54 protein-coding genes and 2 riboswitches (2 of these 56 only partly in view) are annotated in these 55,727 nt (G+C 70.2%); of the genes, 14 read left to right on the plus strand and 40 right to left on the minus strand.

Annotation, left to right across the window (positions count from 1 at the left end):
• On the plus strand, positions 1 to 583 hold the 3' portion of the coding sequence (locus ACQHIV_RS13185) for a PIG-L family deacetylase (protein WP_427894101.1). 143 nt of this gene lie to the left of the window's left edge; the window shows 583 of its 726 coding nt (coding positions 144–726); its start codon lies off the left edge, out of view; it ends in the stop codon at positions 581 to 583.
• Here ACQHIV_RS13185 and ACQHIV_RS13190 read toward each other — a convergent pair.
• The 13 genes from ACQHIV_RS13190 to ACQHIV_RS13250 form a co-directional block, all read right to left on the minus strand.
• On the minus strand, positions 549 to 1,238 hold the full coding sequence (locus ACQHIV_RS13190) for a GntR family transcriptional regulator (RefSeq protein WP_380195999.1): 690 nt from the start codon (positions 1,236 to 1,238) through the stop codon (positions 549 to 551). The genes ACQHIV_RS13185 and ACQHIV_RS13190 overlap by 35 nt on opposite strands.
• A 105-nt stretch (positions 1,239 to 1,343) precedes the next feature.
• Complete coding sequence (locus ACQHIV_RS13195; RefSeq protein ID WP_427894103.1) at positions 1,344 to 2,288, minus strand: alcohol dehydrogenase catalytic domain-containing protein; 945 nt, start codon at positions 2,286 to 2,288, stop codon at positions 1,344 to 1,346.
• A gap of 64 nt (positions 2,289 to 2,352) precedes the next feature.
• On the minus strand, positions 2,353 to 3,252 hold the full coding sequence (locus tag ACQHIV_RS13200) for an amidohydrolase family protein (RefSeq protein ID WP_427894105.1): 900 nt from the start codon (positions 3,250 to 3,252) through the stop codon (positions 2,353 to 2,355).
• A 1-nt stretch (position 3,253) separates the two neighbouring features.
• On the minus strand, positions 3,254 to 3,643 hold the full coding sequence (locus ACQHIV_RS13205) for a cupin domain-containing protein (protein WP_380195993.1): 390 nt from the start codon (positions 3,641 to 3,643) through the stop codon (positions 3,254 to 3,256).
• A complete protein-coding gene (locus ACQHIV_RS13210) occupies positions 3,640 to 5,199 on the minus strand; it encodes an FAD-dependent monooxygenase (RefSeq protein WP_427894107.1) in 1,560 nt (519 codons plus the stop codon). The genes ACQHIV_RS13205 and ACQHIV_RS13210 overlap by 4 nt, the downstream gene beginning before the upstream one ends.
• A gap of 4 nt (positions 5,200 to 5,203) precedes the next feature.
• Positions 5,204 to 5,929 (minus strand): SDR family NAD(P)-dependent oxidoreductase, encoded by a 726-nt coding sequence (locus tag ACQHIV_RS13215; RefSeq protein WP_427894109.1) that lies wholly within the window; start codon positions 5,927 to 5,929, stop codon positions 5,204 to 5,206.
• Positions 5,926 to 6,624 (minus strand): GntR family transcriptional regulator, encoded by a 699-nt coding sequence (locus ACQHIV_RS13220; protein WP_427894111.1) that lies wholly within the window; start codon positions 6,622 to 6,624, stop codon positions 5,926 to 5,928. The genes ACQHIV_RS13215 and ACQHIV_RS13220 overlap by 4 nt, the downstream gene beginning before the upstream one ends.
• Positions 6,621 to 7,454: a fumarylacetoacetate hydrolase family protein gene (locus ACQHIV_RS13225; protein WP_427894113.1), complete on the minus strand. Its 834-nt coding sequence runs from the start codon at positions 7,452 to 7,454 to the stop codon at positions 6,621 to 6,623. Before ACQHIV_RS13225 ends, ACQHIV_RS13220 begins: the two co-directional genes overlap by 4 nt.
• Before the next feature lie 39 nt (positions 7,455 to 7,493).
• Entirely contained in the window at positions 7,494 to 7,889 is a 396-nt protein-coding gene (locus ACQHIV_RS13230) for a RidA family protein (RefSeq protein ID WP_427894115.1), read from the minus strand.
• Positions 7,889 to 8,977: an Ldh family oxidoreductase gene (locus tag ACQHIV_RS13235; protein ID WP_427894117.1), complete on the minus strand. Its 1,089-nt coding sequence runs from the start codon at positions 8,975 to 8,977 to the stop codon at positions 7,889 to 7,891. Before ACQHIV_RS13235 ends, ACQHIV_RS13230 begins: the two co-directional genes overlap by 1 nt.
• Complete coding sequence (locus tag ACQHIV_RS13240; protein WP_427894119.1) at positions 8,974 to 9,756, minus strand: ABC transporter permease; 783 nt, start codon at positions 9,754 to 9,756, stop codon at positions 8,974 to 8,976. Before ACQHIV_RS13240 ends, ACQHIV_RS13235 begins: the two co-directional genes overlap by 4 nt.
• A complete protein-coding gene (locus tag ACQHIV_RS13245) occupies positions 9,753 to 10,532 on the minus strand; it encodes an ABC transporter ATP-binding protein (RefSeq protein WP_427894121.1) in 780 nt (259 codons plus the stop codon). Before ACQHIV_RS13245 ends, ACQHIV_RS13240 begins: the two co-directional genes overlap by 4 nt.
• Positions 10,533 to 10,553: 21 nt before the next feature.
• Positions 10,554 to 11,579 carry an ABC transporter substrate-binding protein gene (locus ACQHIV_RS13250; protein ID WP_427894122.1) on the minus strand — a complete coding sequence of 342 codons (1,026 nt, stop codon included), beginning with the start codon at positions 11,577 to 11,579 and terminating at the stop codon, positions 10,554 to 10,556.
• Between the two features lie 363 nt (positions 11,580 to 11,942).
• Between ACQHIV_RS13250 and ACQHIV_RS13255 the strand changes: the two genes are divergently transcribed.
• On the plus strand, positions 11,943 to 13,235 hold the full coding sequence (locus tag ACQHIV_RS13255; RefSeq protein ID WP_427894124.1) for a sensor histidine kinase: 1,293 nt from the start codon (positions 11,943 to 11,945) through the stop codon (positions 13,233 to 13,235).
• Position 13,236: 1 nt separating this feature from the next.
• Positions 13,237 to 13,887: a response regulator gene (locus ACQHIV_RS13260; protein WP_380195975.1), complete on the plus strand. Its 651-nt coding sequence runs from the start codon at positions 13,237 to 13,239 to the stop codon at positions 13,885 to 13,887.
• Here ACQHIV_RS13260 and ACQHIV_RS13265 read toward each other — a convergent pair.
• The gene (locus tag ACQHIV_RS13265) at positions 13,884 to 14,432 is read right to left on the minus strand and encodes a MarR family winged helix-turn-helix transcriptional regulator (protein WP_427894126.1); all 549 of its coding nucleotides are present in this window, start codon (positions 14,430 to 14,432) and stop codon (positions 13,884 to 13,886) included. The two genes, ACQHIV_RS13260 and ACQHIV_RS13265, sit on opposite strands and share 4 nt — an antisense overlap.
• A 122-nt stretch (positions 14,433 to 14,554) precedes the next feature.
• Between ACQHIV_RS13265 and ACQHIV_RS13270 the strand changes: the two genes are divergently transcribed.
• Positions 14,555 to 15,223, plus strand: coding sequence for an FMN-dependent NADH-azoreductase (locus ACQHIV_RS13270; RefSeq protein ID WP_427894128.1), 669 nt, complete (start codon positions 14,555 to 14,557; stop codon positions 15,221 to 15,223).
• A gap of 1 nt (position 15,224) precedes the next feature.
• On the opposite strand, the gene ACQHIV_RS13275 is transcribed toward ACQHIV_RS13270, so the two are convergent.
• From ACQHIV_RS13275 to ACQHIV_RS13340, 14 genes are all read right to left on the minus strand, one after another.
• Positions 15,225 to 16,052 (minus strand): putative RNA methyltransferase, encoded by an 828-nt coding sequence (locus tag ACQHIV_RS13275; RefSeq protein ID WP_427894129.1) that lies wholly within the window; start codon positions 16,050 to 16,052, stop codon positions 15,225 to 15,227.
• A 5-nt stretch (positions 16,053 to 16,057) separates the two neighbouring features.
• Positions 16,058 to 16,921, minus strand: a complete 864-nt coding sequence (locus ACQHIV_RS13280) for an ABC transporter permease (protein ID WP_427894130.1) — start codon at positions 16,919 to 16,921, stop codon at positions 16,058 to 16,060.
• Positions 16,908 to 17,846 (minus strand): ATP-binding cassette domain-containing protein, encoded by a 939-nt coding sequence (locus ACQHIV_RS13285; protein WP_427894132.1) that lies wholly within the window; start codon positions 17,844 to 17,846, stop codon positions 16,908 to 16,910. Before ACQHIV_RS13285 ends, ACQHIV_RS13280 begins: the two co-directional genes overlap by 14 nt.
• A 2-nt stretch (positions 17,847 to 17,848) precedes the next feature.
• Positions 17,849 to 18,988 (minus strand): LolA family protein, encoded by a 1,140-nt coding sequence (locus tag ACQHIV_RS13290; RefSeq protein ID WP_427894134.1) that lies wholly within the window; start codon positions 18,986 to 18,988, stop codon positions 17,849 to 17,851.
• Between the two features lie 111 nt (positions 18,989 to 19,099).
• Positions 19,100 to 20,452, minus strand: coding sequence for a 5,6-dimethylbenzimidazole synthase (bluB, locus tag ACQHIV_RS13295; RefSeq protein ID WP_427894136.1), 1,353 nt, complete (start codon positions 20,450 to 20,452; stop codon positions 19,100 to 19,102).
• Positions 20,449 to 21,810, minus strand: a complete 1,362-nt coding sequence (locus ACQHIV_RS13300) for a cobyrinate a,c-diamide synthase (RefSeq protein WP_427894138.1) — start codon at positions 21,808 to 21,810, stop codon at positions 20,449 to 20,451. The genes bluB and ACQHIV_RS13300 overlap by 4 nt, the downstream gene beginning before the upstream one ends.
• Positions 21,804 to 22,418, minus strand: coding sequence for a cob(I)yrinic acid a,c-diamide adenosyltransferase (cobO, locus tag ACQHIV_RS13305; protein ID WP_427894140.1), 615 nt, complete (start codon positions 22,416 to 22,418; stop codon positions 21,804 to 21,806). Before cobO ends, ACQHIV_RS13300 begins: the two co-directional genes overlap by 7 nt.
• A gap of 1 nt (position 22,419) precedes the next feature.
• Positions 22,420 to 24,756 (minus strand): magnesium chelatase subunit D family protein, encoded by a 2,337-nt coding sequence (locus ACQHIV_RS13310; protein ID WP_427894142.1) that lies wholly within the window; start codon positions 24,754 to 24,756, stop codon positions 22,420 to 22,422.
• 67 nt (positions 24,757 to 24,823) lie between these two features.
• Positions 24,824 to 24,979, minus strand: a riboswitch (cobalamin riboswitch).
• Positions 24,963 to 25,829, minus strand: a complete 867-nt coding sequence (locus ACQHIV_RS13315) for an alpha/beta fold hydrolase (RefSeq protein ID WP_427894144.1) — start codon at positions 25,827 to 25,829, stop codon at positions 24,963 to 24,965. Its footprint overlaps the riboswitch before it by 17 nt.
• Positions 25,830 to 25,836: 7 nt before the next feature.
• Complete coding sequence (gene surE / locus ACQHIV_RS13320) at positions 25,837 to 26,592, minus strand: 5'/3'-nucleotidase SurE (protein ID WP_427894145.1); 756 nt, start codon at positions 26,590 to 26,592, stop codon at positions 25,837 to 25,839.
• 12 nt (positions 26,593 to 26,604) lie between these two features.
• Positions 26,605 to 30,489, minus strand: coding sequence for a cobaltochelatase subunit CobN (gene cobN, locus ACQHIV_RS13325; protein WP_427894146.1), 3,885 nt, complete (start codon positions 30,487 to 30,489; stop codon positions 26,605 to 26,607).
• 35 nt (positions 30,490 to 30,524) lie between these two features.
• A riboswitch (cobalamin riboswitch) is annotated at positions 30,525 to 30,636 on the minus strand.
• Positions 30,637 to 30,638: 2 nt separating this feature from the next.
• Positions 30,639 to 31,607, minus strand: a complete 969-nt coding sequence (locus ACQHIV_RS13330) for a DUF3500 domain-containing protein (RefSeq protein WP_427894148.1) — start codon at positions 31,605 to 31,607, stop codon at positions 30,639 to 30,641.
• Positions 31,598 to 32,278, minus strand: a complete 681-nt coding sequence (locus ACQHIV_RS13335) for a phosphoglycerate mutase family protein (protein WP_427894150.1) — start codon at positions 32,276 to 32,278, stop codon at positions 31,598 to 31,600. Before ACQHIV_RS13335 ends, ACQHIV_RS13330 begins: the two co-directional genes overlap by 10 nt.
• Positions 32,269 to 33,201 (minus strand): cobalamin biosynthesis protein, encoded by a 933-nt coding sequence (locus tag ACQHIV_RS13340; protein ID WP_427894152.1) that lies wholly within the window; start codon positions 33,199 to 33,201, stop codon positions 32,269 to 32,271. Before ACQHIV_RS13340 ends, ACQHIV_RS13335 begins: the two co-directional genes overlap by 10 nt.
• A gap of 43 nt (positions 33,202 to 33,244) precedes the next feature.
• Here ACQHIV_RS13340 and ACQHIV_RS13345 point away from each other — a divergent pair, with 43 nt between their 5' ends.
• Genes ACQHIV_RS13345 through ACQHIV_RS13355 form a run of 3 tightly spaced genes read left to right on the plus strand, consistent with a single transcriptional unit; the run spans position 33,245 to position 35,996 of the window.
• Positions 33,245 to 34,072 carry a serine hydrolase gene (locus ACQHIV_RS13345; protein WP_427894154.1) on the plus strand — a complete coding sequence of 276 codons (828 nt, stop codon included), beginning with the start codon at positions 33,245 to 33,247 and terminating at the stop codon, positions 34,070 to 34,072.
• Positions 34,069 to 35,133, plus strand: a complete 1,065-nt coding sequence (locus ACQHIV_RS13350; protein WP_427894156.1) for a mandelate racemase/muconate lactonizing enzyme family protein — start codon at positions 34,069 to 34,071, stop codon at positions 35,131 to 35,133. The genes ACQHIV_RS13345 and ACQHIV_RS13350 overlap by 4 nt, the downstream gene beginning before the upstream one ends.
• Complete coding sequence (locus ACQHIV_RS13355; RefSeq protein ID WP_427894158.1) at positions 35,130 to 35,996, plus strand: NlpC/P60 family protein; 867 nt, start codon at positions 35,130 to 35,132, stop codon at positions 35,994 to 35,996. Before ACQHIV_RS13350 ends, ACQHIV_RS13355 begins: the two co-directional genes overlap by 4 nt.
• Positions 35,997 to 36,046: 50 nt before the next feature.
• Here ACQHIV_RS13355 and ACQHIV_RS13360 read toward each other — a convergent pair whose 3' ends face one another.
• From ACQHIV_RS13360 to ACQHIV_RS13370, 3 genes are all read right to left on the minus strand, one after another.
• Entirely contained in the window at positions 36,047 to 37,042 is a 996-nt protein-coding gene (locus tag ACQHIV_RS13360; protein WP_427894160.1) for a TerC family protein, read from the minus strand.
• Positions 37,043 to 37,330: 288 nt separating this feature from the next.
• Complete coding sequence (locus tag ACQHIV_RS13365) at positions 37,331 to 37,681, minus strand: MmcQ/YjbR family DNA-binding protein (protein WP_427894161.1); 351 nt, start codon at positions 37,679 to 37,681, stop codon at positions 37,331 to 37,333.
• Entirely contained in the window at positions 37,674 to 38,042 is a 369-nt protein-coding gene (locus ACQHIV_RS13370; protein ID WP_427894163.1) for a VOC family protein, read from the minus strand. The genes ACQHIV_RS13365 and ACQHIV_RS13370 overlap by 8 nt, the downstream gene beginning before the upstream one ends.
• Positions 38,043 to 38,079: 37 nt before the next feature.
• On the opposite strand from ACQHIV_RS13370, the gene ACQHIV_RS13375 reads away from it, so the two are divergent.
• Positions 38,080 to 39,612: an FAD-dependent monooxygenase gene (locus tag ACQHIV_RS13375; RefSeq protein WP_427894165.1), complete on the plus strand. Its 1,533-nt coding sequence runs from the start codon at positions 38,080 to 38,082 to the stop codon at positions 39,610 to 39,612.
• 26 nt (positions 39,613 to 39,638) lie between these two features.
• A complete protein-coding gene (locus tag ACQHIV_RS13380) occupies positions 39,639 to 40,241 on the plus strand; it encodes a PadR family transcriptional regulator (protein WP_427894167.1) in 603 nt (200 codons plus the stop codon).
• 6 nt (positions 40,242 to 40,247) lie between these two features.
• On the opposite strand, the gene uvrB is transcribed toward ACQHIV_RS13380, so the two are convergent.
• The 6 genes from uvrB to coaE form a co-directional block, all read right to left on the minus strand.
• Complete coding sequence (gene uvrB, locus ACQHIV_RS13385) at positions 40,248 to 42,350, minus strand: excinuclease ABC subunit UvrB (protein ID WP_427894169.1); 2,103 nt, start codon at positions 42,348 to 42,350, stop codon at positions 40,248 to 40,250.
• Positions 42,351 to 42,397: 47 nt separating this feature from the next.
• Positions 42,398 to 43,156: a hypothetical protein gene (locus tag ACQHIV_RS13390; RefSeq protein WP_427894171.1), complete on the minus strand. Its 759-nt coding sequence runs from the start codon at positions 43,154 to 43,156 to the stop codon at positions 42,398 to 42,400.
• 40 nt (positions 43,157 to 43,196) lie between these two features.
• Positions 43,197 to 44,093: a hypothetical protein gene (locus ACQHIV_RS13395; protein ID WP_427894173.1), complete on the minus strand. Its 897-nt coding sequence runs from the start codon at positions 44,091 to 44,093 to the stop codon at positions 43,197 to 43,199.
• On the minus strand, positions 44,090 to 45,175 hold the full coding sequence (locus ACQHIV_RS13400) for a PT domain-containing protein (RefSeq protein WP_427894174.1): 1,086 nt from the start codon (positions 45,173 to 45,175) through the stop codon (positions 44,090 to 44,092). The genes ACQHIV_RS13395 and ACQHIV_RS13400 overlap by 4 nt, the downstream gene beginning before the upstream one ends.
• A complete protein-coding gene (locus ACQHIV_RS13405; RefSeq protein ID WP_427894176.1) occupies positions 45,172 to 46,293 on the minus strand; it encodes a PrsW family glutamic-type intramembrane protease in 1,122 nt (373 codons plus the stop codon). The genes ACQHIV_RS13400 and ACQHIV_RS13405 overlap by 4 nt, the downstream gene beginning before the upstream one ends.
• Positions 46,294 to 46,494: 201 nt before the next feature.
• The gene (gene coaE / locus ACQHIV_RS13410; protein ID WP_427896476.1) at positions 46,495 to 47,109 is read right to left on the minus strand and encodes a dephospho-CoA kinase; all 615 of its coding nucleotides are present in this window, start codon (positions 47,107 to 47,109) and stop codon (positions 46,495 to 46,497) included.
• 87 nt (positions 47,110 to 47,196) lie between these two features.
• On the opposite strand from coaE, the gene ACQHIV_RS13415 reads away from it, so the two are divergent.
• Positions 47,197 to 47,781, plus strand: a complete 585-nt coding sequence (locus ACQHIV_RS13415; protein WP_427894178.1) for a hypothetical protein — start codon at positions 47,197 to 47,199, stop codon at positions 47,779 to 47,781.
• Positions 47,782 to 47,791: 10 nt separating this feature from the next.
• Complete coding sequence (locus tag ACQHIV_RS13420) at positions 47,792 to 48,451, plus strand: Type 1 glutamine amidotransferase-like domain-containing protein (RefSeq protein ID WP_427894179.1); 660 nt, start codon at positions 47,792 to 47,794, stop codon at positions 48,449 to 48,451.
• A 76-nt stretch (positions 48,452 to 48,527) separates the two neighbouring features.
• On the opposite strand, the gene rpsA is transcribed toward ACQHIV_RS13420, so the two are convergent.
• Positions 48,528 to 50,006 (minus strand): 30S ribosomal protein S1, encoded by a 1,479-nt coding sequence (gene rpsA / locus ACQHIV_RS13425; RefSeq protein WP_427894180.1) that lies wholly within the window; start codon positions 50,004 to 50,006, stop codon positions 48,528 to 48,530.
• A 252-nt stretch (positions 50,007 to 50,258) separates the two neighbouring features.
• Positions 50,259 to 51,125 (minus strand): phosphotransferase family protein, encoded by an 867-nt coding sequence (locus ACQHIV_RS13430; protein WP_427894182.1) that lies wholly within the window; start codon positions 51,123 to 51,125, stop codon positions 50,259 to 50,261.
• A 23-nt stretch (positions 51,126 to 51,148) separates the two neighbouring features.
• Between ACQHIV_RS13430 and ACQHIV_RS13435 the strand changes: the two genes are divergently transcribed.
• Positions 51,149 to 51,940, plus strand: coding sequence for a class I SAM-dependent methyltransferase (locus tag ACQHIV_RS13435; protein WP_427894184.1), 792 nt, complete (start codon positions 51,149 to 51,151; stop codon positions 51,938 to 51,940).
• Positions 51,937 to 52,983 carry an acyltransferase family protein gene (locus tag ACQHIV_RS13440; protein ID WP_427894186.1) on the plus strand — a complete coding sequence of 349 codons (1,047 nt, stop codon included), beginning with the start codon at positions 51,937 to 51,939 and terminating at the stop codon, positions 52,981 to 52,983. The genes ACQHIV_RS13435 and ACQHIV_RS13440 overlap by 4 nt, the downstream gene beginning before the upstream one ends.
• Here the strand turns inward: ACQHIV_RS13440 and ACQHIV_RS13445 are convergent.
• Positions 52,887 to 55,571 carry an alpha-(1->3)-arabinofuranosyltransferase domain-containing protein gene (locus tag ACQHIV_RS13445; RefSeq protein WP_427894188.1) on the minus strand — a complete coding sequence of 895 codons (2,685 nt, stop codon included), beginning with the start codon at positions 55,569 to 55,571 and terminating at the stop codon, positions 52,887 to 52,889. The two genes, ACQHIV_RS13440 and ACQHIV_RS13445, sit on opposite strands and share 97 nt — an antisense overlap.
• A gap of 94 nt (positions 55,572 to 55,665) precedes the next feature.
• On the opposite strand from ACQHIV_RS13445, the gene ACQHIV_RS13450 reads away from it, so the two are divergent.
• On the plus strand, positions 55,666 to 55,727 hold the 5' portion of the coding sequence (locus ACQHIV_RS13450) for a polysaccharide biosynthesis protein (RefSeq protein ID WP_427894189.1). 1,147 nt of this gene lie beyond the right edge of the window; the window shows 62 of its 1,209 coding nt (coding positions 1–62); the start codon lies at positions 55,666 to 55,668; the stop codon falls past the right edge of the window.

A 55,727-nucleotide genomic window follows, 5' to 3' on the forward strand; every position in this document is an offset into this window, starting at 1 on the left:
GGACACCTCCTGCGAACTGTTGGGGATCGCGGACTGGGACTGGCTCGGCGGACCGGATCAGTGGATCGACGACGGCGGCCGCAACGGATCACGCACGCTGGCGGCCGCGCAGCCGGAAGCGGTGGCCGCAGCGGTCGAGGCCGCGGCCAAGGAGTTCCAGCCCGAGATCATCCTCACCGTGGGCAGTGACGGCCTGACAGGTCACCCGGACCACATCGCCATCGCACGAGCAGTCCAACGCGTCCCGTACCGCGCGCTGGGGGCTCGGCTCAGAGCTCAGGACGTGCAGGCAGGTGCGCGGCTGGTCCAGCAGATCGCTCCAGGTGAGCAGGTCGGCTCAGGACACGTCAAAGGCTGCGACCTGCCGCTGCAAGAGATCACAGGTGCGTCAGAGGAGCGCAGACGGCAGGCACTGGACGCGTACTACGACGGCCTCGGCAGCAAGCCGCTCGCTGAGCTCATCACGACCCACCGTGCGAGCAGTGACGGCCTGCTGCTGCGTGCGGTGTTCGATGCGACCGGCTGGCAGCAGGACCGCTTCGAGGAGCTCACTGCTTCGAGCGACGCTCCATCGTCTCGGTGATGCGCTGCATGGCTCCTTCGAGGTGCTGCCGCAGCGCAGCTTCGGCACCTTCCTCGTCGTGGGCCAGGCAGGCGTCGAGGATGGCCTGGTGCTCGCGCCGGGTCTGCTCGATCCGGGCCTTGGTCTGCCGGGAGCCGAACCGGTAGCGCTCGCTGTTCTGCCAGACCGGCTCGATCGCCCGCGGCAGCCAGCGCGATCCCCCGGCCCGGTAGATCGAGAAGTGGAACTCGGTGTGCGCCTGCCGGGAGGCGATGTTGTCGCCGAGCTTCGACAGCCGGACGTGCTCGGCCAGCGCCTTCCGGGCCGCCGCCGCGTCCGCGTCCGAGAACCGGGTGGCGGCCGCCCGGACCGCCAGCGACTCCAGCGCCAGCCGGGTCTCGTGGGTGTCGCGCAGGTCCTCCATCGACAGCTCGCGGACCCAGGCGCCCTTGTGCGGGACGATCTCGACCAGCCCGAGCGCCGCCATCCGCCGCAGCCCTTCGCGGATCGGCATCTGGCTCATGTCCAGGCGCTTGGCGAGCTCCTCGAGCCGGAGCGCCGTACCGCTGGGCAGCTCGCCGGACAGGATCAGCTCGTGCAGCTCGGCGGCGGCTTCCTCGGCGAGCGTACGACGGCCGGTCGGCCCCCCAGGCGTAAGCTCGAGTCGTCGGATCATCAGTAGCGGGCTGCCTCTCTCCAATTCAGCTCTGGAGGGTACGGTAGCCGCCCACCGGGTTTCTGGCGGCGTTCGACGACGGATTGCCCAGTAAATACAAGTGGTCTAGCCCACCGACAGTCCGGTCAGGTCCAGCAGCACCCGGCCCGCCGGCCGCTCCAGTACGTCGCCGACCCGGTCCGCCGGTACGACGTCGTAGTCCGCCCGCCACGGCACCGACGCGATGTCCGCGAGCGCCTGGCCGACCGCGTCCGGGGCCAGCGTGGTGCGCTGCAGGTTCACCGGCAGCAGCCGCAGGTCCCGGCCGACCAACTGGTGCAGGTCGATCGTGGTGAACTCGCCGGCCTTGTACCCGAGGACGGCGATCCGTCCGCCCGGTGAGACGTGGCCGAGCACCCCACCGGTCACCGGACCGCCCAGAGTGTCGACGACCGCGTCGCACCACGGCAACTCCCGGCCCACCTGCCCCAGCCCGTCCACACGCACGATCTTGTCGACCAGCCCGCCGACAGTGTCCACAGGATCGTCCAGCGACACCAGCCCGATCACCCGGGCCGCTCCGGCCGCCCGCGCGATCGCAGCAGACATCCGCCCGATCAACCCGGTCACACCGGTGACGACGACCGTCTCACCCTGCTGTACGTCGGCCACCCGCCGTACCGCGGTGTGCGCCGTCAACACGGGCGTCAGCAACGCGAGCGCCGCAGCCGGCTCCAGCGACGACGGCACGGCGTGGACGGCGGCGTTGGGTACGACGGCGTACCGCCCCCACACGCCGTTCCGCGTCACGCCGACACCCTCGCCGCGAACCACGACCGTCTCGCCGGCGGCCATCACGTCCGAACTCAGCACCACGCCGGTGCCCTCGGAGCCCGGGACGAACGGCGAGCACGGCTGCTTGCCCGCGAGCGTCGACCGGTCCAGCGGAGTCACCGCGGCCAGCCGCATCTCGACCAGCGTCTCACCCGGACCGGCGGTCAGCTCGACCTCGTCGGCCTTCAACTGCTCCCCCGGTCCGTGACTGTGCAGCACAGTCCCCCGTGTACTCACGCTGCTACCCCGTTCCCCACGATTTGATATCTGATCACAACCCCGACCAGACCGAAAACCCGTCTCACTCCGCGGAGACCTCCGTCGCGAGCGGCCGGGTGAGCACCTCGGCCGTCGCGGCCCGCGCGGTGGACACCTCGTCGCTGCCCATCGGGAACGGCCAGTCGCTGCCGGCCAGCACCCGCTCGGCACCGAACGTCGTGTTCAGCAGTTCCAGTACGGCGTCGTCGTGCACGAGATCGTCGACGTAGAACCGGCGCAGCGCGTCGGCCACCGGCAGGGACACCGGCTCGATCCCCGGCCGGTCCTGGTCGATCCCGCGCTGCCACCGTCCCGCGACGGCCGCCGTCACACCACCCCCATGACACAGACAGAACCGGATCCCCGGAAACCGCCCCGGCACGTCCGCGAAGACGAGCGAAGCCGCCGCCACTCCGGTCTCGTACGGATTCCCCAACAGGTTCGACAGGTAAAACGAATCAAGCCGCTTGTCGTCACTGGCACCCGGGTGAATCAGCGTGAACGCCCCGGCGGCGTCCAGCACCCGCCAGAGCGGATCCAGTCCCGCATAACTCGCCGTACCGATGGCGAAGCCGCTGAAGACGCCCTCACCGGCAAGCCCCGCCGCGACACCAGGCGCGGCAGGGTCGAGCAGCGGCAGGTGTGCCAGCACGCGGAGCTGCGGTGTGGCGAGCTCCCGGAGGCCCTGGTTCACCAGCTCGGCCCACTCGGGACCCGCGTCGTACCGGAACAGCGGCGGCGGCACCGAGACCACGGCGCCGTCCAGGTCCTGCGCGGCGATCCACTGCAGCAGGGCCGCCGGGTCGGCGAGCCGCCGCAGTGGCAGGCGGCTGCCGTCGACGACCAGCGAGCCGCTGTCGACGGACAGCCCGAACTCGCCCCGATGCGCCGCGGCCAGCACCGTCGGCGGGATCAGGTGCGTGTGGACGTCCCAGCCGGCCATGTCAGCGGGCGTCCTCGTCGTTGTCGTAGAAGTCCGGACGCTCCGGGTAGTGCGGACCGTCGTACACCTCGAGCAGCACCGAGGTCTCCTCCGCCCGCGTCGGTCCGTGGACGACGCCCTTCGGGTTCCAGTAGAAGCTGCCCTTGGTGAGGGTCGTCCCGGTCGGCAGGTACACGTACCGGCCGGACAGGCAGAACATGAACTGGTTCGACGCGTGCTTGTGCTCCGACGGGATGCCGGAGCCCTTCTCGAACCGCACAAGCGCGATCGACGCCTCGGTCTCCGGGTCCCGCCAGAGCATCTTGTGGGAAAGACCGTCCAGCGACTTCTCCACCCACTCCAGGTCGTCCGTTTGCAGCAAGATCTCCCGCAGCGGTTCGTCGAAACTCATGGCACCTCCCGGCCGGTCACGTGCTTGTACAGGTCCTCCGCCACGCCAGGCCCCATCGGAGCCACCGCGGCGATGTGGCCGTCCGGCCGGATCAGTACGACGCTCTCCGGCGGTACGCCGTACCTGTTGGTGGCGACACTGCCCGGGTCGAACAACGCCCGGTCGCGCAGCCCGGAGTCGTGCGGCGCGTCCCACCGGGACACCGCGTAGTGCTGCAACGCGGGCGAGCCGTTGACCGGGATCTCGGGGCGCCGGCGTACGTCGGTGAAGTACAGCGCCACGAACGAGTCCTTGCACAGGTCGTGGATCGTCGTACGCCCCGTGGGGCTCTGCAGCACCAGGTCCGGCGCCCTGTCGCCCGCACGGACCGCGGGCGGCGCGGCGGACGTGGCCACCATCGACCAGTCGCCCACGCCCTCCACGTCGAGGCGCACGCTCAACAGCGTCCGGTTGTACGCCGTGGCCCACGAGCCGGTGTTCTCCGTGACCGCACCGCGCTGGAACGACATGTACTTCCGGGCGGCCTCGGCCATCTCGCCCGAGCCCTCGATCGCGACCGGCCGCTGCTCCTGCTCGTACCCGTCCAACAGCTCAGGAGAGGCCCAGCCGCGCAGTACCCAGGCCAGCCGCCACGGCAGGTTGGACGCGTCCAGCGCACCGGTGTTCAGCCCGAGCGCCCACATCGGCGTGATCAGGTGCGCCGCGTCGCCCATCAGGAACACCTTGCGGTCGGCGGTCCACTGCTCGGCGACCCGGTGGTGCACGTTGTACACGACCGAGCCCATCAGCTCGATCCGGTCCACCTCGCCGATGAACTGCTTCACCTTCACCAGCAGGTCCTCGTCGCCCGGTGCGTCGGCGCCCGCCGCCAGCGGGAACAGGAACCGCCAGTTGTCCGGCTGCCGGATCAGCACCATCCACTCGGACTTGTCCGCGAAGTACGCGAGGTACGGGTAGTCCCGGGCGTTGTCGACGTCCAGGTCCACCACGACGTCGATCAGCATGTACCGCTCGGGCAGGGTCTCCCCCACGACCTTCACGCCCAGCGCGTCCCGGACCCGCGACCGCCCGCCGTCACAGGCCAGCAGGTACGACGCCTCCAGCTCCTGCGGCCCGTCCGGCGTCTCCAGCTGCAGTACGACGCGGTCGTCGCGAATGTCGAAGGACGTCATCCGGTGCTGCGTCCGTACCGGCTCCGTCAGCGCCGCCGCGAGCAAGGGCTCCATCTTCTGCTGCGGCAGGTTGATCACGAACGGGAACTGGGTGTCGTTCACCAGCTCGGCCAGCTGCACCGAGGCGCGCGGCGTGTTCGTGGCCCGGTCGATGTCGCCGATCTCGTCGATCCGCAGCGCGGCACCGAGGATCCGGTCGACCGCGCCGTACCGGTTCCAAATCTCCAGCGTCCGGCTGAGCGTCGTACCGGCCTTGGTGTCGGAGGAGAGGGTGGCGTCCTCCTCCAGCAGCACGTACGGAATGCCGTAGTGCTGCAGACCGAGCGCGGTGGTCAGACCGATCGGTCCGGCCCCTACTACCGCTACGGGAAGCTGTTCAGTCACAGATTCACTCCACAAAGCTCTTGAGCTTGGCAAAGGCACGTTCTCTGGTCAGCGCCGACCCGGTCATCGCGGCCGCGTCGGACAGCAGGAACAGCAGCGGACCGACCACGTCGTCGGGGTCGCCGATACCTATGGTGTCCTGCCAGTGCTCCCGGTCCGCACCGGCGTTCGCTCCCCGGAACTGTTCGGTGTCGATCACGCCCGGCGAGACCACGTTCACCCGGACCCGGTCCGCGGCCACCTCCGCCGCCAGCGTCTTCGCGAACGCCACCAGCGCCGCCTTGCTCGCCGCGTACGCCGCAGCGCCCGGGTACCCGCTGGACGCCATCCCGGACGTGAAGACCACGACCGAGCCGGCCTGCTGCTTCACCATGTGCGGTACGACGGCCTGGCAGGCCCACACCACGCCATCCAGGTTCACCTGCAGCGTCCTGGTCCATTCGGCCGCGTCCAGCTCCAGCACGGACGACCGCGGCTGCACGGCCGCACCGGCTACGAGCCCGTCGATCCGCCCGTACCGCTCCAGCACCTCATCGACGGCGGCCACGACTGCAGACCGGTCGGCAACGTCCACCTGCACGAAAGCCACGCCCTCAGGTGGTGCGGTGACGTCAAGCACGACCGCCGTACCGCCGGCAGCGTTCACGGCCTTGGCCAGCGCAGCACCGATGCCCTGGGCGCCGCCGGTGATCAGTACGACCTCACCGGTCGCGTCGAAGCTCGCCTTCATGGCGTGTCCTTCTGCTTCGACGTCATGGTCTCGGTGATCCGCTGGAACGCACCAGCCAGATGACTGCGCAACGCCAGCTCGGCCGCGTCCGGGTCACGCGCCACACACGCGTCCAGGATCGCCTGGTGCTCCTGACGGCTCTTCTCGATCAAGAACGCCGTAGGACGGCTCCCGAACCGGTACCGCTCGCTGTTCTGCCACACCGGCTCGATTGCCCGCGGCAACCACTGCGACCCGCTGGCGCGGTAGATGGTGAAGTGGAAGTCCGCATGCGCATCACGAGCACCGGCCGAGTCCTCGGCACGCGACAACCGCAAGTGCTCGGCCAGCGCGGCCGCCGCCTTCGACAGGTCCTCCTCGGTGAAGCGAGAAGCAGCAGCCCGTACGGCGAGGCTCTCCAACGCCAGCCGGGTCTCGTGCGTGTCCCGCAGATCCGACAGCGACAGGTCACGGACCCAGGCGCCACGGTGCGGGATGATCTCCACCAGTCCCAGCGCCTCCAGTCGGCGAAGGCCTTCGCGTACGGGCATCTGGCTCATCTCCAGCCGGCTGGCCAACTCCACCAGACGCAACGGCGTACCGCTGGGCAGCTCACCGGACAGGATCAGCTGGTGCAGCTCCGCGGCCGCGTGCTCGGCGAGGGTACGACGACCGCCCTTGCCGCCGCCCGGCAGCAGCTCCAACGGCCCGCTCATCCTCGTGTCACCTTGTTGCGCAGCTCCCCCAGCTTGTCGGACCGCGTGACGACCACGTCGCCGTCCTGCAGGAACACCTGCGGCTCACGGGCGTTGCCGATGCCGGCGGGCGTACCCGTGAGCAGCAGGTCGCCCGGGCGCAGCGTCATACCGAACGACAGCTCACTGATCAGCGTGGCCACGTCGAACGCCATCTGCCGCGTCGACGCGTCCTGGCGTACCTCGTCGTTCACCAGGCACTGCAGGTGGATGTCCTGCGGGTCGCCCAGCTCGTCGGCGGTGACGATCCACGGGCCGAGCGGCATCGTGTCGTCGATGCTCTTGCCCTTCAGCCACTGGCCGCCGTGCGCGCGCTGCAGGTCCCGCTGCGACACGTCGTTCGCGAGCGTGTAACCCCAGACATGGTCGAGCGCCTCGGCCACGGGGATGTTCTTGCCGGTCTTGCCGATCACCAGCGCGACCTCGGCCTCGTAGTCCCACTTGGCGGAGATCGCCGGGTCCCAGGCGATGTCGTCGTACGGCCCGATCACCACGTCCGGGCCCTTGGTGAAGAACGTCGGGTGCAGCGGCCGGTCCACGTCCTGGCCCTCGCGCTTGCCCTTGCTCTCCTCGAAGTGGTCCCAGTAGTTCCAGCCGGTACACAGGATGTCCCGCCGGAACCGTCGCAGCGGCGCCCGCAGATCCTCCTGCCGGTAAGGGATCTCGCCCACGACCGCGGCCGGGCCCTCGATCACCTCGGTCAGATCCGTTGCGTCAAGCAACTGTACGGAGTTCTCGGCGAGCACGCCGGGGACGACCGCCCCGGCGTGCTCGACCATCACGTATCTCATCTCAGGTCCACTCGACGCCGCGCACAACATCACCCCCGGTCATGAGACCACCGCGATCGCGGAGATCTCGATCAGATAGTCAGGATTGGCGAGCTTGCTGACCTCGACCATCGTCGAGGCCGGCAAGGGTTCGGTGAAGTACTGCGCCCGGACCTCGTGGATCTTGGCGAAGTCCTCCATGTTGCGGACATACACGTCGACCCGGCAGACGTCCGCGAGCGTGCCGCCGGCCGCCTCGACGGCCGCCTTCACGTTCTCGCACACCTGCCTGGTCTGCTCCCGGACGTCCCCGACGCCGGCGATCCCGCCGTCCGGCGTCCGCGCGGTCATCCCGGAGACGAACACCAGCCGCCCGGTCGCCTCGACCGTCGTGGCCTGCGAGAACACCCCGTTCGGGCTCCGCAGCGCCGCGGTGGAAACCTGTGTCTTCGGCATCAGTCCAGCACCCCTCCCGCCGGTACGACGGCACCGACCGCGCGCGCGGCGGCGAGCAGCCCGTCGAGTCCCGACCTCTCGATCAGTACGCCGTTGCGCCGTTGCTGCCCGGCGCGTTCGGCCTCTATCTCCCCCGGCAGGTACAGCCGGTTCACTCCAGGCGCGGTCGCGCTGCCGCGGACCCGCGCCGCCAGTCCGGACGACCGGCGTTTGAAGTCCTCGACGCCGCCCATCAGTTCCGGGTCGATCGCCAGGAACAGGTGCGCGCAGTCGTTCGGCCGGTCCGGCTCGCGGTACAACGGGCGGACCTGGTCGCCCCAGCCGCCGCCGCTGAGGACGCCGGTGAGCACGTCGATCATCAGCGCCAGCCCGAAGCCCTTGTGGCCCGCGGCCGGCAACAGCATGCCCAGGACGGCCTCGTCCGGGTCGGTGGTCGGCGTACCGTCGCGGTCCGTCGCCCAGCTGTCCGGGATCGTCCGCCCGGCCGACGCGGCCAGCCGGATCTTGCCCAGGGCAACCGCCGACAGCGCCATGTCCAGCACGATCTCGACGCCGGCCGTGGTCGGTACGGCGATCGCCAGCGGGTTGTTGCCGACCAGCCGTTCCGCGCCGCCCGGTGCGGGCATCAGCGGGGTCGTGTTCGACATTGCGATACCGATACACCCGGCCTCGCCGGCCTGCATCGCCCAGCGGCTCGCGGCCCCGAAGTGGTGCGCGTTCCGCACCGACACGATGCCGATCCCGTACCGCCCGGCGCGCTCGACCGCGTGGCTCATCGCCTGCGGGCTGGTCAGCTGCCCCATGCCGCCGCGGGCGTCCACCACCATCGCGGCCCCGGCGTCGAACAGTACGTCGAGCTCGCGCTCCCGGGTGACACCGCCGGCGTTCAGCCGTTCGACGTACATCGGGACCAGCATCACGCCGTGCGAACTGACGCCACGCAGGTCCGCCTCGACCAGCGCGGACGCGATGTCGCCGGCGTCCCCGGACTCGAACCCGAGCGCCGTGAACACCGCCGCCACGGTCGCCTCCAGCCACTCCGGCCGGACCAGGACGCGCCGATCCGCGTCGGAAGCCTGTGCGGTCATCGCTTCTCCTGTGCCCAGGGGAGCAGGATGTGCTCCAGCAGGGTGAGGCCGTAGAAGAGGACGATGCTCATCACGCTCAGCAGCATGATGGCGGCGAACGCCAGCGTGGTGTCGGCGCTCGCGCCGGACTGCTGGATGACGTACCCGAGACCCTTGGTGGCGCCGACGAACTCCGAGATCACCGAGCCGATCACCGCGAGCGAGATCGCCACCTTGAGCCCGGTGAAGATCTGCGGCATCGCGTACCGCAGCCGGAGCTTGAAGAACTCCTGCACCCGGCTCGCGTTCAGCGACCGCATCAGCTCGACCAGCTCGGTCGGGGTCGACTTCATCCCCTCCGCGGTCGAGATCACGATCGGGAAGAAGCACAGCAGCAGCACCATCACGACCTTCGGCCACTGCCCGAAGCCCATCCAGATCACCAGCAGCGGCGCCACCGCGACCTTCGGGATCGCGTTCACCATCAGCAGCAGCGGGTACACCAGCCGCTCGAGGATCACCGAGCGGACGATCACCAGCGCGATCGGTACGCCGATCGCGATCGCCAGCAGGAACCCCTCGATCGTCTCGGCCAGCGACGTACCGGTCTCGGACAGCAGCTGTCCGGGCTGCTCGAAGAACTTCTGCAGCACCGCCCACGGGCTCGGCAGCAGGAACGGCTCGATCGCGAACACGACCGTCGCGCCCCACCAGAGCCCGATCGCGGCCAGCAGCCCGACGATCGGAAGTACGACGGCCGAGACCGGCGAGGTGGTCAGCCAGGAGCGTCTGTTCGTCACGGCCGCACGTCCTGTACTTCCTTTTCGGCCAGCAGCGCGTGCAACCGGCCGGAGATCTCCGCGACCTCGGTGAGGTGCGCGTTCTGGCCGAGGCTGCGCGGCCGCGGGATGCCGATCTCGACGACCTCCCGCATCCGGCCGGGCCGCGGCGTCAGCACCACCACCCGGTCGGCGAGTACGACGGCCTCCTCGATCGAGTGCGTGACGAACACGATCGTGGTGGCCAGTTCCATCTTGATCCGCTGCAGCTCCTCGGACAGCTCGGTCCGGGTGAGCGCGTCGAGCGCCGAGAACGGCTCGTCCATCAGCATCACCTGCGGGTCCCGGATCAGCGACCGGCACAGCGACACCCGCTGCTGCATGCCGCCGGACAGCTCGTGCGGCAGCCGCCGCTCGAACCCCTGCAGGCCCACCAGCTCGAGCAGCTCGTGGGCCCGGTTCAGGTACGCCGCCTTGGTCCCGGCACCCCGGTCGATCTCGACCGGCAGCATCACGTTCGACAGCACGGACCGCCACGGCAGCAGGGCCGGCCGCTGGAACATGAACGAGACGTCCCGGCGGGGTCCGGTGACGGGTTCCCCCGCCACCTGGACCGCACCGGACGTCGGCGGCAGCAGTCCCGCGATCAGCCGGAGCAGCGTGGACTTGCCACAGCCGGACCGGCCGATCAACGTGACGAACTCGCCGCCGCGAACGTGCAGGTCGATCTCCTCCAGGGCGGTCACCCGGCCCTCACGTCCGTCGAAGACCTGCCCCACACCGTCCAGGCGAATCATCCGGTTCCAGTACTCCTGTCGTCAGCTCTTCGGGGCCAGGTTCATCGTCACGATGTCGTCCGGCGTGATCGAGCCCTTGCCGATCGCACCCGCGTCCGCGAGCTGCGAGATGATGGTCTGCACCCGGTCCTGCGTGACCTCGCCGAGCGGACCCTTGAAGTCGTCCGGCTTCACGTACGACTTCATGATCTCGAGTTCCTTGGTGGCAACGTCCAGATCGGTGTTCGGCACGTACTTCTTCAGGGTCGCGGCGGCCCCGGCCGGGTCGTTCACGGTGTCCTGCAGGCCCTTCAGCAGGGCGGTGGTGAATTTCTTCACCTGGTCCGGGTGGTCCTTGGCCAGGTCCGACCGGGTGATGATCGTGTTCCCGTACAGCTCCGGCAGGAACTTCCCGTACGGCAGCGTGACCACCTTGCGGTGCTTGTTGTCGGCCTTCGCGATCAGCGGCTCGCCGACCACGAACTGGCCGATGCCCTGCACCTTGCCGGACGCCAGCAGAGCCGGCAGCCCGGGCGGCGGCGACGGCAGGAACGTGACCGTCTTCGGGTCGATCCCGACCGCCTTCGCGTAGACCGGGAACATCACCGTGTTGGTCGAGCCCGGCTGGTCGCCGATCGTCTTGCCCGGCAGATCCTTCGGGCCGTTGATGCCCAGGCCGTCGAGCGACATGATCGCGGCCATCGACCGCTGGTGGATCATGCCCACGGAGGTGACCGGGAGCTTCTGCTTGGCCAGGGTGATCGCGAAGGCGGTGAAGTCGCCGATGCCGTAGTCGGCCTGACCGCCGGCCACCAGCTTCATCACGTCCACGGTCCCGCTGCCGGGGGTGATCTTGACGTCGAACCCGGCGTCCTTGAAGTAGCCCTTCTCGAGCGCGACGTACGCGTACGCCTCGCGACCGAAGGTGTTGAACGACGTCAGGTAGTTGACCTTCTGCAGGCCACCGTCACCGCCGCCCGACGCCTTGTCGTCACCGCCGCCACACGCGCTCACCACGGCGAGCCCCAGGACCGCCATCAGGGCGATGACGGAACGCCTCAACCTCATATCGACCTCTCTCGTCCCGATATTTGATCAAACATCAAATGCAGAAAGGTGGTCAATCGGTCCGCGGGGACTTCACGGGGACTTAACGTCCGCCGCACCGGGTCCTCGCATCCTGCCGGCCACCCGTTCCTGGAGCTCCCCCATGCCTGTCCGTAGCCGGACGGGCACCCGGCCCCGACCACAGACCGTACCTGCCTGGGCAGCAGATCGCGACGCCCGCGAGGACCGAACCCCTCCGCATTGCGTCAAATTTGGGTAAACCCTCAACTTTCCGGGTGACCCAGCCCACGCCGGCGTCCGGTTTCCCGCCTACTCACTCCGGGGAGGGAGGTGTCGCTCCCCTGGGTTTGACACGATGTGACGGTGAGTACGACGGCGCGACGGGTGTGGCACGCGATCGGTTGCCTGTGGCGTCCGTCGACGTACCTGCGCTGGGTGTACCTGCTGCTCGGTGCCGCGCTGGTGCTGGCGTTCATCCTGGTCGACAGTGCGCTCGGTGCGGTGGTGTCCGATCTCGGGCTGCCGAAGGTTGCCACCGGCACCCTCTACGTCGTGCTCGGGCTGGTGCCGCCGCTGGTGCTCGGGCTGCTGCCCGCGGTCCGTGAGGTCGAGGGCATCGCGGTCGAGTCGCTGCTCGCGGTGCGGTTCGAGGAGCGGCCGCTCGGGCCGGCCCGGACCTGGGCGCAACGCCGGCGTACGACGGCCTGGTTCTGCCTGCACCTGCTGGCCGGTGGCACGATCGGCATCCTCAGCACGATCGTGTTCGGCTTCGGGGCGATCTGGCTGGCGGCCCCGTTCCGGTCGGCCGGCCCGCACGACGTCGTACCGGGGTGGACGTACCAGATCCGTGGCAACTGGACCGACCTGTGGATGCCGGCGTCCGCGATCGGCGGGCTCGCCGGCCTGTTCCTGCTGTCGGCCGCGGTCGGCGCGCTGCTGGCGTACCTGGCGCCGCGTGTCCTCGGCCCGACGGCCGCGGAGCGGATCGAGCTGCTGGAGAAGCAGACCGCGACGCTTGCCGAGCGCAACCGTCTGGCCCGCGAGCTGCACGACAGCGTCGGGCACGCGCTGAGCCTGGTCACCATCCAGGCGGCCGCCGCCCGGCGCGTGCTGGCCAGCGACCCGGAGTTCGCCGAGACCGCGCTCGCCGCGATGGAGACCTCCGCGCGCGCAGCGCTGGCGGACCTCGACCACGTCCTCGGCCTGCTCCGCGACGACCGCCGCCCCGGGTCCCGGACGGCGCCGCAGGCCACCCTCGGCGGCCTCGACCGCCTGGTCGAGGCGACTCGGGCGGGCGGCATCGCGGTCGAGGTCGAGCACCACGGCGACCTCGAGCAGCTGCCCGCGGCGGTCTCGCGGGAGGCGTACCGGATCGTCCAGGAGGGCCTGACCAACGCGATCCGGCACGCGGGCCGCCCGGCCGGCGAGCTCGCCGTACAGCTCTCCATCTGCTTGGACGGGTCCGGGCTCGAGCTGATCGTGGCGAACCCGGTCAGCGGGCGGTCCGACCATTCGGGCGGCGGCCGCGGCCTGGCCGGGATCCGTGAAAGAGTCGCCGTACTGCGCGGCACCGTCGACGCCGGGCCGGTCAGCCGTCCCGACGGCCCGGGCTGGAAGCTCGCCGTACGGCTGCCGGTGAACGTGACGAAGGGATGAGATGAACCTGTCCGTGGTCGTCGTCGACGACGAGCCCCTGATCCGCAGCGGGCTGCGCGCGATCATCAACGCCGAGGCGGACCTCACGGTTGTCGGCGAGGCGGGCGACGGCGCGGAGGTGCTGCCGCTGGTCCGCCGGACCGGGGCCGACGTGGTGCTGATGGACGTCCGGATGCCCGCGGTGGACGGCATCCAGGCGACCCGGCTGCTGCTCGACAGCCTCGACCCGGCGCCGCGGGTGCTGGTGGTCACCACGTTCGAGAACGACGACTACGTGTACGACGCACTCCGCGCGGGCGCGTCCGGGTTCCTGCTCAAGCGGACGCCACCGGACGACATCGTCGCGGCGATCCGGACGGTCGCGCACAGCGAGTCGTTGCTGTTCCCGGAGGCGATCCGCGCGCTCGCCCTCGCCCACGCGGGTACGCCGGCACCGACCGGGCTCGACGAGTACCAGCTGACCGAGCGCGAGCAGGAGGTGCTGCGGCTGATGGCGCGCGGCCTGTCGAACGCCGAGATCGCCGCCGAGCTGATCCTCGGCCTGCAGACCGTCAAGACGCACGTCGCGAACGTGCTCTCCAAGCTGAACGCCCGGGACCGCACCCAGGCCGTGATCCGCGCGTACGAGTCAGGCTTCGTCCCGCTCCACTAGGTTTTGGCGGGGTCGTCAGCCTCGGCCAGGGTGCAGGCGTTGTGCAGCGGGTCGATGGCGTTGGCCTTCATCGCGAGCCGCTGCAGCAGCATCCGGAAGCTGGCGCGCTCGGACTCGTCCAGGATGCCGAGCATCTGGTCCTCGGTCGAACGCAGCCGCCGCTCCAGGTCGCACATCACCTCGTAGCCCTGCTCGGTCGGTGCGATCAGTCGCGCCCGCCGGTCGGCCGGGTCCGGGCGGCGCTGCACCAGGCCGGCCTGTTCCAGGTCGTCCAGCAGGTAGGTCATCACTGTCCGGTCGACGCCGAGCTGCGCGGCCAGGTCCAGCTGCCGCTTCGGGCCCTCGGAACTGGTCGTCGCCAGCACCTGGTACCCGCGCGGGCCGCCGGGCAGGCCCTCCAGGGCCGCCGCGGACGCCTTCGCGTACTGCCGGAAGACGACCCCCAGCGCCCAGCCGAGATCGGCCTCCACCGGCGCTCCACCGGCGCTCTGGGGCTCGATCCCTCGCGCACCACGGGCCGCGACGTCGGGCGAAGTACTGGACATGTCCCCATCGTACGTGGTGTAGGCCACTCGGAATACGTTCTGACTTGAATATGTTCTGCTTCACAGATTATCTTCGAAGCAGCTCAAACGAGCCCCCCTCACACTCGATGGAGACAGAACCTATGAGCACCCTGCTACGCGTCGACGCCAGCGTCCGGCTGGACGGTTCGGTGTCCCGCGCGCTGGCGGACAGCGCCGAGGCCGCCTGGAAGGCGGAGCACCCGGACGGTGTCGTCGTACGGCGTGACCTCGGTCAGCACCCGCTGTCCGCGACTCTGTGGCCGACGCTGGCCGCGGCCCAGGTGGGCCAGGAGCCAGTGGCCGGCGCCGACCGGATGCCGCTCGCGGATGCCCACGCGATCGCCGACGAGCTGAAGGCCGAGATCGTGAACGCCGACGCGATCCTGCTCGCCGTACCGCTGTACAACTACGGCATCGCCCAGAACGTGAAGGCCTGGATCGACGTGCTGGTGATCGACAAGGACCTCGCTTTCGGGTCGCGCCCGCTGGCCGGACGGCCGGCGATCTTCGCCCTGGCCCGAGGCGGCGGCTACGCCCCGGGGACGCCGAAGCACGGCTGGGACCACGCCACGCCGTACCTCGAGCGGATCTTCGGTGACCTGTTCGGCATGAACATCCGGACCGCGGCCGCCGAGCTCACCCTGGCCCCGGTCACCCCGGGCATGGAGGAGCTGATCGACGCCTCCAAGGTCTCCGAGGCCGAGGCCCACGTCGAGGCCGACAAGCACGGCACGGTCGTGGCCCGCGAGCTGATCGGCAACGCGGCCTGAGCTACGGCTGCCAGGTCGACAGTGTCACCGACAACGTGACGACCGAGCGCTCCGGCAGGACCGCGATCCGCTGCAGCAGTTCGCGGTAGTTCAGGTGCCGGGCGCTCGGCGTCATCAGTACCAACTGCTCCACCGCCGTCCGGTCGAGCGACATGACCTCCTCGATCACCTCGCTGCCGGCGCGGGTGAACTCGCCGCTCAGTGAATCCTCCAGGCGGCGTTCCTTGTCCTGGTCGACGCTCACCATTCCGAGTACGTCGACCAGTTCGGCGAGATGCTGCTGGTTCGGCGTGACCACCAGCAGCCGGCCGTCCGGCGCGAGGACCCGCGCCATCTCGCGGGCGTTGCGCGGCGCGAACACGTTCAGCAGCAGCTGCGCGGACCCGTCGACGAGCGGCAGCTCCCGCCACGCGTCGCAGACCACCGACGCGATCCGCGGATCGACCTTCGCGGCCCGGCGGGCGGCGTACTTCGACACGTCCAGGGCGATGCCGCGCCGGCGCCCGGACAGGCCGAGGACGCCGGACAGGTAGTACGCCGTACCGGCGCCGACCTCGACCACCAGGTCGTCGTCGCCCAGCCCGGACGCGAGGATCAGCGCGTCCCGGATCGGCGCGTAGTGGCCAGTGCCGAGGAAGACCGTCCGGGCGCCGACCATCGCGGCCGAGTCGCCCTCGATCCCGTTCGAGGCCGCGGGCAACAGGTTCAGGTACCCCTGCTTGGCCAGGTCGTACGCATGCCCGCGCGGGCAGCGCGCCGTACGGTCGGCCAGCGCGAGCGACTCCGCACAGACCGGGCAACGCAGTACGGCGACGAGGTCTGCTTCCACCCGCCCTAGGTTATGTCGCGGCTCGTGATCCTCGCCCAGGCGGCCGCGTAGAAGACCACGACGTATCCGGCCTGCAGCAGCAGGTTGCGGAGGATGTCGTGGTAGTACGGCGGATCTCGGAGCAGGTCGGCGAACGACTGCCAGCGGTAGATCAGCAGCCACGGGTGGATCGCGTGCAGCTGCGGGATCGCGGTCAGGATCCCGAGGATGACGAACGTGCCGAACGTCGCCGCCATCGCGGCCAGCGGTGTCGAGGTCAGCGACGACACGAACAGGCCGATCGCGGCCAGTCCGAGCAGCGACAGCGCGATCACCACCGCGATCCCGAGCGCCCGCAGCAGGCCGTCGCCGAGCGACACCGTCGAACCGGACAGCAGCAGCACGTCGCCGACCGGGAACAGGATGAAGCCGACGATGAAGCCCGAGATCCAGATCGTCATCGTCGCCGCGAAACAGAACACGATCAGCGCGACCATCTTCGCGGCGAGCAGCCGGGACCGCCCGGCCGGTGCGACCAGCAGGTTGCGGAGGGTGCCGAGGCTGGCCTCGCCGGCCAGCGACTCCCCCGAGATGACCGTCACCGCGGTCGGCAGGAAGAACGGCATCGACAGCCCGAGGCTGCCGACGATCAGGAACAGCCCGTTGCCGGCGATCTGCCCGAGGAACCCGTCCGTGCCACCGTTGTTGTCGGCGATCTTGATCGCGATGCCGACCAGCAGCGGCACGGCGGCGAGCACGCCGAGGCCGACCTGCGTACGGGTCCGGGCGAACACGAGCCGCAGCTCGGACAGGAACAACGCGAGCGTGTGCCGCCCGGCGCTCGGCTGCTGCACGACGACCGTCTCCGCGACCGCTTCACTCGGCGACATCGAAGCCCTCCCCCGTGAGTGCCACGAACGCGTCCTCCAGGCTCGGGCGTTCCAGGCCGAAGCCATGGATCCGTACGTCGGCCGCGACCAGCGCGGCCGCGAACTTCTCGACCGGGAGCTCGCCGGGGTCGCCCTCGACGGTCTCCTCCGTGGTCTTCAGGTCCGTGACGCCGAGACCCTGCAGCGTGTCCGCCGCCTGGGTGAGATCCGGCGTACGGACCACCAGCCGCGGACGGAGCTCCGAGCGCAGATCGGCCACGGTGGACTGGCGGAGCAGCTTGCCGCGGCTCATCACCGCGGCGTGCGTACAGACCTGCTCGACCTCGGCCAGCAAGTGCGTCGACGTGAACACCGTCGTACCGTCGTGGGCCAGCTCGCGGATCAGGTGCCGGACCTCGCGGGTGCCCTGCGGGTCCAGGCCGTTCGTCGGCTCGTCCAGCACGAGCAGCTCGCGGCGCTGCATCAGCGCGACCGCGATCGCCAGCCGCTGCCGCATGCCGAGCGAGTACGCGCGCACCTTCTTGCCGGCCGCGTTCGACAGACCGACCCGCTCCAGCGCCTCCCCGGCGCGCGCCTTGCGGGTCTTCGGGTCTGCCGTCCGGTCCGCGGCGTCGAAGCGCAGCAGGTTCGCCTGACCGGTCCAGAAGGGGTAGAACGCCGGGCCCTCGACCAGCGCGCCGACCCGCGGCAGCACCCGCAGGTGCGCCTTCGGCATCGGCTCGCCGAGCAGCTCGACCGACCCGGACGTCGGCGCGATCAGGCCGAGCAGCATCCGGATCGTGGTGGTCTTCCCCGACCCGTTCGGGCCGAGGAAGCCGAACACACTGCCGGCCGGCACCTCCAGGTCGACGGCGTCCACCGCGACCTGGCCGCTGTGGAACCGCTTGGTCAACCCGTGGGTGACGACCGGCGCGTCACTCGTCATGCTCAGCGCGGGGCCTTCGCCGCGGCTGCCTGCAGGGTGTCCGGAGTGACCAGACCGGCGAACACCCGGCCGTCATCGGTGATCAGCACGCTCACCATCTTGCTGGTCAGCACCTTGCCCTTGCCCCAGGAGCCCTGCACGGTCGGCGCCTTCGCGAGCAGCTGCGCAAGCTGGCCGCTCCCGGTCAGGCCGGCGGTCTGTGCGCCGCTCTTCAGCATCACGACGCTGTCCCAGCCGGTCCCGATCACGGTCGGCTTGTCGGCCGGCGCACCGGACTTGCGCGGCAGCACCTTCCGCGGCGGCTCGACCTGCTTCGGCGCGATCTGGTTCGGGGCAACCTTGGCCGGCGCCTTCTCGTCGGTGACCTTCACACCCTTCGGCGGGGTGAACGTGAACGTGCTCGCGGACGGTACGTCGAACGAGACCGAGGTGAAGCCCAGCTCGACCGCCGGGTTGCCACCACTGCGCGGCATCACGGTCACGTCCAGCGGGACCCACGTCTTGGAGTCGATCGCCAGCGTCACCGAGCCGACCGTCGTCTTGTCGGTCTTCGGCACCAGGCGCAGCTTGTACGCGTCCCGGCCGGCGACCTTCTCGGTGCCGCTGACCTGGACCGTGGTGGTCGGGTCGATCGCGGCCAGGAACTGCTTGGCCACGTCCTGCGGGTTGTAGTTCTGCGGTGTCGTCTTCTCGGGCGTCTTCTCCGGCTTGCCGTTCTGGTGCGCGGGCAGCGTCAGCTTGGTCGCCTCACGCTTGGCCGAGTCGTACGCCCAGGCGGACGTGCCGTCTGTCGTCCAGACCCGCTCGGCCTGGTTGTCGAGCACCGACACCCTGGCCTTGTCCGGCGTCGCGAACGCGACCCGCGCGGTGTGCTGCCCGCTGAGCATCTCGGTGATCTGGCTGCTGCCGCGGCCGCCCATCCCCGGGATCGCCGGGAGGCCCAGATCCGCTGTCGAACTGACCGTGCCACTCAGGCCGTTCACCTTCGCGGTCTGCACCTTGGTGAGCAGATCCTGCGCGGTGATACTCGGCAGCTTCGGCGAGGCGTCCGCGACCACCGGACCAAGTGCCCCCACTCCCGCCACCACGGCGACCGCCGTGACCGGAACCAACCATCGTCTGTTGCGCTGCGCTACGCCCATGGATACAGCCTCGCACCGCCCGCCGACGGAACCAAGGCCCCTCGGGGCAGGTTCACCCGAAAGAGTGAGACCCATGTACGACCCTGGTAGTACGCCGGCCTCAGAAACGTCTCAGGAGTACGTCAGACCGCACGCCGCCGCGCCTGTTCTGAGCCCCTCGGCCAGTGCTTTCGCCCTGGGCTCGTCTGCCGCCAGTTGTACGTCGAGGTGGCCGGCGCCTTGCAGGGCTAGGTCGCGGGCGATCTCTACGCCGTATTCTTCGGCTTCCTCGGGGGTGCGGGCGGGGCGCCACAGGACGCCGAAGTCGTGGTCGGGTCTGGTGGGTCCGAGATCGATGACCAGGGACTCCTGGTGGTGCAGGTCTGTGGGGTCGCCGCCGATGATCACGTGGATGCGTTGGCCGGTTGCGCGTACGGCGTTCCGGGCCGCGTGGCCGGCGTCGTCGACGATCGAGGTGTCGCGGTGGCCCCAGGTGTCGTGGTGGATCGCCCAGGAGAGCGGGCGGCGTTCGGCCCAGCCGAATCGGATCAGTTCGGGCGCCGGGGCGAACTGGTCGACGTACCCGACGCAGAGGTAGCCGACCAGCTCGATGTGGGGCGGGAGGCCCAGTACGTCGGCGACCTCGTCCGGGCCGAAGAACGAGACCCAGCCGACGCCGATGCCCTCCGCGCGGGCGGCGAGCCAGAGGTTCTGGATCGCGATCGCGGCGGAGAACCAGGTGGTGCGCGGGTCGGCGTGCCGGCCGAGTACGTGCCGGCCGCCGCGGCCCGGGTCGCAGGTGACCGCGATGTTCAGCGGGGTGTCGAGGATCGCCTCGATCTTCAGGCCATCGAACTTCTGCCGACGCTGCTCCGGAAGGGATCGCGCGAACGCGTCGCGTTGCCGGGCCGCCAGCTCGTGCACCTTCCGCCGGGTCGCGACGTCGCGGATCAGCAGAAAGTCCCACGGCTGGCTGAGCCCCACACTCGGCGCCCGATGCGCTGCCTCCAGCACGCGCATGAGTGCGTCCACGTCGATCGGCACGTCCAGGAATCCCCGTCGTACGTCCCGACGCTCCGCGATCACCCGCTGAACGACCTCGCGGTCCTGCTTCTCGTAACCGCCGGCCGGAGCGCGACGACCTACCGAGACCGTTGTGTTGTGGGTCTTTTGCTTCGGGAGCAGGAGTTCGGCGCCGGTGGCCAGTACTGCGGCTTCGGCGACGCTGGGGGTGTTCTTCAGGTCGGCGACCTGGCGGCTGGGAGTCGGGGCGGGCTGGCTGGAGAGCTCGGCCGCAGTGAAGGTGCGCAGCTCCACGTGGAGGTCGTTCGCCAGTTGCTGGAGGGCGGGTTCGGATTCGCGGCCGGTCAGGGTGACGAGCAGGCGGATCTCCCCGGGGAGGTCCTGGACGGCGGCTTCGACGGCGGCGGCGAGTTCGGCGTACGGCGTACCGGATCGGAGGCCCACTCCGACGACGAGGCTCATCCGGCGTACTCGCGGGCGGCGGCGACGAAGCGGGCCGGGACGTCCGGGGTGGCGGTCCAGTGCAGGTGCAGGTACGACGCGTGCACGTGCGGACGCGTGAGGCCTTCCACGCCGCCGGGAAGGTGCCAGGCGGGCCGTACGTCGACCGGCGGCCGGTCGCCGCGGTTCGTGTCGAGCGTGATCGCGGTGCGGTGGAACTCGTGGCCGCGGACCCGGCGGCCCTCGTCGAAGAACGCGGTCGTGGTGGCGGCGACCGCCGTACGGTAGCCGAGGGTGAGCCGGGGCGTCATGGTCGCGGTTGCGGGGAGTACGCCGGTCATCTCGTGGCCGTCGAGTTCGCGGCAGAGGTACAGCAACCCGGCGCACTCCGCGATCACCGGAAGCCCGTCCGTCACCGCGGTCGCCACCTGCTCACGGAGCCCGACGTTCGCGGCCAGGGACTCGGCGTGCAGTTCGGGGAAACCGCCGCCCAGGTACAGTCCGGCGGTTGCTTCCGGCAACTTGTCCACCAGCGGGTCGAAGGTCACCACCTCGGCGCCTGCCGCGGTCAGGAGCTCGGTCGTCTCGGTGTAGTGGAAGGAGAAGACCGGACCACCCGCGACAGCAATCACCGGACGTCGGCCCGGAACTGTGGTTGGTGGGTTCCACGGGGTGGCTTGTTGCTGAGGGGCTGCATGGGCGGCTGCTGCTACAGCTTGGAGGTCTACGCCTTGGTGGACCAGTTCTGCTGCGGCGGCTACCGCGTCCCGGGCTTGGGTCTGTTGTTCGGTGGCGGGGATCAGGCCCAGGTGGCGGCTGGGGACGGTCAGACGCGTGTCCCGGCGCAGGACGCCCAGGACAGGTACGCCGGTGGGTGCGACACCGGCGCGTACTTCGGCCTCGTGGCGGTCGGAGCCGACCTTGTTGAGGATGACGCCGACGATGCGTACTTCGGTGTCGTAGGCAACAAACCCCTGCACCACCGCCCCGACGCTGCGCCCGGCCGCCGACGCGTCCACCACCAGGATCACCGGCGCCTGGAGGAGCTTCGCGACATGCGCGGTGGACGAGAAACCGTCCGTCCCGAGCGTACCGTCGTACAGCCCCATCACGCCCTCGACGACCGCCAGGTCCGCACCGGCCGAGCCATGCGCGAACAGCGGCGCAATGCGCTCCTCCCCCGACAGCATCGGATCGAGGTTCCGCCCCGGCCGCCCGGTGGCGAGCGCATGGAAGCCGGGATCGATGTAGTCCGGCCCGACCTTGAACCCGGCCACCACCAGCCCGGCCCGCCGCAGCGCCGCCATCAAGCCGACCGCGACCGTCGTCTTCCCGGCGCCCGACGACGGCGCGGCGACCACCACCCGCGGGATCACCACTCGATGCCCTTCTGGCCCTTCTGGCCGGTGTCCATCGGGTGCTTCAGCTTCGTCATCTCGGCGGCGAGATCCGCGGCCGCGAGCAGCGTCGGATGCGCGTCCCGGCCGGTGATCACGACGTACTGGTGTCCCGGCCGCGCGGTCAGCGTGCCGACGACCTCGTCGACGTCGATCCAGCCCCACTTCATCGGGTACGTGAACTCGTCCAGCACGTACAGGTCGTGCGTCTCCGCGGCCAGCCGGCGCTGGATCTCGCGCCAGCCCTCGAGCGCGTCGGCGGCGTGGTCCTCCTCGGTGCCGGCCTTGCGCGACCAGCTCCAGCCCTCGCCCATCTTGTGCCACTCGACCGGCCCGCCCTGCCCGGTCGACTCGTGCAGTTCGCCGAGCGCCTTGAACGCGGTCTCCTCGCCGACCTTCCACTTCGCGCTCTTCACGAACTGGAAGACCCCGATGTTCCAGCCCTGGTTCCAGGCCCGCAGCGCCATCCCGAACGCGGCGGTCGACTTCCCCTTCATCTCGCCGGTGTGCACCATCAGCAGCGGGCGGTTGCGGCGCTGCCGGGTGGTGAGGCCGTCGTCCGGTACGGCGGCCGGCTGTCCCTTCGGCATCTCAGGCCGCCTTCCGCTCGGTGACCGTCCGGATGAGGTTGCCGGCGGCAACGTCCCCGAGGTCGAGGTACTCCGCGCCGAGGTCGGCGGCCAGCTCCGCGGCCAGGCCGAGCCGGACGCCGCGGCGCGGTTCGCAGTCGACCACGACGGTGGCGATCCCGCGCTGGGCGAGCTGGCCGGCCGCCTGGCGGGCGCGGGCGAACGCATGGTCGCCGTACGTCGCGCGGCCGTCGGTGACGAGCACCAGGAGCGGGCGCCGTCGGGGGTCGCGGACGGCGGCGATCCGCAGCACGTCGGCGGCCCGCAGGAGGCCTTCGGCGAGCGGGGTCCGGCCGCCGGTGGGGAGGGTCTCGAGGCGCCGTACGGCGGTCTCGACGCTGCCTGTCGGCGGGAGTGCCACGGTGGCGGCGGGGCCGGCGAAGGTGACGAGACCGACGGTGTCGCGGCGCTGATACGCGTCCAGCAGGAGCGAGACGATCGCGGTCTTCACCTCGACCATGCGCTTCTTCGTTCCCATCGAACCGGACGCGTCGACGCAGAACAGTACGAGGTTGCCTTCGCGTCCTTCGCGGACGGCGAGCCGTACGTCGTCCGCCCGCACCATCAGCCCGGGCCCGGTCCGGCCACGAACTTTCTGGTACGGCGCCGCACTCCGCACCGTGCCCAACACATGCGGCCGCCCCGCCTCCCGCCCGACCCGCGCCCGCTCCCCCACAACCCGCCCCACCTCGGTCAAGGCCCGAGACCGCCGCCCAGCCACCCCGGCCCCAGCAGCAGAAACCCTCAACAACCGAGCCTTGTACGGCGCCGCGCTCCCGACAACCTCACCCTCATCCGCCCCGCCGGCCGCATCGCCGTCCGCCGGCCCGCTCCCTGCCGTCCCCCGCTCTGCCGTCCCCCGCTCTGCCGTCCCACGCCCTGCCGTCCCACGCCCTGCCGTCCCACGCCCTGCCGTCCCACGCCCCGCCGTCCCACGCCCCGCTGGCGCGCCGTCGTCCGCCGCGCGGTCGCGCGCGCCCAGCTCGGCAGTCTCGCCCGCCGCCCCACGCCCCGTGGGCGCGCCGGCGTCCGCCGCGCGGTTGTTCGGCCCCGCGGCCGCGTCGCGCTGCGCGCGGTCGTCGGCCGTTGTGTTCGGGCCGGCGTCGCCGGCCTGCGCATCCTGGCCGGGACCGCCAGGCCCGCCAGGTCCGCCAGGCCCGTCGGGGCCGTGTGGGCCGTGTGGGCCGTCGGGGTCGGGCGGGCCGTCGGGGTCTTCCTCGGGTGGGGTGCTGTTGTTGATGGCTTCTTCCAGTTGGTCGTGGTCGAGGCCGGGGGTGTCGAAGGGGTTTCGGCGGCGGCGGTGTGGGAGGGCGAGTCTGGCGGCGGCGCGGACGTCCTCGACCTCGACGACCGTACGACCAGACCAGGCCGCGTGCGCCACCGCCGTACGCGCGGTGACGAGATCCGCGCGCATCCCGTCCACGTCGAACGACGCGCAGATCTCCGCGATCTGCCGCAGCGCCGCGTCGGTCAGGATCACCTCGGACAGCAGGTCCCGCGCCTTCACGATCCGCTCCGCGAGCTCCCGCTGCGCCCCGTCGTACCGCGCCACGAACCCGTCCGGGTCCGCCTCGTACCCGAGCCGCGCCCGCATCACCTCGACCCGTACCGCCGGATCCCGGCTCGCGACCACGTCCACGGTCAGCCCGAACCGGTCGAGCAGCTGCGGCCGCAGCTCGCCCTCCTCCGGGTTCATCGTCCCGACCAGCACGAACCGCGCCGGATGCGTCACCGACACCCCGTCCCGCTCCACGGTCGCCCGCCCCATCGCGGCGGCGTCCAGCAGTACGTCGACCAGGTGGTCGTGCAGCAGGTTGACCTCGTCGACGTACAGCAGCCCACGGTGTGCGGCCGCCAGCAACCCAGGCTCGTACGCCGTAACACCTTCCGCCAGCGCCTTCTCCAGGTGCAACGACCCGAGCACCCGGTCCTCGGTGGCCCCGACCGGCAACTCCACCAACCGCGCGGGACGCACAACCCGCCCACCCGCGGCGCGCTCAGCGATCGCGGAGCCGCCCGACTCCTGCACGCCGGCGGACGCCCCCGCGTGGGGGCCATCGGGGCAGGTGGGATCCGGCCGCTCCGGGTCGCACGAGAAGCGGCACCCAGGTACGACGTCCACCGGCGGGAGGATCTCCGTCAGCGCCCGTACCGCGGTCGACTTCGCCGTACCCTTCTCGCCGCGGATCAGCACTCCGCCGATCGCCGGCGAGATCGCAGCCAGCACCAGCGCGAGCTGGAGTTCGTCCATTCCGACGACCGCGGTGAAGGGGAAGGAATTCGGCACTGCAGCCCGCATCGGCGGTCGCCCTTTCGTCGAGCGGGTGTCCACGCCCGCTACGGCTGGTACGCCGGGACCGCACGTGCGGGTCCGGCGGACGGCAGCGGATGTCCTGGCTTCCAGGCGCTGTCGAAACCGCGCAGACCTGGTCACAGTGGCGGGACCGCCCCGGACTCACACCGGTGTTCCTCCACAACCGTCGCCCCGATCATGCCACGGAGCTGTCACCCGCGCTGTGTGACCTCCAGGACAAAGGCCCGCACCACCGCGGCGTACCGAACCGCTTCTTCGAAGTGCGGGAAGTGTCCGGACCGCTCGAACGTGACGGTGCGCCCGCGCGGAACCGTCTCCCGATAGGTCCGGACGGACACGGGGTCGGTGGCCAGGTCGTCCACGCCCTCGATCAGCAGACTTGGCTGCGGCATCAGCGCGAGCCGGTCGAGCTTCGAGGTGTACAGCTCGTCGAGCGTGACCAGGTGGCTGTTCCCGCGCGCCCATTCCTCGTCGCTGAACCCGCCCTGCTCGCCGAGCGCGAAGAACTCGGCCCGCCGCGACGGATCGTGGAACGACAGCTCCTGGAACCGCTCCCCCAGCCCGAACGCCAGCTCGACCGAGCCGTCGGCCGGCGTCAGTCGGCGCGGTACGGCGGCCAGCTCGCGGCACCGCCGCGCCGCCTCGGTGTCGCCGAGCTCGTCGTACAACCGGGCGAAGATCGGCAGCCGATGACGGTCGTTCGCGTCGAAGTCCCAGCACGGGCAGTCGAAGATCACCGCGTTCACCGCGTCCGGGTGCCGGATCGCGTACTCGACCGCGTAGTTGCCGCCGGCCGAGTGACCGAGGATCGTCCAGCGTTCGATCCCCAGCTCGGCGCGCAGCTCCTCGAAGTCCGCGATCAGCAGGTCGAGGCTCACGGTCTCGCCGGGCGGCAGCGGGGTCCGCAGTACGCCGCGCTGGTCCGGCGCGATCAGCCGCAGCTCGTGCGCGAGCAGGTCGGCCTGGCAGCGCTGGTAGTGGTAGCCGCCGCCGTGGCCGTGGACGAAGAGCAGCGGCGGGGCGTCCGGGGCGCCGTACTCCGCGGTGCTGAGCTTCATCCGTGCCTCACCGGGTGAGGCGTTTGGCGAGGGCGGTGGCGGCGGTGTCGTCGCGGACCTCGCGGATGCCGACGATCGGGGTGACGGTGACGAATCCCGCGGCCAGCAGGGCCTCGTCGGTGCCGGGGATCGGGTTCGGGCGGGGCGGTTCGAGCGCGATCATCGGCTCGCCGGTGGGGGCGGTGGTGCCGACCAGACGGGAGCGTTTCGCCGGGCCGAGCGACGCGTGCCGTACGCCGGCCAGCTGCTCCAGCGGGCGGTCCGGCACGTTGATCGTCAGGACCGTACCGGCCGGCTCGGACTCGATCCAGCCGAGCGCCTCGCCCGCGACGGTCGCGGCCGTCGGCCAGTACCGCGGGTCGTCCGAGTCGAGGCTGACGGCAACCGCCGACGTACCGTAGCCGGACGCGGTGAGTGCCGCCGCGACGGTGCCGGAGTGGAAGATCGAGACGCCGATGTTCAGCCCGCAGTTGATCCCGGACAGCACCAGGTCGGGCGCCGGCCCGAGCGCGCCGAGGCACGCCAGCGCGACCGCGCCCGCGGGCGTCCCCTCGATGCCGACGTACGTGACACCGTTCTCCTCGTCGGACACGGTCCGGATCGGCCGGCCGACCATCCCGGGGCGGGCCGAGCCGACGCCGCTCTCGTCCAGCAGCGGCGCGACCACCTGGACGTCGTACCCGAGCGCGGCGATCGCCGGCGCGAGCGCTCGAATCCCAGGGGCGAGGTAACCGTCGTCGTTGGTGATGAGCACTCGAGGCATACGTTCACCCAATCAGGCGCGGTCCTCGATGTCACCCTCCGTCTCAAGGACCGCGCTCCGCAGCGTCTCCAGCGCCTCGTCGGTCGGCTCCGCCCACAGCCCGCGTTGCGCGGCCTCGAGCAGCCGTTCCGCGATCCCGTGCCGGGCCCACGGGTTCGACTTCCGGAAGAACTCCGCCATCTCCGGATCCGCGACGTACTCGCTGGTCAGCGACTCGTACATCCAGTCGTCGACCACGCCCGCGGTCGCGTCGTACCCGAACAGGTAGTCCACGGTGGCCGCCATCTCGAACGCGCCCTTGTACCCGTGCCGCCGCATCGCCGCCATCCACCGCGGGTTCACCACCCGCGCGCGGAACACCCGCTTCGCCTCCTCCTCCAGGGTCCGCGTCTTCACCTGGGCGGGAACGGCGGAGTCGCCGACGTACGCCTTCGGGTTCGCGCCGGTGAGGTGCCGGACCATCGCGATCATGCCACCGTGGTACTGGAAGTAGTCGTCGGAGTCCATGATGTCGTGCTCGCGGGTGTCGGCGTTCTTGGCCGCGACCTGGATCCGGGCGTACGCGCGTTCCATCGAGCCGCGGGCCTCCGCGCCGTCGAGGTCCTTGCCGTACGCGTACCCGCCCCAGACGGCGTACACCTCGGCGAGCTCCGCGTCGGTCCGCCAGTTCCGGGCGTCGACCAGCGGCAGCAGACCGGCGCCGTACGAGCCGGGCCTGGAGCCGAACACCCGGGCCGTCGCCTGCCGTACGTCGTTGCCTGCGGCAACGTCCTCGTCGACGTGTGCTTTCAGGAAGTTGTCCGCCGGCGCCTCGTCCAGGGCGGCGACCGTACGGACGGCCTCGTCGAGCAGCGCGACCACGTGCGGGAACGCGTCCCGGAAGAAGCCGGAGATCCGGATCGTCACGTCGATCCGCGGGCGGCCGAGCTCTTCCAGGTCCACGACCTCGAAGCTGGTCACCCGCCGCGACGCCTCGTCCCACACCGGCCGGCAGCCGAGCAGCCACAACACCTCGGCCAGGTCGTCGCCCTGCGTCCGCATCGCCGACGTTCCCCAGATCGTCAGGCCGACCGAGCGCGGGTACTCCCCCGTCTCGGCCTGATGCCGCGCCAGCAACGAGTCGGCGAGCGCCACGCCCACGTCCCACGCGTTCCGGCTGGGAATCGCCTTGGGGTCGACCGCGTAGAAGTTCCGCCCGGTCGGCAGCACGTTCACCAGCCCGCGGGTCGGCGACCCCGACGGCCCCGCCTCCACGAACCGCCCGTCCAACGCCCGCAGCACGTTCGCCAGCTCGTCCCCCGTCCGCCCCAACCGAGGCACAACCTCCGCCGCCGCAAACCGCAACGAAGCCACCACCCCACCCACCCCACGCCCGCCGCCACCGCCAGCGCCAGCGCCCTCGGCGCCGCCGGCGGTAGGCTCCCCCGGCTCCCCCGGCTCCCCCGGCTCCCCCGGCTCCCCCGGCTCCCCCGGCTCCCCCGGCTCCCCCGGCTCCCCCGGCTCCCCCGGCTCCCCCGGCTCCCCCGGCTTCCCTTCGACCCAGTCCCGGGCCAACACTTCGCTGACGACCACCGGGACCTTCGTCACGTCCCACCCGAGCGTCTCCATCCCGACAACGAGCTTCCGCGCGACCGCCTCGAGGATGTCCACGCCGTCGGCACCACTGACCGCGGGAAGGTCGGCGAGCGTCGCGAGATCGGCGAGATCAGCCGCAGACCCAGGACTGTCGAGCAGGGCAGCCTCGTCGACGCCGAACGCGTAGCCAAGGGCGGTACGGAGGCCCGGGATCGAGTACGAACCGCCCCACAACTGCCGCGCGCGCAGTACGGCGAGCACCAGGTTGACCCGCGCCTCGCCGGTCGGCGCGCCGCCGAGGATGTGCAGCCCGTCCCGGATCTGCACGTCCTTGATCTCGCACAGATACCCGTCGAGATGCAGCACGAACTCGTCGAACTCCTCGTCCGACGGCTTGTCCGACGTGTGCAGGTCGTGGTGCAGCTGTGCCGCCTGGATCAACGTCCAGATCTGCGCCCGCAGCGTCGGCACCTTCTCCGGATCCAGCGCCGACACGGTCGCGTACTCGTCCAGCAGGTACTCGAGCTTCGCCATGTCGCCGTACGTCTCGGCCCGCGCCATCGGCGGCACCAGGTGGTCGACGACCGTCGCGTGCGCCCGCCGCTTCGCCTGCGTGCCCTCGCCGGGGTCGTTGACGATGAACGGGTACACCATCGGCAGGTTCCCGAGGACGGCGTCCGGCGCGCAGCCGGCCGCCATCCCGATCCCCTTGCCCGGCAGCCATTCCAGCGTCCCGTGCTTGCCCAGGTGGACGACGGCGTGCGCCCCGAAGCCGCCCTCTTCCGGCGCGGCCTCCAGCCACCGGTACGCCGCCAGGTAGTGGTGCGACGGCGCCAGGTCCGGGTCGTGGTAGATCGCGACCGGGTTCTCCCCGAACCCGCGCGGCGGCTGGATCATCAGCACCACGTTCCCGAACCGCAGCGCGGCCAGCGCGATCGCCGGCTCGGCACCCGAGCGGTCGACGTACAGCTCGCCGGGCGCCGCTCCCCACGCGTCGATCATTGCTGCCTGCAACGATTCCGGCGTACGTCCGAACCACCTCGCGTACGTCGCCAGCGGTACCTTCGCGACCGCGTTCTCCAGTTGCTCGTCGGTCAGCCAGTCGACGTCGTGCCCGCCCGCGGCGATCAGCCGGTGGATCAGCCCGTCGGCGCCGTCCGCGCCCTGCAGCTCGCTCAGGTCGAGCCCGCCGAGGTCGTACCCGGCGGCCGCCAGCTCGCCGAGCAGCACGACCGCCGACGCGGGGGTGTCGAGACCGACCGCGTTCCCGATCCGCGCATGCTTCGTCGGGTACGACGAGAGCACCAGCGCGAGCCGCTTCTCGGCCGGCGGCACGTGCCGCAGCCGGGCGTGCGCGACCGCGATCCCCGCGAGCCGCGCGCACCGCTCCGGGTCCGGCGCGTACCGCGCGAGCCCGTCGGCGTCGTACGACTTGAACGAGAACGGCACCGAGATCAGCCGCCCGTCGAACTCCGGGATCGCGACCTGCGTCGCCGCGTCCAGCGGGCTGACCGCCGCGTCGCTGTCCAGCCACTGCTCGCGGGTCGAGGTCAGCGCGAGCCCCTGGATCAACGGGATGTCGAGCGACGCGAGCGCGCCCGCGTCCCACGCGTCGTCCGCCCCGCCGGCGCTCGCGTCCGCCGCCACCGATCCGCCCGCGGCGAGCAGCGTCGTCACGAGTACGTCGCACTTCCGGAGCAGGTCGAACAGGCCCGCATTCTCGTCGCTCGTCGGATCGAGGCCGCGCAGCGTTCCGCAGTACACCGGCAACGGCTGCGCCCCGGCGTCGGCGACCGCCGTGGCCAGGGTGTCGACGAAGGCGGTGTTCCCGGAGATCTCGTGCGCGCGGTAGTACACGATCCCGACGACGGGCCGGTCGTCCTCGACGTACGCCCCACGGACGCCGTACGCCGGGAGCGCGCGCGGCGGCTCGAACTCGTCGCCGGTCAGCAGCAGGGTGTCACGCAGGAACCCGGCCAGGTTGCGGAGGTTGTCCGCGCCGCCCTCGCGCAGGTAGGCGAGCGCCTCGGTGACCGCACCGGCCGGAACGGTCGACAGCGACATCAGCTCGGCATCCGGCGCTGCCTCACCGCTGACGACGACAGCCGGCTTCCCGGACGCCAGTACGGCGTCAAGCCCTTCCTCCCACGCGCGGCGCCCACCGAGCAGCCGCACGACAACCACGGCCGCGTCGTCGAGCAGCGGGGCCAGGGCTTCGGGGGCGAGCCGCGCCGGGTTGGCAACCGCCCAGCCCGCACCTGCCTCCGCTGCGGCCAGCAGGTCGGTATCGGCGGTGGACAGCAGCAGAAGATTCGCAGCCACGACAGCACAGTCCTTCCCGGGGTATCCACGCCCCAGCTACAGGTACGACGGCGGCAGTTCCTGACTCCCCCTGCACGGGGTCACAGTGGCGGGACCGTCCCGGACTCACACCGGGTTCCTGCTGATGCCGTCGGATGACGCTGCTGACTCTATCTGTGCATCGCGTAGTGGGCAGCCAGTAGGTCGGTGCCCCAGTCGTTGCGGAGATCACGCCAGACCGAGTGGATGTGGTTGGCGTTGTCCTGGGTGTTGTCGTACTCCGCGAGGAACGTCGGCCCGGCGATCGAGTAGTAGTGGCGGTGGCCGATGCCGGGGGTCGTCTCACCGGCCCAGGCGAACGTCAGGTGCTCGATGCCGTTCTCGGTGATGTCCTGCCACGTCTGCAGGCCGATCGGTCCGACGGCGCGGCCGACGTACTGGCCGATCAGCAGGCTCAGGAGCTGGCGCTGCTGTTCGTTCATGTCGCCGTACGGCAGGCCCCGGTGCAGCAGAGACGCGTCGGCGACCGGGTCGTGGCGGGTCAGGATGTCGTCGGGGGCATCGGGCGAGACCAGGGCGACCTCTAGCTGGCCAGGCTCCAGTGCGTGCAGAAGCTCGAAGCCCAGGTCCTGTTCTGCGACCAAGAACCGCCGGCCGGTCTCAGGGCCGGTCAGGACCTGCGCAGGGTTCGAACCGATGAACTGTGGAGTGAACGCGATCGCCCCGTCGACAACAGCCACGTGCAGCGCCAGATGGTGCCCGTTGAGTCGCCAGGCCCACGGGCCGGTGCCGGCCGGGTCACCGAGGACGCGTAGGAAGAACCGGCCGCCAAGAACCGAGCCCTCCCAGTCTCCTGACACCGGCAGCGCGGGGATGCCGCGGAGGATGACCTCTGCGTCCAGGACCGCCCAGGAATCGGCTGCCCCGCGTTCACTGCACCCAAGCTCGACCAGGCGCTTGGCCAGCAACTGCTGTGCCGGCGTGAGCTCCGAAAGCGGCAGCCCGGCCCGGTCACCCGGGAGGTACGTCCACTCCTTGTGGTCAGGTGTGTCGAACGGTGCCTTGATCTTGTCGAGCTGTGCGGGCGACAGGCTCGCCAGGAGATCCAGTACGGCGTCCCGCGTTTGCTCTACAACCATGCCGATCGCTCCTGTTCCGTGGGTTCGTACGTGGTCCATTGTTCGAACGGCCGGTCCAGCTTGTACCGGAAATCGGGTTGGCGCAGCAGGACGCGTGTTTCCGCGTTGGCGGGGTTCCGCAGCGACTCGAAGAACCGGACCGACCAGTGGAACCAGCGCATGCAGAACAGCCGCATGGTGAGACCGTGCGAGACCAGCAGCACGTTCTTCGGCGCGTCCGGAGTCTCGAAGTCGCGGTGCATCGTCTCGAGGAAGGTGGAGACCCGGTCGTACACGTCAGCGCCGGACTCGCCGTGGGTGAACCGGTAGAAGAAGTGCCCGAACGAGTTCCGCAGCTGCTCCTGTTGCTCGATGTCCTCGGTGTCCTGCAGGTTGGCCCAGTCCTGCTCCCGCAGCCGCGGCTCCTCCCGCGGTACGCCGATCAGGTCGTCCAGCCCGAGCGAGTCGAGCGTCTGCCGCGTCCGCAGGTACGGCGAGACGTACACGCGCACAGGCTCGTCCTCGAACAGCTCCCGCAGCTCCCGCCCGGTCTTGGCCGCCTGCTCATGCCCCAACGCCGTCAACGGAACCGCGTGATCCGGGGTGCGCTCGTACACAGTCTTGTCCAGGTTCGCTTCGGACTCCCCGTGTCGAACAAGCGCGATCCGCAACGGCCGATGACTCAGACCCATCTCTTCCTCCAGGCCATGAAGGCTGCGACGACGGCGGCCGCCAGGCCGACGCGTCCGGCGAGGGCTGCTGTACGGCGGATGTCCGGGACAGTGGGAGGCGGGCCGTCGCCGAGCGTGCCGCGGTTCTCGACGTACGTTCCGTAGTCGTTCGTGCCGCCGAGGGTCAGGCCGAGGGCTCCGGCGAACGCCGCCTCGACGGGGCCGGCGTTCGGGCTCGGGTGTTGGGGGGCGTCGCGCGTCCAGATTCGGACGGTTTCGGCGGGACGCCCGGAAGCCAGGCCGGTTAGCAGGGCGCACACCCGGGCGGGCAGGAGGTTGAGTACGTCGTCCAGCCGCGCCGCCGCCCAGCCGAAGTTCTCGTACTTCGGCGAGCGGTAGCCGACCATCGCGTCCAGCGTGTTCGCCGCGCGGTACGCGAGCAGCCCCGGTACGCCGAACACCCCTCCCCACAGCAGCGGCGCCACGCACGCGTCCGAGGTGTTCTCGGCGATCGACTCCACCGTGGCGCGGGCCAGTTCGCCGGCCTCCAGATCCGTCGCGTCGCGCGCGCACAGGTGGCTGAGGCGATCCCGGGCGCCGGGGATGTCCTTCTCCTCCAGCAGGGTCGCCATGGTTTCGGCTTCGCGTTCGAGGCTGCGGGCGCCGAGGACGGTCCAGGTGGCGGCGGCGGTTGCCGCGGTGTGGAGGAGTGGATGCTTGCGGGTGAGTCGCTCGGCCGCGATGCCCAGGGCTGTTGTCGTGCCGACGAGCAGCACGGCGTACGCGGCTCCGTTGCCGCGTGAGTCGGCGTACACCCGGGATTCCAGGCGGGACGCCGTACGGCCGAAGCCGGCCACCGGGTGGTAGCGGCGCGGGTCGCCCAGGAGGCGGTCGGCGGTGAAGCCCAGGAGGATGCCGAGAGCCCTCGTGTTTGTGCTGGACACCCTGGGAAGTCTGCCAGGTGGGCGGCTGTGATTGGGTGACCGCATGGGAATCGCGGAGCTGCTCTCGCTGGTGGACGGGAGCGGGGAGTTCGGGGTCTGGCTCGGCCGGCTGGACGGCGTACCGGTGTTCGTGCACGAGGCGGAGCGGCCGCACTACTCCGCGAGCACGATGAAGCTGCCGGTGGCGATGGCGATGATGCGCAAGGTCGAGGCCGGCGAGCTCGCGCTCGACCAGCCGGTGACCGTGCACAACGACTTCGCGTCCGCGGCCGGCGGCCGGTTCGGGGTGAACCCGGACGAGGACGAGGCCCCCGCCACCTGGTCGCGGATGGGCGAGCAGGTCCCGCTCGGCTGGCTCGCCACCGAGATGATCACCCGCTCCAGCAACCTCGCCACCGACCTGGTCCTGGAACAGGTCGGCGCCGACGCGGCCCACGCGATCCTCGCCGAGTCCACGCTGAAGTCCTCCCCGGAGCCGGCCTCCAAGATCCAGCGCGGGATCGACGACTCCGCCGCGCAGCGGGCCGGGATCAGCAATCTGATGAGCCCAGCCGGGTTGGCCGGCGTGCTTGTTGCGGTAGGCAACCAGGAAGGTGCCTCCGGCGACTACCTGCGCGACCTGCTGGCCGGCAACCAGTGGAACGGCGAGATCCCCGCGAAGCTGCCCGCCGGGACCCGCGTCGAACACAAGAACGGCTGGGACACCCGGATCCGGCACGACGGCGGCATCGTCCGCCCTGCCGACGCGGACCCGTTCGTACTCGTCGTCTGTACCACGTCCGACCTGCCGGACAGCGAAGCGCAGCAGCTGATCGCGTCGATCGCGCTCGAAGCGTGGAACCACCGGCACGACCTGGGAGCGGTGCGGTGAAGCTCACGACCCACCTGGTGTCGGCGCCGCTGCACACGCCGTTCATCACCGCGTTGCGTACGGCGACCCACGCCGAGTCGCTGCTCGTCGAGATCAGCGACGGCGAGCAGAGCGGCTGGGGCGAGGCGCCGCAGGTCTGGAAGGTCACCGGCGACTCGCTCGCCGGATCGAAGGCCTGCATCGAAGGCCCGATCACCGCCGCGCTCGACGGGCTCGGGCCGGACGACCTCACCGAGGCGCTCCGCCGGGTGCAGGGCGCCGCGGTCGGGAACTTCGGCGCGAAGGACGCGGTCGACGTCGCGCTGCACGACCTCGCGGCCCGGCGGCGCGGGCAGACGCTGCACGGGTTCCTCGGCTCGACCGTCGACGTCGTACGCACCGACATGACGCTGTCCGTGGGCGATCCGGACGCGCTGGCCGATGCGGCGAAGGCGCGGGTCGCGGACGGGTTCGACGTACTGAAGATCAAGGTCGGTACGGACGCGGCCGGTGACGTCGAGCGGGTCCGGCGGGTGCGGGACGCGATCGGGCCCGAGCCCCGGCTGCGGCTGGACGCCAACCAGGGGTGGACGCGCCGAGACGCGGTCACCGTGATCCGCGCGCTGGAGGACGCCGGCTGCGCGATCGAGCTGGTCGAACAGCCGGTCGCCGCCGCCGACCTGGACGGTATGGCGTGGGTGACGGACCGCGTCGGTACGCCGATCCTCGCCGACGAGTCGGTGTACGGCGTCCGCGATCTGGTCGCCGTGATCCGCCGGGGCGCGGCCGATCTGGTGAACGTGAAACTGGCGAAGTGCGGCGGGCTGGGTCCCGCGCGAACGCTGCTCGAACTGGCCCGCGAGCACGGGCTCGGCGCGATCGTCGGCTGCATGATGGAGGGCCACGTCGGGGTCGGCGCGGCGGCCGCGCTGGTGTCGGCGTACCCGACGACCGCGGTCAACGACCTGGACGCCGCGTGGTGGTTGCGGGAGCCGGCGGTGGCCGGCGGAATCCGGTACGAGGGGTCGCTGATACACCTGCCTTCTGCCGCTGGACTGGGCGTGACAGGCTTGAGGGCATGAAGTTAGCCGCCACCAAGGTCCCGGTCAGCACGGTCTGGACCTCACCGGACGCTCCCCGTGACATCGACGCACCGGCCACCGCCGAACACCCCGACGTCGCCGCGTGGGCGAAGTCGATGGACACCGAGACCCGCCTCGGCCTGCACGGCCGGACGCTGACCCAGTTGCTGTTCGCCGAGCCTGTACTGGTGCGCTCCGAACGCGACGGCTGGTCGGAGATCCTCGCGCCCTGGCAGCCGTCGTCGCAGGACGAGCTCGGCTACCCGGGCTGGGTCCCGTCGAGCCACCTGGGCGAGCTGCCGACCGCGGCCTCCGACCCGGTCGCGATCGCCGTACCGACGGTCGAACTGCTCGCCGAGCCGGGCGGTCAGCCGGTCGCGGAGTTGTCGTTCGCGACGGTGCTCGCGTCGCTGGAGCACGCGGACGGGTACACGCGGGTGGCGACGCCCGACGGCGGGTCCGGCTGGTTGCGGGACGCCGTACTGCGGTCTGTGTCGGAGCCGTCGGACATGGACGAGCGGTTGCGGCTGGGCGAGCAGTTCCTCGGGCTGGAGTACCTGTGGGGCGGTACGTCGGCGTACGGGCTGGACTGCTCCGGGCTCGTGCACGCGGTCAGCCGCGTCCTCGGCCTCCGCACCCCCCGCGACGCCCACGACCAGGCCGCCGACCTCCCCAACATCCCCCTCGACGAGGCCCACCCCGGCGACCTCTACTTCTTCGCCCGCGACAACAACCCCATCCACCACGTAGGTTTCGTCTCCCCCACCGGCATGCTCCACGCCTCCGAAACCGGCAAAGTCCTGGAAAACGGCCCCCTGACCGACGACCGCCGCTCCACCCTGGTCACAGCAGCCCGCTTCTAGCGCAAACAAACACCCCGGACCGACAGCAGGTCCGGGGTGTTTGTTTGTGCTCAGGACTCTTTGGGGTGGAGTTCTGGGTTGGTTTTGCGGGACTTGGTCAGGCTGGCGATCGTGGTGATGCCGAGGGTGATGATGATGAAGCCGAGGGAGAACCAGATGGGGATCTCCGGGGCCCAGGTGATGTGGTGGCCGCCGTTGATGAACGGGAGTTCGTTCACGTGCATGGCGTGCAGGACCAGCTTCACGCCGATGAAGGCGAGGACCACCGACAGCCCGAGGGACAGGTAGACCAGGCGCTTGAGGAGATCACCCAGCAGGAAGTACAGCTGCCGCAACCCCATCAGCGCGAACACGTTCGCGGTGAACACCAGGAACGGCTCCTGCGTCAGCCCGTAGATCGCCGGGATCGAGTCCAGCGCGAACAGGAGATCCGTCGTACCGAGCGCGATGATCACGATTGCCATCGGGGTGACCAGCCGCTTGCCGTTCTTGACCAGCGTCAGCTTGACACCGTTGTACTCGTCGGTCGCGTTCAGCCGCTTCTTCGCGAACCGGATGACCGCGTTCTCCTTGAAGTCGTCGTCGTCGTTCTCACCCTGCTTCGCAAGATGGATCGCGGTGTAGACCAGGAACGCCCCGAAAATGTAGAACACCCACGAGAACTGGTTGATCGCCGCCGCGCCGACCGCGATGAACACCCCGCGGAACACCAGCGCCAGGATGATCCCGACCAGCAACGCGGTCTGCTGGTACTGCCGCGGGACCTGGAACCTGGCCATGATGATCAGGAAGATGAACAGGTTGTCGACGCTCAGGCTGTACTCCGTCAGCCACCCGGCGAAGAACTCCCCGGCGTACTGCCCGCCGGAGAACCACCAGACGCCGAGCCCGAACACCACCGCGAGACCGATGTAGAACGCGATCGCGGTCGCGGACTCGCGGGTGCTCGGCTCGTGCGGCCGGCGGCCGATGATGAACACGTCGAAGGCCAGCAGCGCGAGCAGCAGGCCGACGGTGATGTACCAGACATAGTCAGCTACGTGCACAGAAATCCTCCGGAGCTCAGACGAAACATCCACTCCGAAGGTCTCTTCCGCCTCACCCTGTGTGATCGGTGAGACCGGGGGCACCGGGCCGCGGGACGAACCCAGGCCGTGATGACGATGCCGCCGCGAAGGAATACTCCCCTTCTCCGCAACCATTCTGACGGTTCGGCGTCCGAGATTCCAAATCCCCGCCCCGGGGCGTTGGTCACAACCGGGTCAGCGAGAGATCACGGTCGGTGGTGACCGCCCGTTCACCCCGGCGACCCGACCGGCCCGGCTCGTCGTACGTCAGGCCGGCCGCAGCCGCCGCGGCAGCTTGGCGACGACCGTGTCGTACGACGCGTCGATCAGCTCGAGGATCTCGTCGTCCTGGACCGCGCCGCCGAGCTGCACGGTGTTCCAGCCGGCACGCCCGATGTAGGCCATCTTCCGGACGTCGTCCGGGTACGTCGCGACCAGCTCGTCGGCCTCGTCCCGGTTCGCCCCGCACTTCAGCCCGACACCGCTTGCGCCGAGGAACGCGAAGATCTTGTCGCCGACCTTCGCCACGGTGTCGCCGTCCCACGGCTCGTCCGGCCAGGCCCCCGCCTTCTCCAGGCAGTACGCGCGCAGCTCGTCCCCGGTCAGCCGCTCAGGCATGCGTGACGACCTCGACGTTGTTCGAGTCCGGGTCGCGCAGGAAGACCGCGTAATAGCCCGGGTGGTACTCCGGCCACTCGCGCGGCGCGTGCAGCACCTCGACACCGAGCTCCCGCGCCGCGCGGTGCACCGCGTCGACCGTCGCCCGGTCCGGCGCCCCGAACGCGAGGTGGATCTCCCGCTGCCGGCCCCCGGTCGTCTGCGCGCCGAGCCAGAACTTCGGCACCCCGTCCGCCCCGGACCACCCGAGCACGTCACCGAAGTCCATCGTCACGCCGACCCCGAGCGGCCCCAGCACCATTTCGTAGAACCGCCGGCTCGCCGCGAGGTCGTCGCACTGCAATGACAGGTGATCGAACACGACATGCACACTAGCCCGCATCGGCTATAGTCATTTTATGATTAATTCTAAAGAGACTACTGAAGTGCTGATCGTCGGCGGCGGGCTGGCCGGGCTGGCGACCGCGGTCTTCCTCGGCGAGCTCGGAGTCCGCTCCCTCCTGGTCGACCGACACGCCGGTGCCTCGATCCAGGGCCGGGCCCGGGGCATCAACCAGCGGACGATGGAGCTCTACCGTGCTGTCGGGCTCGAGGACGACATCCGCGCGGCGGGCCGGCCGTTCGCGCACGACTGGGGCGTGGCACGCTGCGAGACTCTCGCCGGCGAGTGGCACTGGCTGTTCGCCGACGACGCCCCGAAGGCGTGGCCGGAGCTGAGTCCGTCGGAGTTCTGCCAGGCTGACCAGAGTGCGATCGAGCCGATCCTGATCGCCGCCGGTCGCGCCCGCGGTACGACGTACCGCTTCGGCACCGAGCTGGTGTCCCTGACCCAGGACGACGAGCAGGCAACAGCCGTACTGCGCGATCTCGCGACCGGTACGACGTCGACGGTCGAGGCACAGTACGTGGTGGCGGCCGACGGGCACCGCAGCCCGATCCGCGAGCGGCTCGGCATCCAGCGGATCGGGCCCGGCGTCGTCCAGCACTCCGCGAGCATCGTGTTCCGGGCGGACCTCGCGGCGTACGTCCCGCGCCGGGCGTTGTTCTGGATCATCGCGAACGACGCGGTAGGCGCCGGGCTGGTCACCACTGCCGAGGCCGACCGATGGAGTCTGAACGTCGCCTACGACCCGGCTGCCGGTCAGTCGGTCGAGGACTTCACGACCGAGCGGGCGATCGCCGCCGTCCGCGCGGCGGTCGGCGCGCCCGGCCTGAAGGTCGAGATCGAGGACGTGGCCGGCTGGCAGCAGACGATCGGCCTGGCGGACCGGTACCGCGACGGCCGCGTCTTTCTCGCCGGCGACGCGGCGCACACCTGGCCGCCGGCCGGCGCGATGGGCGCGAACACCGGCGTTCAGGACGGGCACAACCTCGCCTGGAAGCTGGCAGGCGTGCTCCGCGGCTGGGCCGGTGCCGGACTTCTCGACACCTACGAGGTGGAACGCCGCACCGTCGCCGCCGAGTTGTCGGACCTGATTGTGAACCGCCAACTGAAGCGCGTCGGAGCCACGATCGAGGACGACACCACAGACGACCAGCTCTGGGTGCTCGGCCAGCGCTACCGGTCCGACGCCGTCGCGGGCGCCGAGCACACCACGGTCTTCGGCGACACCCTCGAACGGAGCGTCCGCCCCGGTTGCCGCGCACCGCACGTCTGGATCGATGACCGGACCTCGACCCACGATCTCTTCGGTCGTGGCTACGTCCTGTTCGCGCCGACCAACCCGAAGCCCTGGCGGGACGCCATCCACCGGGTGCAGCCGAAGCTGCCGGTGGAGGCCCATCGAATTGGCGTCGAGCCCGCGTGGAGCAGCTACGGCCCGGCGCCGCGGGTGAGCCTGATCAGGCCCGACGGCTATGTCGCCTGGACGGGAACCGATCCGGACGATCTCGCCGCCGCCGTGCCGTCGTTGCTGGCGCTCGACGACTAGAGCGGACTCGATGGCAGGATGACGCCATGGCACGAGCAGCGAGCGACGACCAGCACACGGCGGACGGCGCGCAGGACTCCGCCGTACGGCGGTCCCCGCTCGCGATGGCCGTACTGGTCCTGCTCACCGGGCATCCGCAGCATCCGTACGGGCTGCGGCAGCGGATCCGGGAGTGGCAGAAGGACCAGGTCGTCAACGTGACTCAGCCGAACGCGATCTACCAGACGATGAGCCGCCTCGAACGCCACGGCCTGATCGAGGCGGTCGAGACCTCTCGGGAAGAACGCCGCCCGGAACGGACCCTCTACCTGACCACGGATCGTGGGCGGCGGCTCTCCCGACGGTGGGTCCGGGACCTGCTCAGTACGCCGGTCGACGAATACCCGAGCTTTCCGGCCGCGCTGTCCTTCGCTTCGGCGCTACCGCACGACGAACTGGTCGCCGCGCTCAGCGACCGCTTGGCGGCCGCTGAGCACAACCTGGCCGCCTTCGACGCCGCCACCAGCGCCGGTTTCGCCGCCGCCGAGCACCCGCCGGTACTCCTGGATCTGGCCGATCACGAGTACCGGCGGGCAATGGCCGAGGCTGAACTGACCTGGCTCCGGGGATTCCTGGACCGAGTCAGCTAGCGCCGGCTACTTCGCGCCCGCGTTGGTCATCTGCCGGAGCTCCTTCTTCAGTTCGGAGATCTCGTCGCGGAAGCGGGCGGCGACCTCGAACTGGAGCTCGGCCGCGGCGTTGTGCATCTGGTCCGTGAGCTGCTGGATCAGGTCCGCCAGGTCGGACGACGGCAGGCCGCCGGCCAGCTCCTTCGCCTTCTCCCCCGCCTTCTTGCCGCCACCCGGGACCGGTGCCTTGCCGCGCGACTGGGTCCGGCCGGAGCCGAGCAGCTCGGCCGTGTCGGCGTCCTCGCGGGCCAGCATGTCGGTGATGTCGGCGATCTTCTTCCGCAGCGGCTGCGGGTCGACCCCGTGTTCCTCGTTGTACGCGATCTGTTTCGCGCGCCGCCGGTTCGTCTCGTCGATCGCCTGTTCCATCGACGGGGTGATCTTGTCGGCGTACATGAACACCTGGCCGGACACGTTCCGGGCCGCGCGGCCGATGGTCTGGATCAGCGCCCGGCCCGACCGCAGGAAGCCTTCCTTGTCGGCGTCCAGGATCGCGACCAGCGACACCTCCGGCAGGTCCAGGCCCTCCCGCAGCAGGTTGATGCCGACCAGTACGTCGTACTCGCCCATCCGCAGCTCGCGGAGCAGCTCGACCCGGCGCAGCGTGTCCACCTCGCTGTGCAGGTACCTGGTCCGGATCCCCATCTCCAGCAGGTAGTCGGTCAGGTCCTCGGACATCTTCTTGGTCAGTGTGGTGACCAGGACCCGCTCGTCGCGCTCGACCCGGACCCGGATCTCGTGGATCAGGTCGTCGATCTGCCCCTTCGTCGGCTTCACGATCACCTCGGGGTCGACCAGCCCGGTCGGCCGGATGAGCTGCTCGACGTACCCGTCGGACTTGTCCTGCTCGTACTGCCCCGGGGTCGCGGACAGGTACACGGTCTGGCCGATCCGCTCCAGGAACTCCTCCCAGCGCAGCGGGCGGTTGTCCATCGCCGACGGCAGCCGGAACCCGTGCTCGACCAGCGTCCGCTTCCGGGACATGTCGCCCTCGTACATACCGCCGATCTGCGGGACGGTCACGTGCGACTCGTCGATGACCAGCACGAAGTCCTCGGGGAAGTAGTCCAGCAGGCAGTGCGGCGCCGTACCGGGCTCGCGGCCGTCGGTGTGCCGGGAGTAGTTCTCGATCCCGGAGCAGGTGCCGATCTGGCGCATCATCTCGATGTCGTACGTCGTGCGCATCCGCAGCCGCTGCGCCTCCAGCAGCTGCCCGTTGCGCTCGAGCTCGGTCAGCCGCTCCGCCAGCTCGGCCTCGATCGAGGTGATCGCCCGCTCCATCCGCTCCGGCGCGGTCACGTAGTGCGTCGCCGCACCGATGTAGACCTCGTCCTCCTCGGACAGCACCTCGCCGGTCAGCGGGTGCAGCGTCATCACGCGCTCGATCTCGTCGCCGAAGAACTCCACCCGGACGGCGAGCTCCTGGTACACCGGGAACACCTCGAGCGTGTCGCCGCGGACCCGGAACGTGCCGCGGGTGCCGGCCAGGTCGTTGCGCGCGTACTGCACGCCGACCAGCTGGCGGAGCAGCCCGTCGCGGTCCATCTCGGTGCCCACCTTCACGTGGATCATCCGGTTCAGGTACTCGTCGGCGGAGCCCAGGCCGTAGATGCAGGAGACGGTGGCGACCACGACCACGTCGCGGCGGGTCAGCAGCGACCAGGTCGCGGAGTGCCGGAGCCGCTCCACCTCCTCGTTGATCGAGGAGTCCTTCTCGATGTAGGTGTCCGTCTGCGGGACGTACGCCTCGGGCTGGTAGTAGTCGTAGTACGACACGAAGTACTCGACGGCGTTCGCCGGGAAGAACTGGCGCAGCTCGTTCGCGAACTGGGCGGCCAGGGTCTTGTTCGGCTGCAGGATCAGCATCGGCCGCTGGATCCGCTCGGCCAGCCAGGCCACCGTCGCGGTCTTGCCGGTACCGGTGGCGCCGAGCAGCACGACGTCCTGCTCGCCGGCGTTGATCCGCCGCTCGAGGTCCGCGATCGCGGCCGGCTGGTCACCGGCCGGCTCGAAGTCCGACACCACCTTCAGCGGCGCGACCATACGCTGGAGATCCGACACCTGTCTCATGCCCACCACCGTACGGCGCCCCGCCGACAGTTTCTAAAATCGGCGGGTCAGAAGCTCTTGATCAGGGTGTTGTTCATGTACGTGAGCTCGTTGACGCGGCGCTGGTAGACCGTCGTCTTGAGGGCGGCGTCACTCGCCGTGACGCGGTCGAACTGGTCCTGGTACGCGGTCACGAACCCCTGCATCGCGACCTTCTTGCCAGTCTTCGACACCCAGGTGCCGGTGTAGGTGAGCGCGTAGCAGGCCTTGATGTTCGGGTTCGCCGGCTTGCACTCGGTGCCCTTGCCGATCCGGACGCCCTCCATCCCGTTCGACTCGATGTCGACCAGGTGCTCGGCGAGACCCTTCGCGTCGTACAGCGTGGTCTGCCGGACCCAGTAGTACCCGTCGATGATCCCGCGGGTGCTGAACTTCTGGAGGATGTAGTTCTTCCCGGCCTTGGTCTTGTCCCAGTCCGGCAGCCAGCCCTTGGACGGCGTGAACCAGACGCCGTACCCGACCTCGACGCCGACGTCGTTCGGGCCCTTGGAGTCGTTCGGGGTCGGCGTCGGCGACGGGGTGTACATGGTGCCGAGCGGCTCCGGCGACTTCTCCGCGGCGCTCTTGCCGTCGTCCTTGCCGGTCACCAGCAGTACGACGCCGACCGCCACCAGCAGCACCGCGACGATCGCGCCGGCCATGATGATCCACGGCAGCTTGCTCGACTTCGGCGGGTGGTTCGGCCGCGACGGGCCGGGTCCCCAGCCGCCGGGGGCCGGGGCGGGGGCCGGCGGCGGGCCCGGCGGTGGACCGTACTGCTGACTCATGGTTGTTCCTCGCGGTAGTTCTGGGGACACAGACTGCTGATCAGAGGCTGTCGATGACGGACTTCTTCATGGTCGCGGCGTCCGCCTCGGCCTTCGGGGCGAAGTCGGCGTTGGTCCGGAAGTCCAGCGCGGTGACCACACCGTCCTTGCGCCGGTACACCTCGATGGACCCCTTCACCGCGGCCTGGACGCCGTTCTTCACGAACGTCGACGTGTAATCGATGGCAACGCACTCCACCAAGACGTCCTTGGGACACGGCAGGTTCCGCACCGCGCCGAGTTGGGCGACCTCTTTGTCGGTCTCCCCTTCGACGATGCCGAGCAGATAGGCGTTGGCGGTCACGTCGCGCTTCTGCCGGACCCAGAAGAACGCCCGGGCGCCCTCGGCCTGGTTCGGCGGGAAGATCGCGATCTGCTTGCCGGCCTTCTCCTTGGCGTACAGGGACCAGCCCTGGGCCGGTACGACGGAGACGCCGAAGCCCACCGGGATCGCGTTCGACGGCGGCTGGTACGACGACTTCGGCGCGGTCGGCGTACTCACCGGCGTACTCGGCGGGTTGTCCGGGCCGGCCTTGTCGTCGCCGCCGGACAGCGCCACCAGGACGACCGCGACGATCGCCACCACGAGCAGCCCGGCGCCGATCGGGATCAGCAGCGGCGGGACGTGCGGCAGCTGGAAGCCCTTCTTCTTCTGCGGGGGCGGGCGGCGCAGCGACGGCGGACCCACCTTGTCGCCCCACGACGACGAGGTCTGCGTCGGCGGCCCGTCGGGTCCGGGCGCGGCAGAGCCGCCCCACGGTGACGGGGGCGGCTGCACCTCGAGGTTCCAGGGCGACGGCGGCAGCTGCTCCTCCGGCTCGTCGCTCTGGCCCTCGTCCGGTCCCGGCTGGTTGACCCAAGGGTTACCGGCGGGACCCTTGTCGCGCTTTCCGCTCACTGACTCTGGAGCACCGACTTCAGCATCGCCGTCGAGTCAGGGTCGAGGGTGGCGAGCTTGTCCTTGCGCCCGTACGCCTGTGCGACCGTGATCACGCCGTCGTTGCGCTCGATCACCGCGACGAACCCGACCACCGCGAAGCTGCCGCTCTGCGAGGTCGTGACGCCCGAGTAGGCCTGCGACATCAGGACCTTCACCGGGGTCTTGTCGTCCGGACCCGGCGTCACGGTCTTGACCTGCTTGGTCTGCACCGAGGACAGCGACTTGGTGTTGGCCTTGACCACCTGGGACAGGATCGAGTCGCCGGACTCGGAGGACTTCGCCGCCGCGACCATGAACAGGCCCTCGCCCTGCTTGACCAGGAACACGCCCTTGTAGCCGTCGAGGCTCTGCCGGACGTAGCCGGGCTGCGGCTTCACGTAGATGCCCTCGGCAACCGCGATGCCCTCGTCGCCGCCGGTGCTCGGCTGGGTCGTCGGATTCGCGGTCGGCTCACCCGTCGGGCCGTCGGTCGGGCTCGCGGTCGGCTCACCCGTCGGGCCGTCGGTCGGGTTGGCCGTCGGCGCGGACGTCGACGTGGTCGGCGTCGGGTCGGCCTGGTCGTTGCCGCCCTTGAAGACGAGGGCGAGGATCACGCCGATGATCGCGACCACCGCGAAGGCACCGCCGGCGATCAGCAGGGTCTTGCTGTTACCGCCACGGCGCGGCGGCTGCTGGCCCGAGTAGCCCTGCGGGCCACCGTACTGCTGCTGACCCGGGAAGCCCTGCTGCTGGTACGGCTGCTGGCCGGGGTAGCCCTGCTGTGGCTGCTGGTACTGCTGCTGGCCAGGCTGCTGCTGGTACTGACCGCCGTACCCGGGCTGCTGCTGGTACTGCCCCGGCTGCTGCTGAGGCTGACCGTAGCCCGGCTGCTGCTGGCCAGGCTGCTGCGGAGGCTGTTGCTGCAGCGGCTGTTGCTGGGGAGGCTGCTGCTGGGGAGGCTGTTGTCCGTAACCAGGCTGCTGTCCCGGCTGACCGCCGTACGGCGGCTGGCCGCCTTGGCCGCCCTGGCCACCGTACGGCGGCTGCTGCTGGTTGCTCATGCCTGCGTCTCTCCACTCGTCGCAGCGGTCGGTGCGGTCACCCCACGGGCGGACTTCGGTACCGAACGCACCGAGTTGCCACAGGCGGAGCAGAAGTCGGACTGCGGGAGCAGCGGCATCTCGCAGCGCGAGCAGAACGCCAACTCACCGGACGCGTGGTTCGAACCACCGCGCGCGGCCGACTCCAGCGCCGCCTCCAGCAGGCCCGTGTGCAGCACGGTCCGGACCCGGATGATCAGCGCCGCGAGCAGCAACAGACCCCAGACGATGCCGAGGACAGCACCGATCGTGGAACCGCGACCGCCGACGAAGCCGAGCAGGTAGACGCCGCCCTGGAAGAGCGCGTTCACCACCATCGCCTGCAGCAGGCCGCCGACCCAGCGCGGCGTGAAGCCGTCGTACCCCTCGCCGAGGCCGGAGAACTCCGCCCCCGCGAGACCGGTCGCCGAGCCGTACACGAGCGGCTTGATGAAGCCGTGCAGCAAGACGATCGAGATCCACGTCCCGGCGCTGCTGCCCGGACCGGCGAAGCCGCCGTTGATCCAGCCCCAGTGCAGGACGAGCGTCTCGAAGCAGGCGTAGCCCACACCGGCGACGACGCCGAACGTGAAGCCGTCCATCAGGTCGTCGTACCGCGGCCGGGACGCCAGGTAGAGCGGGCCGATCTGGCGGATCAGCTCGGACACCACCGGCACCAGCAGGAGCAGGATCAGCAGGTCCCGCAGCGACGGGCCGCTGCTGTTGTTGCCGATCGAGTCGAGGGACAGGCCGATCTTGTCCGACCAGATCCAGGTGAACAGCCAGGCCAGCAGTCCGGTCAGCACGAAGGCCGCCGCGACGACCGGGATCGGCTCGTCCTCCCAGAGGTTCACGTCGTACAAGTAGATGATGTAGACGATCGGGATCGCGAACGCGGCGATCATGATCGCCACCGGCAGCGCGCCGAGCGCGGCCGTCACCACGGTCAGCAGCAGGGCGATGCCGAGCGCGACCTTGTAGGTGTACGGCTGTTTGCCGGACCCCTGCGGCATGATCGTCGAGACCAGTTTGAAGGACGCCACCGGCTCGTCCGGCCTGGCGGCGTACGCGTTCTTCCGCTTCGAGTCCCCGGTGCGCATGTCGTTGCCACAGTGGTGGCAGAAGTTCGACACATCGGGGACGTCAGAGCTGCAGCGCGGACAGACCACGCCATCCTCCCAACCTCGGACGTCCGGACCGGCGCGGGATGCGCCGGCCGTGCCCGGCCCCGAACAGTTCGGGCCGGACCGGGACAGATTCTCGTACAGGGGGTCCCGGAAGCATCATTTCCCGCGCAGGGGTCACCTTTTCGTGTCCGGACCGTGCCTTAGCCGGTGCTCGAACGTTGCCCACACCTCGTCCAGCCGCCGATCCAGGTCGCTGAGGCTCCCGGAGTTGTCCACCACGACGTCGGCGACCGCCAGCCGGTCCGCGCGGGACGCCTGGCTGGCGATCCGCTGCTCGGCCTCCGCGGCGGCCATCCCGCGCTGCGCGGTGAGCCGTTCGACCTGGACCTCGACCGGTACGTCGACGACCAGCACCAGGTCGAACCGGTCCGTCTGGCCGGTCTCCACCAGCAGCGGGATGTCGTGCACGACGATCGCGTCCGCCGGCGCGGCCTGTTCGATCTCCGCGGAACGCAGCCGGACCCGCGGATGGATGATCGCTTCCAGCGTGCGCCGCGCGGTCTCGTCGCCGAACACGATCTGCCCCAGCGCCGGCCGGTCCAGGTCGCCGTCGGCCGTCAGTACGCCGTCCCCGAACGCCGCGACCACCTCGGCCAGCCCGTCCGTCCCGCGCGCCACCACCTCCCGCGCCAGGACGTCGGAGTCGATCACCACGGCCCCACGAGCCGCCAGCCGCGCCGACACCGCACTCTTCCCGGACCCGATCCCACCGGTCAGTCCCACTCTCAGCACGCCAGCACCCTATCGAGCGGCCTAGCATGACTTATGGGGTGGTGGCGGCAGCGGCGTGTGGAGGAGTTGCGGCATGTTCGGGTGATGGCGGAGGAGGACGTCGTCCGGTTCGGGGAGGAGTTGGCGCGGTTCGGGGAAGGTGCTCGGCTGGATGCGGAGGCGCGGCTGGACTTCCAGGCGGCGCTGGACGCGTTCGAGACCGCCGAGCGGCTGGTGGATCGGCTGACCTCGTTCGACGCGATCAGTGCGGTCGTCGACACGCTGACCGACGGGCGGTACGCGCTCGCGTGTGTCCGTGCCCGGGTCGCGGGTGAGCCGCTGCCGACACGCCGTACGCCGTGCTTCTTCAACCCGCAGCACGGCCCGGCCGCGCGGGACGTCGTCTGGACCCCACGCAGCGGCCCGACCCGGAAGGTGCCTGCGTGCGCTCAGGACGCGGCCCGGGTCCAGGCCGGCGAGGATCCGCCGGTCCGCCTGGTCCGCTACGGCGAACAGCAGGTACCCGCGTGGGAGGCAGGCGCCCCCAACGAGCCCTACCGAATCGGCTTCTTCTCCGCCAGCGGCGCCCGGGCCCACGTCATGGAACTGAAGATGCGCCTCAAAGGCGAAGGCCGCGGCCAATGGGGCACCGACCTCGGCAAACCCCGAATCCGCCGCCCGTACGACTGAAGGGTCAGGCATGAAGCTGCTTCTCACCTCCGCCGGCATCAAGAACACGAGCATCGCGAACGCGCTCGTCGAGATGCTGGGCAAGCCCATTGCCGAGGCCAGCGCTCTGGTAATCCCGACGGCGGCCTACCCCGCGGGCGGTCCCGCTGCCGCGTGGCGCATCGTCTCCGGCCGCGCGATGAGTCCGCTGTGCGAGATCGGCTGGAAGTCTCTCGGCCTGCTCGAGCTCACAGCGCTCCCCAGCATCGATGCGGCGCAGTGGATCCCCCTCGTCCGGGAAACCGACGCTCTTCTGGTGGGCGGAGGCGATCCGCTGTACCTGGCGTACTGGCTGCAGCAGTCCGGCGTGGCCGACGTCCTGCCTTCGCTGCAGGACACGGTGTGGGTCGGGGTGAGCGCCGGGAGCCTCGTGGCGGCGCCCCACCTGGGCCAGGACCTGAGTGACTGGCAGTCGCCGACGGGCAGCGTCGAGGCACTGGGGCTGGTCGACTTCGGTATCTTTCCGCACCTCGACAACCCGGACATGCCGGAGTTCGGCCTGGCCGGCGCGGAGCGCTGGGCCGCCGCGCTCGACGGACCGGGCTACGCCATCGACGACCAGACCGCCGTCACCGTCGTCGACGGCGAGATCGCGGTCGTCTCCGAGGGCCACTGGAAGCTGTTCGACTGACCAGTCCCCTCACACAACGCACGAGGCCCCCGCATCCGGGTGGATGCGGGGGCCTCGAGGGCTACAGCCGAAGAGATCAGCCCTGGCCGGTCAGCTTCTCGCGAAGAGCCTGCAGCGCCTCGTCGGAAGCGAGCGCACCCTCGACGGGAGCGTCGTCCTTCGGGGCAGCGGCCGAGGAGTACGTCGACGCCTCGCCGGCCTCCACGTCGGCCGACTTGGCCTCCTCGATCTGCTTCTTGTGGGCCTCCCAGCGCGTGTGGGCCTCGGCGTACTGCCGCTCCCACTCCTCACGCTGCGCGTCGAAGCCCTCGAGCCATTCGCCCGTCTCCGGGTCGAAGCCCTCCGGGTAGATGTAGTTGCCCTGGTCGTCGTACGTCGCCGTCATGCCGTAGAGCGTCGGGTCGAAGTCGTCCGAGACCGGGTCCACACCCTCGTTCGCCTGCTTGAGCGACAGCGAGATCCGGCGCCGCTCCAGGTCGATGTCGATGATCTTGACCATGACGTCGTCGTTGACCTGGACGACCTGCTCCGGGATCTCGACGTGCCGCTCGGCCAGCTCGGAGATGTGCACCAGACCCTCGATGCCCTCCTCCACGCGGACGAACGCACCGAACGGAACCAGCTTGGTGACCTTGCCGGGCACGATCTGGCCCATCTGGTGGGTCCGGGCGAACTGCTGCCACGGGTCTTCCTGGGTCGCCTTCAGCGACAGCGAGACGCGCTCGCGGTCCATGTCGACGTCCAGCACCTCGACGGTGACCTCCTGGCCGACCTCCACGACCTCGGTCGGGTGGTCGATGTGCTTCCAGGACAGCTCCGAGACGTGCACCAGGCCGTCCACGCCGCCGAGGTCCACGAACGCACCGAAGTTGACGATCGAGGACACGACGCCCTTGCGGATCTGGCCCTTCTGCAACTGGGTGAGGAAGTTCATCCGCACCTCGGACTGGGTCTGCTCCAGCCAGGCGCGGCGGGACAGGACCACGTTGTTGCGGTTCTTGTCCAGCTCGATGATCTTCGCCTCGATCTCCTGGCCGACGTACGGCTGGAGGTCGCGGACCCGGCGCATCTCGACGAGCGAGGCCGGAAGGAAGCCACGGAGGCCGATGTCGAGGATGAGACCACCCTTGACGACCTCGATGACGGTACCGGTGACGACACCGTCCTCTTCCTTGATCTTCTCGATCGTGCCCCAGGCCTTCTCGTACTGGGCGCGCTTCTTCGAGAGGATCAGGCGGCCTTCCTTGTCCTCCTTCTGGAGAACGAGGGCCTCGACGTGGTCGCCGACGTTGACGACCTCGTTCGGGTCGACGTCGTGCTTGATCGACAGCTCGCGGGAGGGGATCACGCCTTCGGTCTTGTAACCGATGTCGAGCAGGACCTCGTCCCGGTCGACCTTGACGATGGTGCCCTCGACGATGTCGCCGTCGTTGAAGTACTTGATGGTCTGATCGATCGCCGCGAGGAAGTCTTCCTCCGACCCGATGTCATTGACCGCTACCTGCGGGGTGCTGCGTACTGCGGGGTCGAGGGGAGCCTCGATGCTGGCCGTCATGTGGTGGGTTGCTCCGTGGACTGGTGGTGTCGTGCGGTTGCGCCATGTTCCTTTGGATCGCACCAAACCGCGGGATTGCCAGAAGACGACAGATTCACCACCGAGCTGCTGCGAGTCACGAGCCTGCTCCGTCCGAGGTCGCGCGGGCCCATAGCGCATCTCACAGAATACCGGGCTTGACTCGGACAGCACAACCTGGGGCACCCGGCAGTACCGGCCGCCCGCCGAGGTGTTCCCGACGTGCCACTCATCTCAATGTACGACGTCCAGGTCCGGGCGGCCGCCCGCGAGCGTGGCCGTGTCCGCCATCCGGGAGACCAGCCGGTACGCACGGGCCGCGATCTCGTGCTCGGCGGCCCGGCCCGCGAGGTCCAGCAGCGCCCACAGATCGGCCGCCCGGCCGAGGTCCACGAGCGGCCCGCCGAGCCAACGGAGCTCCGTCAGTACGGCGCCCGCAAGCACCGTGTCCTCGCAGAACCGCAGCAGGTTGCCGAGGTCGGCGTACGGCGAGCCGACGTGCGCGAACTCCCAGTCGATCAGGCCGGTGATCCGCGCCGAGTCAGGGTCGACCAGCAGGTTCTTCGGGTTGAAGTCGCTGTGCACCAGGCAGAACCGCTCCTCCCCGCCGGCCAGCAGCTCCTCGGCCTCGTCGATCACGGTCGCGAACCCGTCGCCGAGCTCCAGCCCCAGCCCCGCGACGTACTCGGTCAGGTCGCCCGTCCCGAACGGCTCGACCCCGAGCTCGTCGTCGCGGAACATCCCCGGCCGCAGGAACGGCATCCCGCTCAGCCGCGCGAGCAACTCCCCCAGCTGGGTGCCGACCGTACGCCGCTGGGCTTCGGTCGCGGTGTCGAGGAACACCTGCAGGTTGACGCCGGGCAGCCGCTCGGTCAGCAGGTACGGCGGCTCCTCGTACGACCCGTCGCGCTTGAGGTCGAGCACCCGCGGCACCGGTAGCAGCCCGCGGACCAGCTGCAGCAGCGCGGCGTCCACCGCGGCCCGCCCCGGGTCCCTCGCGTAGAACTTGATCACCGCGTCCTCGCCGCCCGCGCTCACCGCGAACGTCTGCCCGCCGTACCCGCCGGCGAGCGGAACGGCGCTGGCTGCAAAGTCGACCATGCCCCGACACTAGAGTGTGCGGGGTGAACGAGCCGGTACGGGTTGAGCTGACGGAAGCGCAGACGTCGCGGGCGAGCCGTACCTATTGGAACGAGGTCGCCGAGGAGTACCTGGCCGAGCACGGCGACTTCCTCGGCGAGGACCGGTTCGTCTGGTCGCCGGAGGGTGTCGACGAGGCGGACGCGCGGTTGCTCGGGCCGGTGCGCGGGCGGCGGGTGCTGGAGGTCGGCTGCGGCGCCGCGCAGTGCTCCCGCTGGCTGGTGACCCAGGGCGCGGACGTGACCGCGTTCGACATCTCGATCGAGCAGTTGCGGATCGCGAAGACCCTCGACGTACGTACCGGCACCGCGGTCCGTACGGTCGCCGCCGACGCCGTCGCGCTCCCCTACCGCGACGCCGCGTTCGACATCGTCTGTTCGGCGTTCGGCGCGCTCCCGTTCGTGGCCGAGGTCGGTACGGCGTTCCGCGAGATCGCCCGGGTGCTCCGGCCGGGCGGGCTGCTCGTGTTCTCGGTGACGCACCCGTTCCGCTGGACGATGCCGGACGACCCGTCGGAGGCCGGGCTGCGGATCACCCACTCGTACTTCGACCGCACGCCGTATGTCGAGGTCGACGACGCCGGTACGCCGGTGTACGCCGAGCACCACCGCACCACCGGCGACTGGATCCGCGAGCTGACCGGCGCGGGCTTCGTCGTCGACGACCTGCTCGAACCGGAATGGCCGGCCGGGCACGACCTGATCTGGGGTGGCTGGGGCCCGGTCCGCGGCCCGCTCGTTCCCGGTACAGCGATCTGGACGGCGCACAAACCATGAAGGACACCCGTTTCCCGGCAGTCGACGGCCTCCGGGTGATCGCCGCGGTCGCGGTCGTCGTCTCCCAGGTCGGCCTGCAGACGCACGCACCGTTCGCCGGCGTGGTGTCGCGGCTGGACGTCGGCTGGACGATCTTCTGCGCGCTGTCCGGCTTCCTCTTGTACCGGCCGCACGTACTGGCGTGGTTCTCAGGCACCCTGCCCCCGCTGACCCTGCCGTACCTCCGCAGCCGTGCCCTACGCATCCTCCCGGCGCTTCTGGTCGCCGTACTGCTCTCCATCGTCTTCGTCCCGCACCCCGCGACGACGTACCTGCGCTGGGCGGCGTTCACGCCGTTCCTGTTCTATCTGCTCCTCCCTGGCCTCGGACGGCTGCTGACCGGGTACGAACGCCCCACCCGACGCAGTGTGCGCTGGCGGCTCCTCGTGCTGCTCGCGCTGACGGTCCTTGGCCCGGTTTGGATGGCCGCCGTGACGGCCACCGACCACCCGGACGCAGGCCTCTGGCTGCCCGGCTACCTCGGCTGGTACGCCGTCGGCATGGGTATGGCGTTGTGGCAGGTTGCCCGCGCCACGGGACGCCTCGGCCCGTCCACGCTCGACACCCTGACCAGGGTCCCCGGCACGCTCTGGGGTATCGCGGCAGCACTCCTGCTGATCGCAGCCACCCCGATCGCCGGTCCGTACGACCACTCGACGCCCACACCGGCCCAGGCGCTCGTCAAGAGCCTGCTCTACACATTGGCCGTCGCTTGCGTGCTGTTCCCGGTCCTGACGCCAAGCGCGAGGACGGTCCGCGTTCTTGGCGGTCGACGCGCGCAGATCGCCGCGCAGCTCTCGTACGGCGTCGTCGTGTACCAGTTCGTCGTACTAGGGCTGCTGCACGGACCGTTCGCCATACAGGTCCCTGTGACGTTGCTGGGAGCCGTAGCGCTCGCAGCAGTCAGCTATCGCCTTCTGGAGCGCCCTGTCTTGGGAAAGAAGACACCCACAGCCAAGACGGAGAGCAGCGCGACCAGCCCGAGCAGCAGCGCGGCCCTGTAAGTCCTGTCCGGCATGAACCGTGCGGTGACGACCTGTTCCTGCCCCGCCGGTAGCAGCCAGCCCTGTTGCCACCCGCCGACGCGGATCGGCGTGAGCTTCTGGCCGCTGCCGTCGTACGCCTCCCAGCCCTCGTTGTAGTTCTGCGCCACCACCAGCACGGACTGCTGGTCCGCGCCCGGCACCTCAACGGTGAGCTCCGTGGGGTTCGGCCGCCACACGTCCACGCCCTGGACCGGCTGGGCCTTCACGTCGCCGAGCCCGGCCTTCGCCAACGTGGTCTCGATCGGCACGAGCCCGCCGTTGGACTGCACCTCCACCTGGTGCTGCCCAGACCGCAGCGGAACCGCCGTCAGCGTGCCGCACAGGCTGAACGGCACCGGCTGCCGCAGGAGCAACTGCTGCATCGTGGCCGCGACCTGGGTCCGCATCGGTACGCCGTCCACGCTGACCGCCGGCCCGTTACCGCAGTACGCCGGAACCTGCCGCTTCGGGTCGATCGCCTTGCGCAGCTCGTCGGCGCCGAGCACCTCGATCTCAGAGACGCCGACCGGACTGGTACGGGCGTCCTGCAGCGGCTTGGTCGCGGTGAAGTCGATCTTGACGGTGCGGGTGTGCCGGGTCGGGAACCGGACGTATCCGCCGGCGTCGACGGCCGCGCTGACCGGTGTGCTGTTGTCGAAGTGCAGCGTGACCGCGGCCGGCCGCGACCCGTTCAGGTACGCGTCCGCCTGGAACCGCAGCCCGTGGAGGTCCCGCGCGGTCGGCAGCGTCAGCGTCAGGCTCGGTCTCGGATCGTCCGCGGCGGCCAGCCACCCTGTCCCGACGGAGCGATCGACCACCGCACCCGGGCGGCCCTCCGGCGCGGCGATCCCCCGCGACGACGCGGTCGCGGTGATCGCGCCCGGCACGGTGAGCAGTTGCTCGAGCGTGTCGCCGTCCTTCGCCAGCGCGGTCCCTCGCAACTCGTACGACGCGGGCTGCGGGATGCTGATCGCCCGGGACAGCCCGTTCGGCTCGGCGGAGTCCTTCGCCTGCTCGGGGCTGCACAGCGCCCGCGCCCCCAGGTGCAGACAGGCGGAGCGCCCGATCTGCTTGTTCCGCAGTACGACGGCGCTCGGCTCCTGGTCGGTCTCCCGGTTGCCGGTCTCGACCAGCGGCAGCCCGTCGACCTTGCCGCTCGCGTCCGCCCGCAGTACGGCGGCCCCTTCGCCGCCGAGCGCGGTCACCACGGTCGGTACGTCGTCCGCGCCGCCGTCGACCGCGACCAGCCGGGACTGCGGGATCAGCCGGCCGGGTGTGGTGGCGCCGACGTCGTAGATCTCCACGCTCGGGTACGGCAACCGGGTCTCGCCGGCGGGACCGAAGTACGCGACCCGCCCGATGCCGGCGTCGGCCAGGCTCTCGTGGATCGCGAGCGCCGGCGTACCGTCCGGCAGATCGTTGCGCACGACAACGTAGCGCACACCGTCGCGGGTCAGCTCCTGCCGCAGCGTCTGGTCGCCGACGCCGGAGTCCACGCGGTTCCACAGGTCGTCGGTGAGCGCAGCCATCGACCGCTTCGCCAGGGCGGCCAAGGGCTCGTTGGAGGCCGACAGGACTAGCACACTGCCCGGTGCGGACTGGCCGTCGAGCCAGTCCGCCGCCTGCTCCCAGTGCTTCGGGATCGCGGCGAACGCGCCGGCAGGCTGTACCAGGACCACCGGCAGCGCGGCGGCCGCGGCGAGGCTGGTGACGAGGACGGGTACGACGCGACGATTGATGCCACGGGACACCGACAGCGTCGTAAGCCGCGGCAGGTAGTGCGCGGCCGCGAGTGCTAGCGGCAGGCCGACGACAGCACCCGCCACGGGCAACCAACGCGGACCTGGCGGCGCAGCGCCGTACCGGATGAGCATCAAGAGCGGTACGAGCCACCAGATCGACGCCGCGACGACGAAACCGAGCCAGACGAGCGTGAGCTTCACCCGTGCTCGCAGTACCAACCAGACCGCGGGCAGTACGAGGAGCGCTGCGCTTCCGGCCGGACTGGCGCCACCTATGAGGGCAAACGCGACAGCTGACCAGCTGGCTCGCCACCAACCCGAGCGGACGCGTGGGGAAACGAGTGGCAGCAGTACCCACGGAGCCATGGCCATCGGCCACACCTCAATGGGGAGCTCACCGAATGCCCGTGGCACCAACGCGTACAGCACGCCGACAGCGAAGCGCGTCCAGGGCACGCCGTACTGCAGGACGTTGCACAGCTTCCAGATACCGAGGAAGGCGACGCACAGCACCAGGGACCACCAGAGGCGCTGGATGATCCAGTCCGGCACCGACAGCGTGTCCAGCAACCAGTGGAACGGACCTATCGGCAGCAGGTAGCCGTACGCGTCGCTCTGCAACTGCCCGAAGGCGGTGTGCGGGTCCCACAGGTGCAGCGCCCGGGAGAGGAAGCCGCCCGGTCCAGCGGTCAGCTCCAGCTTGCGGTCAGGGACGACCAGGCCGGGAGCATGCTGGAAGCAGAGGGCAATCAGCGCCAGGCAGCCCAGGACGAGCCGTGCCCGCCAGACCACCTGCTCCGAACTCCCTGCTGTCAGCCTCCTCACCGGCGGGACATTAACGGATCCGGCGGCTCCGCAGTGGCATCGTTGCCGTACCGTGAGGTCCGGCAAATCTCACATCGGATCCGAGGCAGCACGCATGACTTCTGGCACCACCCCGGCGCCGCAACCGCAGGCTCCCCGTAAGAGCTTCCTGCGCAG

This window comes from Kribbella polygonati, assembly GCF_050320105.1.
In the GTDB taxonomy this organism is placed as follows: Bacteria; Actinomycetota; Actinomycetes; order Propionibacteriales; family Kribbellaceae; genus Kribbella.

Excerpts from the sequence above, each read along its gene's own strand:
- ACQHIV_RS13285 (WP_427894132.1), bottom strand. The coding sequence starts at position 17,846 with ATGACGAGTGACGCGCCGGTCGTCACCCACGGGTTGACCAAGCGGTTC.
- ACQHIV_RS13335 (WP_427894150.1), bottom strand. The coding sequence starts at position 32,278 with ATGGGTCTGAGTCATCGGCCGTTGCGGATCGCGCTTGTTCGACACGGG.
- ACQHIV_RS13430 (WP_427894182.1), bottom strand. The coding sequence starts at position 51,125 with ATGGTCGACTTTGCAGCCAGCGCCGTTCCGCTCGCCGGCGGGTACGGC.
- ACQHIV_RS13245 (WP_427894121.1), bottom strand. The coding sequence starts at position 10,532 with ATGATTCGCCTGGACGGTGTGGGGCAGGTCTTCGACGGACGTGAGGGC.
- ACQHIV_RS13235 (WP_427894117.1), bottom strand. The coding sequence starts at position 8,977 with ATGACCGCACAGGCTTCCGACGCGGATCGGCGCGTCCTGGTCCGGCCG.
- ACQHIV_RS13270 (WP_427894128.1), top strand. The coding sequence starts at position 14,555 with ATGAGCACCCTGCTACGCGTCGACGCCAGCGTCCGGCTGGACGGTTCG.
- ACQHIV_RS13365 (WP_427894161.1), bottom strand. The coding sequence starts at position 37,681 with ATGCCTGAGCGGCTGACCGGGGACGAGCTGCGCGCGTACTGCCTGGAG.
- ACQHIV_RS13440 (WP_427894186.1), top strand. The coding sequence starts at position 51,937 with ATGAAGGACACCCGTTTCCCGGCAGTCGACGGCCTCCGGGTGATCGCC.
- ACQHIV_RS13310 (WP_427894142.1), bottom strand. The coding sequence starts at position 24,756 with ATGCGGGCTGCAGTGCCGAATTCCTTCCCCTTCACCGCGGTCGTCGGA.
- ACQHIV_RS13225 (WP_427894113.1), bottom strand. The coding sequence starts at position 7,454 with ATGAGATACGTGATGGTCGAGCACGCCGGGGCGGTCGTCCCCGGCGTG.
- ACQHIV_RS13200 (WP_427894105.1), bottom strand. The coding sequence starts at position 3,252 with ATGGCCGGCTGGGACGTCCACACGCACCTGATCCCGCCGACGGTGCTG.
- ACQHIV_RS13265 (WP_427894126.1), bottom strand. The coding sequence starts at position 14,432 with ATGTCCAGTACTTCGCCCGACGTCGCGGCCCGTGGTGCGCGAGGGATC.
- bluB (WP_427894136.1), bottom strand. The coding sequence starts at position 20,452 with ATGAGCCTCGTCGTCGGAGTGGGCCTCCGATCCGGTACGCCGTACGCC.
- ACQHIV_RS13250 (WP_427894122.1), bottom strand. The coding sequence starts at position 11,579 with ATGAGGTTGAGGCGTTCCGTCATCGCCCTGATGGCGGTCCTGGGGCTC.
- ACQHIV_RS13380 (WP_427894167.1), top strand. The coding sequence starts at position 39,639 with ATGGCACGAGCAGCGAGCGACGACCAGCACACGGCGGACGGCGCGCAG.
- ACQHIV_RS13280 (WP_427894130.1), bottom strand. The coding sequence starts at position 16,921 with ATGTCGCCGAGTGAAGCGGTCGCGGAGACGGTCGTCGTGCAGCAGCCG.
- ACQHIV_RS13330 (WP_427894148.1), bottom strand. The coding sequence starts at position 31,607 with ATGGTTGTAGAGCAAACGCGGGACGCCGTACTGGATCTCCTGGCGAGC.
- ACQHIV_RS13215 (WP_427894109.1), bottom strand. The coding sequence starts at position 5,929 with ATGAAGGCGAGCTTCGACGCGACCGGTGAGGTCGTACTGATCACCGGC.
- ACQHIV_RS13260 (WP_380195975.1), top strand. The coding sequence starts at position 13,237 with ATGAACCTGTCCGTGGTCGTCGTCGACGACGAGCCCCTGATCCGCAGC.
- ACQHIV_RS13315 (WP_427894144.1), bottom strand. The coding sequence starts at position 25,829 with ATGAAGCTCAGCACCGCGGAGTACGGCGCCCCGGACGCCCCGCCGCTG.
- ACQHIV_RS13400 (WP_427894174.1), bottom strand. The coding sequence starts at position 45,175 with ATGAGCAACCAGCAGCAGCCGCCGTACGGTGGCCAGGGCGGCCAAGGC.
- ACQHIV_RS13220 (WP_427894111.1), bottom strand. The coding sequence starts at position 6,624 with ATGAGCGGGCCGTTGGAGCTGCTGCCGGGCGGCGGCAAGGGCGGTCGT.
- ACQHIV_RS13375 (WP_427894165.1), top strand. The coding sequence starts at position 38,080 with ATGATTAATTCTAAAGAGACTACTGAAGTGCTGATCGTCGGCGGCGGG.
- ACQHIV_RS13355 (WP_427894158.1), top strand. The coding sequence starts at position 35,130 with ATGAAGTTAGCCGCCACCAAGGTCCCGGTCAGCACGGTCTGGACCTCA.
- ACQHIV_RS13345 (WP_427894154.1), top strand. The coding sequence starts at position 33,245 with ATGGGAATCGCGGAGCTGCTCTCGCTGGTGGACGGGAGCGGGGAGTTC.
- ACQHIV_RS13230 (WP_427894115.1), bottom strand. The coding sequence starts at position 7,889 with ATGCCGAAGACACAGGTTTCCACCGCGGCGCTGCGGAGCCCGAACGGG.
- surE (WP_427894145.1), bottom strand. The coding sequence starts at position 26,592 with ATGCCTCGAGTGCTCATCACCAACGACGACGGTTACCTCGCCCCTGGG.
- cobO (WP_427894140.1), bottom strand. The coding sequence starts at position 22,418 with ATGCCGAAGGGACAGCCGGCCGCCGTACCGGACGACGGCCTCACCACC.
- ACQHIV_RS13190 (WP_380195999.1), bottom strand. The coding sequence starts at position 1,238 with ATGATCCGACGACTCGAGCTTACGCCTGGGGGGCCGACCGGCCGTCGT.
- ACQHIV_RS13405 (WP_427894176.1), bottom strand. The coding sequence starts at position 46,293 with ATGCGCACCGGGGACTCGAAGCGGAAGAACGCGTACGCCGCCAGGCCG.
- rpsA (WP_427894180.1), bottom strand. The coding sequence starts at position 50,006 with ATGACGGCCAGCATCGAGGCTCCCCTCGACCCCGCAGTACGCAGCACC.
- uvrB (WP_427894169.1), bottom strand. The coding sequence starts at position 42,350 with ATGAGACAGGTGTCGGATCTCCAGCGTATGGTCGCGCCGCTGAAGGTG.
- ACQHIV_RS13205 (WP_380195993.1), bottom strand. The coding sequence starts at position 3,643 with ATGAGTTTCGACGAACCGCTGCGGGAGATCTTGCTGCAAACGGACGAC.
- ACQHIV_RS13390 (WP_427894171.1), bottom strand. The coding sequence starts at position 43,156 with ATGAGTCAGCAGTACGGTCCACCGCCGGGCCCGCCGCCGGCCCCCGCC.
- ACQHIV_RS13415 (WP_427894178.1), top strand. The coding sequence starts at position 47,197 with ATGGCGGAGGAGGACGTCGTCCGGTTCGGGGAGGAGTTGGCGCGGTTC.
- ACQHIV_RS13290 (WP_427894134.1), bottom strand. The coding sequence starts at position 18,988 with ATGGGCGTAGCGCAGCGCAACAGACGATGGTTGGTTCCGGTCACGGCG.
- ACQHIV_RS13420 (WP_427894179.1), top strand. The coding sequence starts at position 47,792 with ATGAAGCTGCTTCTCACCTCCGCCGGCATCAAGAACACGAGCATCGCG.